We start from the raw sequence: 57671 nt of genomic DNA on the forward strand, positions 1-57671 counted from the left end.
AGCCCGATATGCCCGAGGCCGATATGGGTGATGCTGGTGATAGAGATGTGGATATGGCTCATCTCGATCCGCTGTTCGACGATGCAGCCCGATTGATTGTTATGAATCAGAGCGGTTCTACATCACTCATACAGCGTAAGTTCGCTATCGGTTACAACCGTGCAGGCCGACTGATGGACCAGCTCGAGAAAGCCGGTGTGGTTGGTGCCGCTATGGGTTCGAAACCTCGCGAGGTACTGATTCAGGATGAGAATAGTTTGAATAATCTTTTAAATAGTTTACGATAAAAATGAAACGATTAAGTATGATGCTGGTTGCTGCGCTGCTGGCCGTAGGAGGCTATGCGCAGACAGCAAAGAGCGTATTGGATAAGGCTGCTGCCACCATCACTGCCCCACAGGGCGTAAAAGCAAACTTTAAGATGAGCGCCACCAGTGGTAGCACCAGTGGTACCATCGCCATCAAAGGTAAGAAGTTTTATGCTACCACACCTCAGGCCACCGTATGGTTCGATGGTAAAACACAGTGGACCTACATGAAGAATAACGATGAGGTGAATGTGAGCAATCCTACCGAGGCGCAGTTGCAGGCCATCAATCCCTACAACTTTATCAATCTGTACAAGCGTGGTTATAACTACACTATCAACACGGCTGGTAAGGATTATGTGGTGCATCTGCTGGCCAACAGCGGTGAGCGCAAAATCAAGGAACTGTTTGTTTCCGTTGATAAGAAGAACTATCAGCCCAAGCAGGTTAAGATGTTGCAGGGTAAGAAGTGGACCACCTTCGATATCAGTAACATTAAGAAGGAGAAGCTGGCCGACGGTCAGTTCCGCTTCAACTCAAAAGACTTCCCCAAAGCCGAAATCATCGATCTTAGATAAAATCAAAACTTAAACAATGAACAAATTTCAACTGTACCGACTGCTTCGTAAGAACACTAACCTGAGTTATAAACGTAGTCCTGCCTTCGAGCAGAATAAATGGGCCAAGTTACTTATTTATTTAGGTGCTGGCATGTTTGCCCTTTACCTTATTATGTATGGTTGCATAGTTGGTATGGCAGCCAAAGGCGAGGCTGGCATGATGCTGGCTTTTGCGCCTTTTTATATGGCCATCGATTTCCTGCTGCGTTTCATCGTGCAAACCACACCTGGCATGATGGTTAAACCCTACATTCTGCAGCCCATTTCGCGCTATACCGCCATCGAGTGTTTCTTGATTGGCGAGCACGTGAGTGGCTACAATCTGCTGTGGCTTTGCATGTTTGTGCCCTACTCTATCATCCAGCTGTTTGCTGGCGAGAGCTTCCCACTGGTAATGCTCGAGTTGGTAACCTGCGAGCTGCTCATGATCTTGAACAGTCAGATTTATCTGTTCTTCCGTACACTGATTAATCGCAGCGTGCTGTGGCTTATTCCTGGTTTGGTGTTCTACGCTCTGCCATTTACACCGCTGATGCTGTCGCCAAAGGCCGACACCTTCGATAAAATGGTAGATATGATTATTGCTCAAGGTTTGTCGTGGTACGCCCTGCCTATCGTGCTGCTGGTTATCTGCGGTTTGTTCTTTGTAAACCGCCACATGCAGTTTATCTTTGTGTACGAGGAAATCTCGAAGAAAACCGAGCGTGCACTCAAGCATGTGTCAGAGTTCGCATTCTTTAATCGCTTCGGATTGATTGGCGAATATCTTAAAATCGAACTTAAGTCGAACATTCGCAATAAAACCATGCGTACGCGCTGTATCTATAGTCTGTGTGCCGTGATTGCTTTCTCGCTGCTGGTGGCTTATACCACTATTTACGACAGCGAGCTGATGCAGAACTTCTGGTGCCTGTACTGTTTTGCCCTTTATGGCGTAACTGCCCTGATTAAGATTATGGGGCAGGAAGGCAACTATATCGAACTGCTGATGATGCACCGCGAAAACATCATCGCCCTGCTGCGTGCCAAGTTCATTTTTTATAGCGCTGTGCTCATTATTCCATTTGTTATCATGTTGCCTGCCGTTTTCACTGGCAAGTACACCATACTGATGCTGTTTGCTTACATGTTACTAACGGCCGGATTCCTGCATTTCGTCATCTTCCAGCTGGCGGTTTACAATAAGCAGACTCTGCCTTTGCAACTCAAGGTAACAGCTAAGGGTAACTTCGAAAATGGAATGCAGTTGGTCATTGAGTTGTTTGCACTTTTTGGTCCTGTGCTCATTACTGGTCTCGGATATTTGTTAGTGGGTCTTACATATACCTATATTTTTATGTGTATTGTGGGTTTGGCATTCATCATTTCACACCCCATTTGGATTCGCAACATTTACACTAGAATGATGAAAAGAAGGTATGAAAACCTCGAAGGATTCATGAATACACGCGATTTCTAGGCTTTTTTTGAGTTTTTTGAAAGAAAATCGCGAAAAAGTTTGGTGGTTTCAAAAAATAGTCGTACCTTTGCACCCGCAATTCAGCAAGAGAGCTGATACAAAGCAAAAAATGATGCACCCGTAGCTCAGTTGGTAGAGCACCTGACTCTTAATCAGGGTGTCCAGAGTTCGAGCCTCTGCGGGTGTACTTTTTGCAAGAAAACAGGCCCTAAAAAGCCACCAAAATGATGCACCCGTAGCTCAGTTGGTAGAGCACCTGACTCTTAATCAGGGTGTCCAGAGTTCGAGCCTCTGCGGGTGTACTAAGAATAAGGAGATAAGTTATATAACTTATCTCCTTATTTTATTTTTGTATCAAACCAGATAAAATATTCATAAATCCTTGGAGGTCTCAAATAATTGTCTTATCTTTGCAGCCAGATGTATTACAATTGAATTACAAAGTATGGCAACAACGACGATTAGAAAGCCCGCTTCGTTCAGACTTAGGGCTGACCTCTTGGAGGGATTAAAGCGAAATGCTGCACGAGAGAACAGAACACTCAATAACTATGTTGAGAGTGTGCTGCTTGGTATTGTATTTGATGAACCTAACGAGGTGACTAAAGCCGCTATCAAGGAGGCTAAGTCAGGTAAGAACCCCAATAAGGTTTATGATGATATTGATGAACTCTTTAAGGATTTAGATTCGGATAAATGAAAAAACTACAACCTACAACCCAGTACAAGAAGGACTACAAGAAATACAGAAATAATCCAAAGAAGGTTGAAGCACTAAAAGAAGTGCTGAAAATGCTGATGAATGAGCAGCCTATTCCCGCAGAGTACAAACCACACATGCTACTCGGCGAATATAAAGGCTGCATGGAATGTCATATAGGAGGCGACTTCCTTCTGATATGGATTGACGAAGAGATCGACACCATTGAACTTGTAAGACTTGGCTCCCACTCTGAGCTATTCAAATAAGAGTATTTATATCAATTACAATCAATAATAAATCCATCAATAAATGAAGAAACTTTTATCAACTATTGTGCTGGTCATTGTTGCAACTGCCGGGTGGGCACAAACTCGAATATGGAATAACATTGTTACAGGCTATTCCAATGTACCATTTGTTAAAATAACCAAGGTTGTACTGAGTGCCGACAGCACTGAGGTGTTCATGCATTTCGACATGCCAGAACGTGCTGCAGGCCAGGAAGGTGTATTGGCTGCGAAATCGCTACTCCAGGCCGACGGTAAGACCTACGAAGCAAAGAACGCCGTAGGTATGAAACTGGGGCAGCCCGTCAAGATACCTAAGGACTGTAAGGTAGACTTCTCGCTGGTGTTCGATGCCCTGCCAGCATCTACATGGCTGTTTTCTATAAGTGATCCCGGCATGTGGATAATTAATGCTGTACGCGATGCTGATGCGAATGCTGATGCTGATGTAACCCCCGTTGGCATCACCGACACCTATTGGCGCAACACGCTTACGGGCGACTGGTTGATAGGATTCGCCCAGCACCACGTTATATATAATAATAAGGTGTGGGATATCCTGAATCAGACCGAGCAGAAGGACACCTACGTGCTTACTCTTAACGACGGACTAACCATCAAGGTGGGCAAACTCAAGAAAGGCATCCGTCCCATCACCATCGGTACCGGAAAGGCCATTGCCTGCAATCCGATAACCCAAGAAGCCCTACCCGACTATCCTACCAAAGACACTCGCAAGGGATTTGTTGACAATGGCTATCGTGAGGGCGACAGCGTAACCATCGTAGGCTGGCTGAAGGATATGCCCGAGCAAGCTTGGAAACAGAGCGGCGAATTTGAAGTCTGGACAAGTAATTTTATCACCGATAAAACAGAAAGCTTTACAGCAAAGCTCGACTCGCTAGGTCGATTCACCCTCCGTATGCCCCTGCTCAATTCTGCAACCGTTACGCTCGCCCCGCGCCAATCATGGGTACATCCTGTATTAGAGCCAGGAAAGACCTACTTCTTCCTCAACGACTTCAATACTGGTCAGAAACTGTTTATGGGCGATGACGTACGCCTGCAAAACGAGCTTGTGGCTTGTCCTGCAACATGGCCGGAGACACGCATCAATCCAAGCGAGAGCGCCATGCAATTCATGGAACGCGCGAATAAAGTCTTTGATGCAATCATAACCAAGATGCAGGCGGATATCACTCATCGCCCCAACCTATCGCAGCGCTATATTGATTATATTAAAGGTCTGTTTATGGCTGGGCAGGGCTATTCGATGATGCAGGCCCGCTTTGATGTACCAGGCCGAAGTCTGCCCAAGGAGTATATGGATTATGTCAACACCAAGTTGTGGCAGCCCGCACCTAAACCCTATACGCTCTATTCTGAATTCCCGCGATTTATGCGCGACTATCTTGACCAGCTGAGAGATGAGCGCCACTCTGTGAGCATTGATCCTTACAGAATAACGTTGAACGACGGTGCCTATCCCATCATTTTACGCCAGGCTAGGGCTGATGGCAAGGTATCGATTACCGACGAGGAGCTTGCCCTAATGGAGCGTTATGCAGTGGAATTTCACAAGGAGTATGCCAAACAAGCCAAGAACCAGAAGATAGATAGTCTAAACATTGATTTGGCTGGTACCGATTTAGATAAGCTTGGCATTGCGGAGCAGTATCTTGCCATTATGGAGCGTCCTGATGTGAAGAAGGAGATAGAGCAAGAATTCTCGTTGATAGATTTGTATTACCAAAAGCAGGCTATCGAATCGGCAACTACCGATAGGGCATTGATTGATCTGGCCTTGGCTCGCAAATTCTATTGGAAGCTTAACTCGTTCCGCAAGTCGCTTGACCCTTCTGATTTGAATTTCGCCAATAAAGAAATCAAGTTGGCATCGGCACTAAACTTTGTTTTGACCGAAAACGATAAGTATGTAGCTTTGGAGCATCAGGACTTGGCTAATGCAGCCAGTCTGCGACCGTCAACCGATGTGGCGAACATGACCGATGGCGAGAAGATGCTGCGTAAGATCATCGAACCCTATAAAGGTCGCGTCATCTATCTCGACGTGTGGGGCACATGGTGCGGCCCTTGCAAGCAGAAACTCAAGGATTCGTGGAAAGTGAAAGAGGCACTCAAGGATTACGATATCGTATATCTCTACCTCTGCAATGGCAGCAGCGACGCATCGTGGAAGAATGTCATCAAGGAGTACAACCTGACAGGGCCAAACTGCGTTCACTACAATCTGCCCAAAGAACAGCAGAGTGCCATCGAGCATTACCTGAGTGTAAACAGCTTCCCCACATATAAGATTATCGATAAGCAGGGAAACATTCACGACCTAGGTTGGCTCGACGATCAAAATCTGGAGGCATTCAAACAGACTATGGGAAAATTCTGCAAGTAATGAGAATCATTTTCATTCATAAAGATGTACATTTCAAAAATTGAGAACGGGATCATCGTTCCCAGTGTTGGAGTATTCTATCGTATTATCAACGCTCTCGGACTGAGAGTAGAAGTGGTAAAACCACTTTATTAAGTTATAAAAGACTTTGGTTATGAATAATAAATAGGATGTGCCCCAAAGGCACATCCTATTTATTTTAGTTTTCAGCCTTATAAAACATATTCCCTTTGATTACGACCCTAAGATGGCTGAGGAGATTGCACAGGAGAAGAATGTTTATTCTCGCGAATTTAATATGAATGCGGTGAACGAGTTGCACGACAAACTTAACATCAGCCCTACTGACTCAATTTTACAGCCATCCCCTTCGCTGCTATCTTCGATAAAGACGGCAACCGTCGTGAGGACAAAGATGTGCAACAATTGTTGGAGGAGATAAAATAGAACCAACCGCATAAAAAATGAGTTAGATTTTTTTTCTAACTCATTTTTTATAACCATACTCATAGCAAACTATTCTACTTTATACCCTTTTACGATGATTGGTGGGCAGGCTGGAAGTTTTTTCATCTTACCCTTTACGGCGTTGCGGGCGTAGCTGCTTTTAAAGTTGGCTGGGAAGAATAATCCACCATTACCTTTATGGTCAACCACACTCACACTGATACAATATTTCTTTTTACCCTTAAGCACGATGTGTTCATCGGGACTTACGCTGAATTTCTTGCCATCGTCTGCGGGTGATATATGTTTGTATATGGGTTTGTTCATGATGTTGATAAACTTCTTGCCCTGTAGCTCATAGACATTGAAACTAAGCACACACTCATCATATTTACATTTAGCTATGGTCAGAAGCATCTCACTTAGTACATAGTCCTTGTTGTTCTTGAATATCGGCCCCCACTCCGTGTCGCCGTTTATGTTTCCTATGAATCCTACTGTCCCTATTCTTACAAGCGAACGCCCCGATAACGTGTTCGTTTTGTTTTTCTTGCCGATTACCACCTCAGCCAGTTCTATCACTTTATCCTTTAGTACTACCTTCAGATCATTTCCTTTGCTGTAGGTGGCATAAGGCACGATAGCATCCTGATACGACACATGCGTGAACGATAAGTCCTTATTTCGTCCCGCAGGTATGGTGAGCGTAAAGTGCCCCTTCGCGTCGGAAATCACGCCCACACTATCCTCATCAAAACCAATGCTGACATATTCTACAGCCTCGCCGTGTTCGTTTACTACGTTGCCTCGTACAATGGTCTGAGCACTCGCTGTAATCATCAACTGCATAAATACAGTTAAGAGTATGGTCTTCTTCATTTTTTTGTAATTATAAGTGTTGCAAATTCGCATGCAAATGTAGTTATTATCCCTGAATTACTCGTCGTTTTTCAAATTCTTTGTGATATGTTTTGATAGTTTCAGGTTTATGATGATGTTTTACCACGTTTTATTTGTACCTTTGCAACCCGAGATGTCTATTACAATATGATATGAGTAATATAATGATTAGGAATATTGCATTTGATTTGGGCGGTGTGGTTGTAGCCCTGAGCTATGAACAGGCTGTTAAGCGATTCGAGGAGCTTGGTCTCCGCGATGCCAGGAAGCATCTGGATGCGTTTTGTCAGAAAGGCATTTTTGGCGATCTGGAGAAAGGCATGATATCGCCTGAAGAGTTCCGTGCAGAGCTGAGTCAGCTTGTGGGTCGTGAGTTGTCTCACGATGAGTGTAAGTATGCCTGGCATGGTTATGTTGAGGCTGTACCACAAAAGAATCTGCAGATGCTGTTGAGATTGCGTGAACTCGGCTACAAGGTATGTCTGCTCTCCAACACCAATCCGTATATGATGCAGTGGGCCAAGAGTAACGAGTTTGATGGCAATGGCCATTCTATCGAATATTACTTCGACCATCTCTATCTGAGTTACGAGTGTAAACAGATGAAACCATCGGCAGAGATTTTCAGGATGATGCTCGATGGCCAGCAATCTTCAGCCGAAGAAACGCTCTTTATTGATGATGGACAAAAGAATATCGAAGCAGCGAAAGCACTTGGTATTCATACGCTCTTTCCTGAGAATAATGAAGACTGGACAGAGCCACTCGAAAGATTATTAGGCATAGATAAATAATACTATATTACGAATATTAAAAATGGAATATTTACCCAAAGATCCCGCTATATTGGTTTCGAGCGTGAACATGCTCCTGAGAGATGAGGAGTTTGACACGCTGGAATCACTTTGCTATAATTTTGGAACTGAACCCGCAGATATCAAAGATTACCTGTTCGGTCATGGATATGTGTATAGCGAAGAGCAACGTCAGTTCCGCCCTATTGGATATAACTCAGAGCAAAATGATAACAAAAGATAGTATCGAGACCGCCTATAGTTTCCTGCATCAAAAGCAGCGCATCTATGTTCACTCCACGCTCGACTGGCAGAAGGATGACATTGAGATGGCTATTGCTGCCTATGCCGACGATATGAGTCAGGAACTGTTTGAGGCCGTCAGTGGTGGCAGGGCTGATTTCTTACACGATCATAAGCAGTTTCAAGATGATATCACCAAGGCGGTAGAGATACTCGAAAACATGCTATAATTTTAATAAAATCAAGAATATGAGTTTTTTAGATTTAGTAAAGCAGAGATATAGCTGCAGAAGCTATCAGGAGAAGAGTGTGGAACAGGAGAAGCTCGACTACGTGATGGAGTGCGTACGCTTTGCTCCTTCGGCTGTGAACAAGCAGCCTTGGATGTTCCGTGTGGTTAAGAACGATGCTGAAAAAGAAAATCTGCGTGAGTGCTATAGTCGCGATTGGTTTAATACAGCACCTATGTATATTATCTGCAGTATCCTGCACGATGAGGAATGGGTTCGCAAGGATGGCAAGCATCATGGCGATATCGACATAGCTATTGCTGTTGAGCATCTGTGTCTGGCTGCAACAGAGCAAGGTCTGGCTACCTGCTGGGTATGCAACTTTGATGCCGAGAAATGCAAGCAGCTTTTTACTTTTGCTGAGAATGAGGAGCCTGCCGTGCTGATTCCTATCGGTTATGCAGCCGACGAGGCGAAGGAAAAGAAACGCAAGGATATGGATCAGATTTGCAAATAATGAATAGCCGCCATCGTTGGTGGCTATTTTTATTATAACGAGAAAAGGCTCGCTTCACAGCGAACCTTTTCCGTACAATTACTTAAAAAACTAAATTAATCAACCATAAACCTTAACCATATTATCTATGCTGCAAAAGTACACATAAAACGGGAAATCAATGTTTGTTTATCGTCTATTTATGTTCAATCTACATTATTTGGCGCAGATTAAACAAAATTACACCGATTTTAAACATCGCCAGTCTATGCTACTACATGCTTGATGTGACGCGCTGTAGTTTTGTTGGCATCGTAGAGAACGGTTATCTCACGAGTGCGTGGATTGTACTTGGTATCCTTCACACCGTTGATACGCTCTGCCCGCGCCATCATCTTGGTAGGAGAATCGTGACGACTCAGCTTGAATGTGCAGATTCTCATCTCAGGATGATATGCATGTCTCTTGTCGAAGTGAGCAGTATGCTTATCAACCCTGTCGAAGTGCGTCTTTTTCTTGTCAACTACTGCAACCACTTTCTTATCGCGGTTGTTGTGATGCTTATTACCTGCCATTGCTGGCATTGCTGCTGTCATTGCCATCATCATCATGGCTGCTATCAGCCGACTAGTGCTAACTATCGTCATTTTCATAATCGTAATCTTTAAATGGTTCAACATTAAGTTATTATTCACATTGCAAAGATATGACGATTATGTGGAATATGAAAATGAAAACTCCTATACTTAATGGGGAAATACCCTATACTTGCGTAGGATATTCCCTCATGAGTGTTTTTATGAGTGGTACATACCATGTTTTTGTTTCCTGTTCGGTTGGCGTGTGGGCGCCGGGGAAATGGAATGCGTGCTGGTAGTGCTCTAAGAAGAGCGGTTCGAAGTGGGCCAAGGTATCTTGCTCGCCAAATAGGCCCCATATACGTTCGGGATTACGGCATGAATCGTTAGAGAACTGCTGGGCTTCCAGTTCAGCGAATTCATTGATAAGTGCTTCGTCGATAACAAAATCCTGATTACCATTGGCACGTGGCGATTTGTATTGCTGGGCGCCGATTCGGGGTTTCAGAAACTCGGTCATCTTGAAATGTGGATTACCAAGCAAAGCGGGAATGCCGATAGCAGGCGCAATCATCTGGGCGTAGAACGATCCGCAGCTGTTACCTACCAATACATCGGGCTTTTCGCGGTCGCACATATCGCGGATAAACGCCAAAGCCTCTTTGGGATGCAGGGGCAGATCGGGAGTCAGTACGATAGCCTCGCCATCGAATGCCTCCCTTAGTGCCTTTGCCGGCACGCATTGGCCACTGGCGTAGAATCCGTGTAGGAATAGAATCTTTGGGGTATCCATTGGATGCTTGGTAGTGTTATGAGATACCTAAGAGTTCGATTTCGAAAATGAGTGTTGAACCACCGGGGATGCCAGGCTGCGAGAACTTACCGTAGCCCATTTCGGCTGGGATGTAGAGTTCCCACTTGTCGCCCACATGCATCTGCTGGATAGCGATGATCCAGCCCTCGATCAGGTCGCACAACCTGCAAGCCAGAGGCACACCACCACGACTGCTATCAAACTTCTTGCCGTTAATCGTTCGGCCTGTATAATGTGCTGTGATGATACTGCGAACCGTTGGTTGGGCACTTGTCTGATCGCCCTCGCTTAATACCTTATAATATATACCCTTGGGCAATGCCTTTACGCCCTCCTCTTTTGCTTTAGCCTCCAGCCAATCCTTGTTGGCCTGGATATATTCACGTTTTCCCATATTTTATATCTTAATTTTTCTTGCAAAGATAGTAGATTTTGCTGAATATTCGAGTTTTATGTGTAATTTTGTGCCCAAAATTAACAAATTATGGGATACATGGATAAATTCACGAAGTCGGAAGACTTTCGTCGCGAAGAGTTGATACGAATAATCGAGCACTCTGTAGAGCACTTGACTCTACAGGAGCTCGAGGCATTATATTATGATATGACCACCAAGAATTTTATTAATGATTGAGGCGTTACCCCCAATCGCTGGTAGCTATTCTCTTCTTAAATTATAAGGATACGACAGTTTCCAGGGGGAATCTTCGAGTTTGAACTTCTTGGCGCCCTCTTGTGTGGCAGGAGTGCGTACAAGGGGAATGTCGGAGAGGTCCATCAGGTAATAATAATAGGCGAACAGCTGGGTTAAGCCGCCTTTTACCGAATAGCGTGCCGAGATGTATTCGGGTGTGATGGCATCGTTGCCACGTATGGCTTCTACCTCTTTATTGTAGGCTATCAGTTTGGCTATGGCATTTTTATAGGATGTTAAGGTTGCTGTTGGCGATTTCTGAATCCAGCGCTGTAAAAGCTTGCGGTTGTACTGGGCTACAATCTCGCCCTCGCGCTTACGTCCTTCAACAAACCAATCGGGTGTCTTCTTAGGATTCTCCGCTGCTACTCGGGCACGCAGTTCGTCCTCGATGGCCTGCACCTGCTTGCACTCAGCCGACCCGAACCACTCTTTAATTATCTGCTTTACCAGTGGTGAATAAATATTGTAATAGAATCGTGGTGCACCGCCCTGTTTCTCGAGCAGCCACGATCCTCTGTCGAAATCTGCAGCCTCGGTATGAAGCACAATGTCGGTATTCATTTTGTAAAGCGATGTAATAACAGCTTTCATCTTGTCGAGCACCTTATTATATTGGGGCCATTTCTTGTCTACGTGAATGGTATCGAATGGCTGACCTTTGCGCGCTTTCTTGGCAATCTCCATTCGTAGCTTATTAAATCTGTCGCTTTCGGCTTTCAGTTCAGGTTCGGGCTCGTAATTCTCCACGCCCTCGTTCAGTGGTCCAACTACACATACTGTATAGCGGGTCATTTTCTCACGTGTGTCAACTTCTGATGGATTAGGCAGTACGGGCAGATTCTTGTAAGCTTCCTCGTATGTGCTATACGAGTATTTCTCTACCAATGCCTTATGCTCCTCTTTACTGATTTTAAAGTCGGTTTGCAAGCCATTTCCTTCTCTGGCGGTATAGTCCCAGAACATGTGTCCACCCAGGTTCTGTGCGTAGTTACGCTCCTCGGGTTCTACATAAAGAATGTTAGTTTTTGTTGTTGTACCTTTGCCTTTGCTTTTGGCTTGGGTTTTCTTCTGTGCCTGCATGGGAGCAGCTCCCGCTAACAGTAAAGCAGCAACACAGATGTAGAGATGATGTTTCATAAAACTGATTAATTGATTCTTGTTTCTAAATATTTTTTATATCGACTGCAAAGATACTAATAAAAAGTGTAATTAAAATATCCTATGCCACCTGACGAACATAAAATATGAAACAAAGAACATTGATTTCTCATTTTTTATGTCTACTTTTGCACCCGACAACGTGAAATATCGAATATTATATGGATATCAAGGACTTAAAACCAAGAACTGGAGCAGGCAGCTTACGAATAGCCGACAGCGACGAACTGGTGGTTATGGAGCACTTTGGTGGCGTTCCAGCTGGCAGGGTACGTCCCTTAGATCATGGTCTTGTTATTATCTGTACTGCCGGTGTGGCTCAATTTGAGTACGACGGTCATACTGTACAGTTAAGTAAGAACGACTTGTTTTTATTAATGGCCCACTCGGTGGTTGAGAAGTTTATGTCGTCGGTCGACTTTGATTGTCGCGAGCTATGGTTCTCGCGCGGTGAAATGTGGAATATGAATATGTATGTAAAAAATAGTTTGGCCGATCTGTTGCCGCTCAAGCATAATCCTAAGGTAACACTGAGCGACGTCGATGCAGCCCTGTTCGAGACTTACTTCAAGCAACTTAGTTACCACATACGTAACAGTTCGCAGCTACTTTATCCCGAGATTACGCATTCTATTGTTGGTGCCTTCCTACTCGAAGTTCTATCGGTACTGCGTCGCGGCAATAATATGCTGAAGGATAACCATCTAATTAATAATAGCGGACTGCACGGCAGGAAACTGGCCGACCGCTTTGTACAGTTGGTTGAACAGAGCGATGGACGCATACGTCGCGTGGATGAGTTTGCCCAGATGCTGAATGTTACACCCAAGTATCTGTCGAAACTGCTGATGGACACCATGCACCGTAAGCCCAGCGTGATAGTGGCCTTTTTTACGCTTCAGGCCATAGAGAACAGATTGCGATATACCGATATGACCATGCAGCAGATAGCCGATGATCTACACTTCGCCAATGCCTCGTTCTTTGGCAAGTACTTCAAGGAACACTCGGGCATGACGCCGATGGAGTATCGCATCAAATATCATCAGGACGAAAAGAAATAATCCTACACCTATTATATAATAATACACGAAAATTAATTTATGGCTCTTATTAAACAGGATATCGAAACACTTTTGAATTTAAAATTAGTTGAGGCTGATGCCATTCGCGAGCGCAAGTTCCATGTATGTGTTGATGCAGTTAACTCTGACGATTGCATTGTTTTGGCAGAGTTGTTCCGCGCTCTTAACGTTGATTTTCTGATGCTGCAGAACGATAAGTATGGCATTTTGAATCGTACTAGAAAGGATGGGTTCGACCTTGGTTTGGTGGTTGATACTCAAACCTGCAGTTTGTCGATTATTTGCGAAGATGGCACTATGTTTGGTCAGGACTATACGCTGGTTGCTGTGGCCGACTACGTGCTTGGCCGTACTCCAGGTCATACTGTTAGCAGTCTTAATTGCACGCGGGCATTGCACGATATAACACTGAAACATGGTGGCATCCACTACACATCAGCCGTAGGTCAGACCAGCGTTGTGGAAAAGATAAAAGAGGTGGGCGCTGTAATTGGCGGCGAGGATAATGGTGGCATCATCTATCCCGAGTACAGTTACGAAAGCAGTGTACTGGTGGGCATTGTGCTTTTTCTCAGCAGCCTGGCTCAAAAGCAATGCACGGTTAGTCAGCTGCGCTGTACCCTACCCAACTACCACATCGTAAAAAATCATATCGACCTTGCACCCAGTATTGATGTAGAATCAGTACTTAAGAGAGTTGAGAATCGGTTTGTACACGACGATAGCGCACAGATAAGCGATGTTGACGGACTAAAGATTGACTTCCCTGATCGTTGGGTATATCTTCACAAGTCGGCTGCCACGCCTGCTATTAGCGTATATAGTGAAGCCAAGAGCTTTGAGAATGCTGATAATCTGGCCAACCAACTGCTGCTGTTTATCTACAATCTGCAGAAGGATATTCTGTTAATCCGTAAAATACATATATGACATAAAAAATTTAAGGGGTATTCTCACGAATACCCCAAAAATAGACTAACCAATTACTAACTAAAAACAAATATGAATTCTTACTTTATTATTCCACGGTTTTTGATCGTGGCATTGAGAATGGCCATGTACTTACTCATCTGTTCGTCGTTAAGTACGTAGCTCATATGCTTCACATCAGTATCGATAGCGCGCTTAACCATAATCTCGCGCTCGCTACTGCTGTACTGTGTAGCATAACTCATCTCAGTATTAAACATGTTGTAGATGTTCTCTACAGCCTCTTTCTGATCGTTTGTCAGATTCAGAGCGTCTGAGAGTCTGTTGATATTGATGTTCAAATCATAAGCAGCAACGTTTGTTGCCTCGGGGGCAGCTGCTTCGTTCTTTGCAAAAGCTGTAGTCATACACAGCAAAGCAATCATTGTCAAAAATATCTTTTTCATCTTTTTACCCTTTCTTTTCTTTACTCGGAACGGTCTTTTTTGCCGCCCTACTTTTACCTATTGTAGTTATCCTTTATGTCTTTCGACGATGCAAAGGTACGACGTTTTTTGATTTATTGAGCATACTTTGTGTGTTTTGTGTGCGAACACAGTTCTTTTATTGACCAAAATCAAAACATTGATTTATCTCAACAGTGTGCTGATTACACAAAAAATCAGGCTTAAACGAAAAAAAAAGGCGTAAAATTTGCAGGTACCAAATAAAAATGTTACTTTTGCACCCGCTAAAGGAGACCTGCCGATATGGCTCAGTTGGTAGAGCAACGCATTCGTAATGCGTGGGTCGCCGGTTCGAGTCCGGCTATCGGCTCTCCTCAGCAAAAATCTGTGATCTTATTCAGTGTTGCGGAATTAGCACATCGGTAGTGCACGGGCTTCCCAAGCCTGGGAGGCGGGTTCGATTCCCGTATTCCGCTCATAGATGTAGAGGGCACTGAGCCCCCTACTATTTTTTTATCTTAAGCGCAGACCATCACCCACACGAATCTGGTAGTCGGGCGTCAGATGGTTCATCTTATACAGATTCTTCAAACGGATACCGTACTTCTGGGCGATAGTGTACATCGACTCGCCATCGCGCACGTAGTGCAGTCGACCCTTATAATCCTTTGGTGCCTTGCGCTGTTTCTTCTTCAGCCAGATAATCTCGCCCTCTTCCAACTTGTCCTTGCGATAACGCTCGTTGTATTTGGCTATCTTGCGGTAGCTGATGCCAACCTCCTCGCCTATCGACTTGAAGGTGTCGCCGCGACGGGCAATCATATAATAGTTCTTATTAAATATCTTGATGGAGTGCAGCGAAGCACCGCCCACCTCCTGATCCTTGGTGCGCTGAGCCATAAAGTGATCGTAGCCCCTGGCGCTGTCATACTGGTAGAGCTTATACATCTGTATAATCTCAATCAGCTTCTCGGCATAAATGGGATTGGTGGCATAACCGGCAGCCTTCAGTCCGCGAGCCCAACCCTTGTAATCGGTGGTTTTCAGATTAAACAGCGAACGGTAACGTTGGTTGGCAGCCAGGAATTTCGAGTGGTCTTCGTACGACTCGTAGGCATTGCTGTACACACGGAAACAGTCGTTACGCGCATCATCATCGTGATACGTACGTGGACCCGTCCAACCGTTATTGCACTTAATACCAAAGTGGTTATTGCTGGTGCGGGTGAGCTCGCTTCTACCAGCGCCGCTCTCCAACAAACCCTGCGCCAAAGTAATAGATGCAGGTATGCGATAACGCTGCATCTGCTCGATGGCAATGTCCTTATATTGATCTACATATTGTTGATAGGCTTGATTCCATCTGATCTGCGAAAACGCCGAAACCGACAGGAAAAAAGCTATGAATACTATAAATTTTCTCATATTATGCATTTTATTTGTGCAAAAGTAATGATTTCTCTCGAATTATTTGTATTTTTGCAGAAAAATATAGGATTTTTATGAGAGAACTGGAGCTAAAGTCGGTTATTAAAGTGTACGCCATGGAAGAACTGAGTGCTGAAGAACGCCACTTGGTAGAGCTTGCTATCGAGGCTACAAGCCGCAGCTATGCCCCCTACTCTAAGTTTTGTGTAGGTGCAGCAGTACGTTTGGACAATGGTGTTGAAATTATAGGTTGCAATCAGGAGAATGCAGCTTATCCATCAGGCTTATGTGCCGAGCGTACCGCCTTGTTTGCAGCCGGCGCTCAGTATCCCGATCAGCCCGTACGTATGCTGGCCATTGCCGCTCGTGGTACTCATGGCGATCTGGAAGAAGAACCCGTTGGTCCTTGTGGCTCATGCCGTCAGGTCATCATCGAATCTGAGACCCGTGCCAAAGCCCCCATACGCATTCTGCTGTACGGAAAGAAGTACGTATATGTGATTGATGGCGTAAGAGAACTGATGCCGCTCACTTTCTCAGAGTTTTAACGATAACATCCCAATCCCGCCGCTGTAGATAAAGCATCGAGGTGGAAATCGTAGTCAAGGTTGTCTTCATCAATCTTGATGAAATGGGCTTTTCCTTGAATCTCATCATTGGGCGATTCCCAGATGATATCGTTGAAATGGGCTGTATCGTCAATCTTTGGTGTTCGTAGCAAACTATGGGCAAACGTATAGTTAAACGCTGCACTATCTTTGGCCTGTTCGCCTATCAGCACATCATCGTCGTAACCTGTGATGATGGTTCCCTCGCACATTATATTATATAAAGGTGATGTTTGGTTGGTAAAACGCAAGGCAGCCCCGCGCCCACCTGTAAAGGGATAGAATTGCGCCAAGGTGCAATACACTATTTCTACCATTCCACCGTTAATATTCAGGCAGTCGCCCATCGCATTCGTCAGTTGACAGTTCTCCAAGCGCACGTGCGCATTGGTTAACTTTACGCCGTCGCCCTGACAATTATGTACCACGCATTGCTGCATTTTAAGGCGATAACTTACGCTGTCGATGGCTGCAGAATCGCAAATTAAACCTTGATTTGGATTGCGTATCTGTGTGGTGTTCAATACGTTATTGTTTGATGTGTTATAGAATCTGATACCCCTCCACTGACCAGGTACCCGATCGTATGGTAGATACGAGAACATACGATCCAGACGGTCGCCACGCATGGTGCAGTTGTCGGTATGCAGTGTTCCATATACCTCCATCCCAGCGTCGGCATGGAAGTAAAGTGTGGTGTTACGGATGGTGAGATGTGCTCCTTCCTTTACGATGAAATCGCCGTAAATCACCAAGGGCTTATCTGATTCTATCACCGAGTCGCGCTCAATCACAGGCTGCTCGCACTTGATGGCATCCCAAGCCCATGCCTTCAAACAAACGCTTTGTTCGGTACCGCTCTCCATTAAAAACACCAATTCATCGGTAATCTCTTTGGGCGTAGTCTGATAGGTTTCATACGGCGTTATCTCTACAACCACCAGAACGCTGTCGTTCTTACGAATCTCTATATCGTTGGTTTGCGAACCATTGTTGTTGTCCAGATACATGCCATCCACATTTACGCGAAAGCCGGTCTGGTTGCCGCGTTTCAAGCGTACGCTTTGCAGTTTTACGCCATTGTCATTGCGGTTGTTTACCCAGAAGGTATAGGTAGAAGATGCCGTACGACTGAATACGGTATCGAGTTTGATAGTGTCTGAAGGAAAATCGAGGCGCAAGCCTGTACTGGTCGAGAACGAGTCGTCATCGGCGCAGGCCACCAGGCCTAATATCAGTGATATAAAAAAGAAAATCCGTTTCATCTTAATGATAAAACGGATTATTCTTTAATTTATTGTGTAGATTACTTGCCAAAATAGCGTTTCAGCAGTCCTGCAAAGCCTGCACCATGACGGGCCTCGTCCTTAGCCATTTCGTGAACGGTGTCGTGGATAGCATCGAATCCGGCAGCCTTAGCGTTCTTGGCAATACGGAACTTATCCTCGCAAGCACCAGCCTCGGCAGCAGCGCGCTTCTCCAGATTGGTCTTGGTGTCCCATACGCACTCGCCCAGCAACTCAGCAAAGCGTGAAGCGTGATCGGCCTCCTCGAAAGCATAACGCTTAAATGCCTCTGCAATCTCAGGATAACCCTCGCGGTCGGCCTGACGAGCCATAGCCAGATACATACCAACTTCGCCGCACTCACCATTGAAGTGTGCACGCAGGTCGTTAATCATCTCTTCTGATACCCCCTCGGGCTTACCATCGCCAATACGATGAACGGTAGCATAAGTTACGTCGCCATCGTCCTTCAGCTCAGAGAACTTAGAGGCAGGAGCCTTACAGATTGGACACTTCTCGGGAGGATTCTCGCCTTCGTAGATGTAACCACAAACAGCACAGATAAATTTCTTTTTCATAATTGTAATTTGTTTAGTTATTAATACATGATATTGTGTTAGCACAATATTCTTCTGCTGCAAATATAAGCATAAAAAATAAATCCCGCAAGTATTTTGCAGAATTTATTTTAAAATGTTGCGCAATTATGTTATTTCTTACGATATTTACTCAGTATGGGAACCTCTTGACAGAGTGCATCGGCCAGCAGATTGGCTACCACTCTGGCGCCATATATATTATAATGTGTATTGTCCTGCTTGCCCTTTGGCTCCGATGGCTCTTCGCCGGGTCGATACCACATGTGCAGCTTCTTCGACGCCTCGGTTCCCAAACCCTGCTCCAGGTTGTGGGTAATGGTGTTGGCATCTACAAAGTGGCAGTTCATGCGGGTGGCCACATCCTTTGGTGCCACACGATACAGGCCGTGGGTATCGTAAAGCGTGTCGCCCTCAATCATTTTTACGCCATCCTTAAAGGTTGATGTGCGCAGCTTCTCGTCGTCGTCGTTCTGAGGTGCTACCACAAAAAAGTTGCGGCGCACCACCGGGTTCATCAGTACGGGGATGCCGCCACGCTCGCGGGTTTCGCGCACGTATTTGGCCAGATTGTAGTCGAACGTAGAACCTGGATCGGTATGGCGGTCGGCTTTGGGCTTCTCGTCGTTATGCCCGAACTGGATAATCACATAGTCGCCTGGTTTGATACGCTCCAGCACCTTGTCCCATCGGCCTTCGTCGATGAAACTCTTCGAGCTGCGACCGTTCACAGCGTGGTTGTCTACCACAATGTAATCGGCATCAAAGCACTCCTGTAGCATCATGGCCCACCCGCGCTCCTGCTTACCACCGGTTGTATCCTTGTTGGCAGCTGTCGAGTCGCCAATCACAAAAATGGTGGTATGCTTGTCGGGAGTCATCGCTGTAAAGAGCAACAATCCGCCCAAAAAGAATAAAAAGGTAAGTTTCTTCATTGTTTTAATTGTTTTAGTAGTAATCCCCCTCCAACGTGCGGAGGGGGATTGGATAGTTATATCAACGATTAAGCAAGAATCGTTTTGATAATCTCGTCGATAGTGATCAGGCTCTGCTCACCAGTCTCCATGTTCTTCAGTGTCAGCTTGCCGGCAGCCATCTCGTTTTCACCAGCCAGTGCTACGAATGGAATCTGCTTAGCGTTAGCATACGACATCTGCTTCTTCATCTTGGTCGAATCAGGGAATATCTCTGTGCGGATGCCAGCCTCGCGGGCCTTAGCAACCGATGGCAGACAGTAAGCTGTCTCCTTTTCGCCAAAGTTGATAAACAGCAGCTGGGTGCCGTTGGTAGCATCCTTTGGATAGCAGTCGAGTGCGTTCAGCACGTCGAAGATACGGTCTACACCAAAGCTGATACCTACACCCGAGATACCAGGCATACCGAAGATACCAGTCAGGTTGTCGTAACGACCACCACCTGTGATCGAACCAATCTGTACGTCGAGTGCCTTCACCTCGAAGATGGCACCTGTGTAGTAGTTCAAACCACGAGCCAGTGTCAGGTCGAGCTGAATCTCGTTCTTCAGTCCGAGTGTCTTCAGTGTGTCGAGGATAAAGCGTGTTTCCTCAACGCCCTTCAGTCCAGTCTCGCTGGTAGCCAGCACCTCGGCAATGGTGTTCAGCTTCTCGTCGTTGGTGCCCTCGAGCGAGATGATAGGCTGCAGCTTCTCAATCTGCTCGTCACTCAGGCCGTCCTCGCGCAGCTCCTGGTTCACGTTGTCGAGTCCGATCTTATCCAGTTTGTCGATAGCAACGGTGATATCTACAATCTTCTCGGCAGCACCGATTACCTCGGCGATACCAGTCAGAATCTTGCGGTTGTTGATCTTGATCTGAACACGTACGCCGAAACGGCTGAATACGGTATCTACAATCTGCATCAGCTCCACTTCGTTCAGCAACGAGTCGGAACCTACGATGTCGCCATCAAACTGCCAAAACTCACGGTAGCGACCCTTCTGTGGGCGGTCGGCGCGCCAAACGGGCTGCATCTGGTAGCGCTTAAAAGGCAACTGCAGTTCTTCGCGATGCATCACCACGTAGCGGGCAAAAGGTACGGTAAGGTCGTAACGCAAACCCTTTTCGCAGAGTTTGGCTGCCAGTCGCAGCGAGTTACGCTCAGCCAGTTCCTCGGGGGTAACCTTCGAGAGGTAGTCGCCCGAGTTCAGCACCTTAAACAGCAGTTTGTCGCCCTCTTCGCCGTATTTACCCATCAGTGTGCCGAGGGTTTCCATAGCGGGGGTCTCTATCTGCTGAAAGCCGTAGAGCTGATACACCTGTTTGATGGTATCAAAAATATAATTGCGCTTCGCCATCTCCATTGGCGAGAAATCGCGCGTGCCTTTTGGAATAGAAGGTTTCTGTGCCATTTATTACTTTCTTACAATTGTTTGATCGCGGTCGGGGCCGATAGAGATAATCTTGATAGGAGTCTCTAACTGGGCCTCGAGGAATTTGATGTAATCGTTGAACTCTTTGGGGAACTGATCCTCGCTGGTAAACTTGGTCATGTCGGTCTTCCAGCCTGGCAGCTCCTGATATACGGGCTCGATACCATCCTCGATGTTGTATGGGAAGTAATCGATCTCCTGTCCATTCTGCTTGTAAGCCACGCAAGCCTTGATGGTGTCGAAACCATCCAGCACGTCGCTCTTCATCATAATCAGCTGGGTAACACCGTTCACCATGATAGAGTACTTCAGGGCTACCAGGTCGATCCAACCGCAACGACGCTCACGACCGGTAACAGCACCGTACTCGTGACCCAGGTCGCGAATCTTCTTGCCTGTCTCGTCGAACAGCTCTGTGGGGAATGGACCAGCACCTACACGTGTGCAGTAAGCCTTCATGATACCGTAAACGTCGCCAATCTTGTTGGGACCGATACCCAGACCAGTGCAAGCACCAGCGCAAATGGTGTTAGATGATGTAACGAAAGGATACGAACCAAAGTCGACGTCGAGCATAGTACCCTGAGCACCCTCACACAGCACGCTCTTACCGCTCTTCAGCAGGTTGTTCAGCTCGTGCTCTGAATCTACGATGGGGAACTGGCGCAGGTACTCGATACCCTCCAGCCACTTCTTCTCTACCTCAGTGATGTCGTACTCAAAGTTGAGCGACTTCAGGATAGCCTCGTGGCGGGCCTTTGCCTTAGCGTACTTCTCCTCGAAGTTCTCAAGGATATCACCAACGCGCAAACCTGTGCGGCTTACCTTGTCGGTATAAGTAGGACCGATACCCTTACCGGTAGTACCTACCTTATCCTTACCCTTCTGAGCCTCGTATGCAGCATCCAGCACACGGTGGGTAGGCATGATAAGATGGGCTTTCTTTGAGATGTGCAGACGGCTACGCAGCTCGTGTCCGCTTGCCTCGAGTGCCTTGGCCTCTTCCATAAACAAGTCTGGAGCCAGCACTACACCATTACCGATAATGTTTACCTTGTCGCCCTGGAAAATACCTGAAGGGATTGAGCGAAGCACATACTTCTGACCCTCAAACTCCAGTGTATGACCAGCGTTAGGACCACCCTGAAAACGGGCAACCACATCGTACTTAGGGGTCAGCACGTCGACCACCTTACCTTTTCCTTCGTCGCCCCACTGCAAGCCCAGCAGGACATCAACTTTACCTTTGTTCATTTTTCAGTTTTATTCTTGTTGTTACTCTTTTTTGTCGTGGTTGTTGTCTTCTTGCGCTTTGTCATCTTAGTCTGACAGGTACTGCACACGCCGTAAACATACAGCGTAAAGCCGTCTTTTCTGAATCGTTTCAGATGCATATTTTCCACAGCAGCTTTGATCTCAGGCGATTTAACCTCAGTAACCTTACCGCACATGGTGCAAATCTGATGACAATGACTTTGGTTATCGTAGCAGGCCTCGTATTTGGTCGTACCTTGAAAACGGTGCCTAACTACCAGTCGGAGCGACATAAACAGATTCAGCGTATTATATAAGGTAGCCCTGCTAACGGGGAAATCCATCTCCTGTGCCAGTCGGGCTTTCAGGTCGTCGAGTGTAAAGTGCCCGTTGATGCTGTAGATGGCTCTGAGGATGGTGTATCGCTCAGGTGTCTTGCGATGATTGTTCATCTCAAGATAGTTGTCCAAAAGCCTTTCTACGGCCACAATTACACTTTCTTTCATCTGAATCTATCAAGAAAACCGCACAAAGGTACGCATTTTCGGGCAGATAAAAGAAACTTTATTTAAAAAAATTCTAAATTAGCCCTTTTTAATGCACTTTTTGCAAGACGTTCGTATACTAATCCAAGTTCTGCAAATCTAATCATGGCATTCATGGCTGCTTTCTTCACCATCAAGCTGTCGCCTTCGAGGGCAGCCAATGCCTGATCGATAAACTCGTTGATGCCACGCTCGTTAGGCTCCTGTTTATTCATAAACAGACGCGATAGAATATGGAATCCGCACAGCTGATACAGCTCCTTATCCGATGCCATCCAGGTGTAAGCCTTGTCGGCAGCATAAGGCAGATACTGATATAAATTAAATGAAGCTTGCTCTGCAATCTCCTGACTATCAGTTTGTTCCATCCAAATATCTACTACTTCAGGCAGCATCTTGTCGGCTGGCATCAGCATGGTGGCCAATATCTTGCATTCGCGCACGTTCTCCTTCCACAACGCTATTGCTAAGTCATATTGATTAAACATTAAACATGAAACATTAAACATTTGTTTCAGTTCTTCTGCTTTATCTCTTAGCCTGGGAAGGGTGGCACCCCAGTTCAGTTTGTAGTTGGCGCCTTTATTGCGCATAGAAGCAGCAACCATTCCGTCCATCATCAGGCGGAATGATTGCTTAATCTCTTTTATCTGTTGGTTTAAATCCATTAATCTTAAAGTATAATGTTTAATCTTTAATCTTTAATGTTTAATGTTTAATGTTTCATCAAATCAGCGTTCCGTACTCCGCGCTGTAGCGCAGCATCTGGTGGGCATAACTTTCGCTGTAGCTTACCGTAATGTCGCTTATTTCGCCGTTTTCATCGTAAACGGGCATCAGCTGCGGATTGATAAAGCCCTTGTAAGGTGCCAGGTTCAGCTTCTTGTATCTGTCTAATACTTCAGCGTGCAGCTCGGCATCTACCTTTACGGCATAACGCTCCACCAGATCGCGGGCAGCCTCGTAGTCACCCTCGCTCTTAATACGCTGAATCTCAGCCAGCAAGCGGGCAATCAGCGAGCGCAGTTCGGCATAATCGCTGATTTCAACGTAGGTTTTACCCTCGCGCTTCACCAGCTTGATTACGTCGCCGTTCTCGTAGCACCAGTGGGCTATCAGTGCGCGGTTACGCATGTGCGCCTCCTCCAGCTGGTTGCCTGGGGTAATACGTATCAGCTGTGTCATCAATCCGTTCATCATATACGTGTAATACTGCGATTTGTATGCCTCTTCATCGGGTACCAAGCCTAACTCTACCAGCTTCTTGTCGGCTATATAGTACAATCCGAACAGGTCGGCTCTCGCCTCCTCTATCGTGCTGCTGTAAGCCTTCAGCGCATCGGGATCAACGCCAGGCAACAACTGTCCGCTACCATGACCCAGGCACTCGTGCAGGTCGGTATGCAGGTCGTCGCACACGTCGCCGTATTTCTCAATCAGGCGCAGCGTCTCTTCGTCGCTTACAAACTCCTCCTTGAAACCGCTGCCCTTCGAAGCCTTGTTATACGCATCGGTAATATTGCTGATGGTAATGCTCTTACTGCCGTAAGCAGCACGAATCCAGTCGGCGTTAGGCAGGTTAATGCCGATGGCTGTAGCGGGATATTCGTCGCCACCCAGCATAGCGGCACAAATCACGTTGGCCGACACACCTTTTACTACAGGCTTGCGGAAACGCGCATCTACTGGCGAGTGATCCTCGAACCACTGGGCGTTCTGGCTGATGGTCTGTGTGCGATGAGTGGCCTCTTCGTCGATATACTCCACCAAGCCTTCCCACGAACCTTTCAGTCCTAATGGGTCGCCATACACCTCGATGAATCCGTTGATAAAGTCGATTTTCGACTCCTTATCCTGCAGCCATTCTATACAATAGTGATTAAAGAACTGCAAGTCGCCTGTCAGATAATACATTATCAATAAAGTAATGCTTGATTTCTGCTTATCATTCTCGGCCACATCGTAGGCTTTTCTTAACCAATATATAATATGGCGGATGGTGTTGCCGTACTTGCCGTCGGCTTTCCACACCTGCTCCTTCACTTCGTCGTTCTCCTTTACCAAGGTAGAGTTCAAACCGTACGAAGGTGGTGTGTCGTGCATCTTGTTCTGCTGCTTCTGCTGCTCGTAAAAAGCTTCGGCTTCGGCCTGTGTCACACCATCGTAGAAGTTCATGGCCGATGTCAGCAGCAAATCCTCGCCGTCGGCCTGATTCACGCGTTTGGGCATCACCTCTTCGTTGAAGATCACAGGGAAGAGTTCGTCGCACATCTCGTCGATGGTTTCGCCCGATTTCAGTGGCAGCTTGCATGCTTCAACCTGATGCAGTGCCTCGCGCAGATACTCGGCCGAGAATCCTGGCTTGAACTTTTCGCAACCATAGTGGTGGTGAATACCACTTGAGAACCACACACGCTTCAGATACACCTCAAGCGCCTTGAAGTCATCGTTATCGTGCGGCATATTCATATCAACATATACAACCTCCAACATCTTGCGGATGCGGAGGTTGTATTTACCAAACTGATCAAATGTAATGTCTCGTCCGAACAGTGTTGCTTTCGACAGGTAGTAAACTAACTTTTTCTGCTGTAACGATAGCTTTTCAAACCCGTTCAAACGATAACGGAGCATTTGCAGATCTGCAAAACGCTCGTCTTGATAGTTAAATCCCACGCTTATTTTGCATTTTTGGGTTTGCGACCACGTTTTACGTTTGTTGCCTTCATGGTTGGGTGCTGCTCCAGGTGCTGCAGACGGTAGTCGCGTGGAGTCATACCCATCACGCGATAGAACGAAGCGTAGAACGACTGGCGGTTAGCAAAACCTACCATATCACTCACCTCCTCCATGCGCAAATCCTGATAGCGCTTGTCAACCAGAATACTCATAGCCTCGTCGATTCTATACTTATTTACAAACGAAGTATAGTTCATGTGGAAACGAACGTTTACCACAGCCGAGATGTAACGTGTGTTTGTGCCTAAATCCTCGGCAAGCTTCTTTGCCGAATAATCCTTGTCGCGATACTTCTTCTGCATGACGATGATGTTCATGATTTTTTCCTGCATCTCGTCCATCATTTTGGGGCTTACCAAACTTCTGTAAGCCGCTGCCTTCTCTTTCTTTTCAATAATGTTGTACTTTGCCATTTGCTTTTTTGACCTTTATTTTTAACGATGTGCAAAGATAAAAACTTTTTTTCATTTAACAAAGACAAATACCGAAAATTTGCAAAAAAAGTATTACCTTTGCCGAAAAATTGAAAAAATATGGATATTTTTGGCATTTTACGACAATATTTCGGCTATTCTTCCTTCCGTCAGAACCAAGAAGAAATCATCCGCCACGTGATTGCGGGCAATGATGCGTTGGTGCTCATGCCTACGGGTGGAGGTAAAAGTATTTGCTATCAGATTCCCGCTTTGGCGCTGCCTGGCATCACCATCGTTATCTCGCCGCTCATCAGCTTGATGAAGGATCAGGTCGAGACGCTGCGTTCGAATGGTATCGAGGCCGAAGCCCTGAACAGTGGAAACGACCCCACGCTGGATACCGTGATTCGTCGCAAATGCTTAGCCGGACAGATAAAACTGCTGTATATATCACCCGAGAAACTGCTTGCCGAGATGGATTATTTTATGCAGCATCTGCAGATATCGCTCTTTGCCATCGACGAGGCCCACTGCATCAGTCAGTGGGGTCATGATTTCCGTCCCGAATATACCCAGTTGGGTGTGCTGCGCGAAAAATTTCCCAATGTGCCCATGATGGCATTAACGGCCACCGCCGATAAGATTACCCGCCAAGATATTCTTACGCAACTTAAACTAAGGAACGCGCGCGAGTTTGTGTCAAGCTTCGATCGCCCCAACCTTAGTTTGTCGGTAAAAAGAGGCTACAAATCGGCCGAGAAAATGCACTTTATTCTCAACTTCATCAAGGCGCGCCCCAACGATGCAGGCATCATCTACTGTCTCAGTCGTAAAACCACCGAGAAGGTAGCTGCCGACCTGCGTAAAAAAGGTATCAACGCCGCTGCCTATCATGCCGGTTTGTCGTCGTTAGAGCGCAGTCAGACGCAAGAGCAGTTCAAGAACGATCAGCTGCTGGTGGTATGCGCCACCATCGCCTTTGGTATGGGTATCGATAAGAGCAACGTGCGCTGGGTAATCCATTACAACATGCCCAAAAGCATCGAGAGTTTTTATCAGGAGATTGGTCGTGCCGGTCGCGATGGTGCCCCCGCCGATACCGTGCTGTTCTACTCGCTGGCCGATATCATCCAGCTTACTGAGTTTGCCCGTCAGAGTGGTCAGCAGGATGTGAATATGGATAAGCTGAAACGCATGCAGGAGTATGCCGAGTCGAACGTGTGCCGCCGCCGCATACTGTTGAACTATTTTAGTGAGCAGACCGACCACGACTGCGGCAACTGCGATGTGTGCGACAACCCACCCCAGCGCTTTGACGGCACCCGTTATGTGCAGATGGCCCTGAGCGCCGCCAAACGTGCCAACGAGGATATCCGCATTTCAACCATCATCGAGATTCTGAAAGGTATGCGCTCGCCTGCTGTGATGCGCCAGGGGTTCGACCGCCTGAAAACCTTTGGTGTGGGACATGACCTGAGTCTGACCGACTGGCAGGACTATCTGTTGCAGATGCTGCAGATGGGCTTTATCGAGATAGCCTATAACGATGGCAACAAGGTAAAGGTAACCGCCATTGGCGACGATGTGCTTTACGGTCGAAAACCCGCCCAGCTGTGTGTGGTAGATCATAGCGCCAAGGAGGCACCCAAGAAGAAACCCAAGTTGCGTTTGGAGATACCCACCATCACCATCCCCGGATTGCCCCCAACCACCGGTATCGAGGATCCCAAACTGTTCGAAGCCCTCCGTCAGCTGCGCAAGCAGTGTGCCGAAGAAGAAGGTTTTCCTCCATACATCGTTTTCAGCGATAAGGTGCTCCATTCATTGGCCACCATCAAGCCCTCCTCGCTGGCTCAGTTTGGCAACATCCAGGGCATCGGCGAGCACAAAAAAGGCAAGTATGGCGAACGTTTTGTATCACTCATTCAAAAGTACGTTTAAGGGCGTTTTTTACACCTTATTTATAATAAAAGCAACAAAGAAACTAAAAAAAGGGGCATAAAGTGCCTAATTTTTGCTAAAAACGAGCACAAATTCGCATTTTTGTGCAAAAATATTAGTACCTTTGCATGGTAAAATCATCCAAAGATGGCTAAAAAGAAGATACTATTTATCAATCAGGAGATCACTCCTTACGTCCCCGACAATGCATTGTCACTCATGGGAAAGAACCTTCCAAAGGTTATGCAGGAACGCAGTCACGAGATTCGTACCTTCATGCCAAAGTGGGGTAATATTAATGAGCGTCGTGGTCAGTTACACGAAGTCATCCGACTTTCGGGTATGAACCTTATCATTAACGACACCGATCACCCTCTTATCATCAAGGTTGCCTCAATCCAGTCTGCTCGTGTGCAGGTGTATTTCATCGATAACGACGATTACTTTGGTAAGCGCCTGATAGAGCGCGACGAGCAAGGTGTAGAGTACGACGATAATGGCGAGCGTGCTATTTTCTTCGCACGTGGTGTACTCGAAACCGTTAAGAAGCTGCGCTGGGTGCCCGATATCATTCACTGTCAGGGTTGGATGGCTGGCGTAGTGCCTTTCTATGTAAAGACCGCCTATCGCGACGAGCCTTCGTTTGCCGAGACCAAGGTTGTAACCTCGCTTTACAATAAGAGCATCGAGAAGGATTTCGGTTCTGATTTCAAGCAGTTCATGGAGTTCCGCGATGCCAAGCCCGAGTTGCTTACCGATTATAAGGATACATTCGACTTCGACGAGTTAGGTAAGTTGGCAATCGACTATAGCGATGGTGTTATCCAGGCTGCGCCCGATGCAAGCAAGGTGCTTAGCGATTATGCAGCAGCCAAGAACAAGCCACTGCTCGGTTATCAGGAGGACTTTGGCGATGCCTACGAGGCATTCTATGAGTCGCTGTATGCCGACGAGGCCAAGTAAGAGAAATAAAGTCCAAAACAACGATACATGAAACTTAGATTGTTTACAGCGATTGCAATCACCGCAATGGCGATGGCATCTTGTAGCGAGGATACCGAAACTATCGGCTCGTCGATTACCAACGAGAGCGATAAGATGGTGTTCTCTACTGGTGTGTACCAGGCTACATCACGTTCCATCATGGCCGATTCGGTTTACTCAAAAACCTTTGATTGCTATTTCGGAAAGGTAAAGGATCCTGAGACTAACTCGTACGTAAAGAACGAGTTTATGGCTCAGTTTAATATGCTCGAAGGCTTTTCTCTGCCCGATAAGAGCACCATTCTTGGCGAGAGCGATGGTGATATCGCTGCCGACTCGTGCGAAATCTGGCTCATCTTCGACCGTAGCAAGTGCTATGGCGACTCGCTCACACCACTCAAGGTAAAGGTTAAGGAGCTAGCTGTGCCCGTCGAGGATGGTTCGTACTACAGCAATTTCGACCCCGTTGTCGAGGGCTATGTACGTAAGGATGGTATCAACAAGAGTTCGTCGTTCGCACTCTCAAACCTGCACTTCTCCGATAGTCTTCGCAGCACATCAGGTTACGCCGAGTTTGCAAGCATTTCGCTCAACGATCCTTATACCGATAAGGACGGCAATACCTATAATAACTTTGGCACCTATCTCATGCGCCAGTATTATTCTAACCCTGAGAAGTTCAAGAATGCCTACACCTTTATCCATACATTGGTTCCTGGCTTCAACTTCGAGGTGTCGGATGGTCTGGGCGTGATGGCCAATATCAGTCAGATCGACCTGGTTTCGCAGTTCCGCTATAAGGAGGAAGATTCTACTTACACAGCCTCTATCTATCTGTCGTCGACTCCCGAGGTATTGCAGACTTCACATATCGAGAACGATAAGGCTGCGCTTAACCGCCTGGTAGCCGACAACAGCTGCACTTACCTCAAGTCGCCTGCTGGCATCTTTACCGAGGTAACACTGCCAGTTGATGATATCTCGCTGGCTCATGCTAACGACTCACTGCTGTCGGTAAGCGTTACTTTCGAGCGCGAGAACAGCGGCGTACAGAACACCAAGTACCCCATCGGCACCCCACAGAATATTCTGATGGTGCAGAAGGATAGCCTGTATTCGTTCTTCGAGAATAAGACCATGTACGATTACACCACATCGTTTATGGCCACACTCAGCTCCAATGCTTACACCTTTAGTAATATTGGTAACCTGATTACACAGATGGCACGCCAGAAGGCCGAGGGCCTGAAGAGCGATGCTGCCTGGGAGGCCAAGCACCCCGATTGGAACAAGGTAGTACTGGTACCAGTTGCTACCACCAGCAAGACATCTTACGATAGCTACGGCTATAGCACCACAGTCATCTCGGATGTTCACAACCAGCTCGGACTCTCAAGTACCAAGCTTGTTGGTGGCGCTAACTCACCTATCGAGGTAAAGGTAATCTATGCCAAATTTAAGCAGTAAACAGATATGGCCGACGGATTTTTAGAGAAGCATCACGAGGATTACGAAGCCCGCAAGGCGGCTTGGATCCGTAAGAAGAAGCATCTGCCGAAAGCCGGTAAAAGACAAATAGAGCGACCCGATGACGAGTCGCTCTAATTTTTTATATGCCTGGCGTAGGCCTTAACCTATCACCTTGAACTTAGCAAATTTCAGCAGCAGCTGCTTGGTACCCGCATTGGTAAATTCTACCGTTGCCTTGGTGTTCTCACCCGTACCCTCTATACGTACCACCGTACCCACACCAAAGCGCATGTGCTCTATACGTGCCCCCTCGCGCAGGTCGCTTGCACTCGGGTCGCTCGCCATGGGTCGTGGTGCCACCGCGTTATACACACGCTTAAAGTTGGCTCCAAACGGGTTCACGGGCTTTTCTGGCTGTCGTGGAGCCACCGCTCTCGGCTTCGGGTCGGCCTTAAACTGCGTGGCCACCGGGCGCGGGTTCTGCATCCACTCTGGGCCCTCGCTCTCATACCTGCTGCTACGGCTGTAACCACCTGTGGTACCAGTGCCGTAAGCCCCGCCGTCGTAGCGGTTGTAAGCCTTATGCTGGGGCGCACCAAAGCTGCCTGCCCCACCCGCCTCGCTGTGTACCTGCAGCAGTTCTGGGTCGATATCACGTATAAAGCGCGATGGTGTGTCGTACTCCATACGTCCGTAGCGGAATCGGTTCTGTGCACAGGTCAATATACAGTGCTTCTCGGCTCGTGTAATCGCCACGTACAGCAGGCGTCGCTCCTCCTCCAGTTCGCGCATCGAATTGGTACACATCGGACTTGGGAAGATGTTTTCTTCCAGTCCCACCACAAACACCGTTGGGAACTCCAGTCCCTTGGCAGCGTGTACCGTCATCAGCACCACCTTATCGTTGCTGTCGCCATCGTCGCTGTCCAGATCCGTCAGCAGCGCCACCTCCTGCAGGAAATCAGGCAGATACACCTCGTCGCCCATATCCTCCTCGCGTCGACTCTCCACAAAGTCCTGCATACCACCTAAGAACTCCTCCAGGTTCTCCTGTCGCGATATGTCCTCAGGGTTGCGTCCGCTGTAGATGTCCTTGCTGATGCCCGAGTTCATAATGATATCGTGGCCCAGCGTGTAGGCATCCTCCGTTTGCAGGCGCTCTATCCAGCCCTCTATCAGCTGGCGGAAGTTCTGTATCTTCGTCATCGTGCCCTTGCTCACGTCCATCGGGAACAGCACTGGGTCCTTTATTACCCGCCACAAACTTACCCCGTAAGCCTGCGCCGTTTGTATGATTTTGCCCACCGTGGTGTCGCCAATGCCGCGCGCCGGGTAGTTGATAATGCGCTTAAAGGCCTCCTCGTCATCCGGGTTCGCTATCAGGCGGAAGTAGGCTATCACGTCCTTTATCTCCTTACGCTGGTAAAAGCTCAGTCCGCCGTAAATGCGGTATGGTATGCCGTCCTTGCGCATCTGCTCCTCAAAGCTTCGGCTTTGCGAGTTTGTGCGGTACAGTATCGCAAAGTCGCTCCAGTTGCAGTGGTCCTGTCGTTTCAGCTTCTTAATGTCCTGTGTCACTATCAGTGCCTCCTCACGGTCGCTGTAGGCAGGCTTCAGCTGCAGTTTTTCTCCATGCTCGTTTTTCGAGAACACGTTCTTCGGTATCTGTCGCTCGTTGCGTCGTATCAGCGAGTTCGCCGCCTGTACTATCAGCTGTGTCGATCGGTAGTTCTGCTCCAGCTTAAACAGCTTGGCATTGTTATACTGGCTTTGGAAATTCAGGATGTTATCAATGTTGGCACCACGAAAGCTGTAGATACTCTGCGCATCATCGCCCACCACGCACACCTTCTGTCGCTCCTTGGTAAGCTGATACACAATCGATTGCTGCGCGTAGTTCGTGTCCTGATACTCATCCACCAGCACAAACCCGAATTTCTCTACGTATTTCTGTCTTACCTCCTCGTTCTTCTCAAACAGCACCCATGTCTGTACCAGCAGGTCGTCAAAGTCCATCGCATTCGCCTGTCGGCAACGCTCCGCATACCTTATATATATATTGGCTACCTGCGGGCGCTTCTGTGTGGCATCATCCGCAGCCCAGGCACTCTGTTGGTACGCTTGCGGTAACAGCAAGTGGTTTTTGGCCAGCGATATACGGTCCGCCACCGACGATGGCTTGTACACCTTGTCATCCAGTCCCATCTCTTTAATGATGGTCTTCACCAGCGATCGTGCATCCGTTTGGTCGTAAATCGTAAAGTTCGCGTTGTAACCTATCTTATCCGCTTCGGCCCTCAGTATGCGTGCAAACACACTGTGGAAGGTGCCCATCTGCAGGTAGCGAGCCTGCTCCTCGCCTACCAGCCGTCCTATACGGTCCTTCATCTCGCGTGCCGCCTTGTTGGTAAATGTCAGCGCCAGTATCTGCCAGGGCTTCATACCCTGTTCCAGCAGCCAGGCAATCTTATACGTCAGCACACGTGTTTTACCCGATCCTGCACCAGCAATCACCAGACTCGCACCGTCGCAGTACTCCACTGCAACGCGCTGACTGTCATTTAGTTCACGTAGTATATCGATGTTCATTCTTATCCTTTCTTGTATTGCAGATGCAAAGATACGAAAAAGTCGAGAGCAGAACAAAAGATTTTCAATCTTTTTTATGCCGAGCGTGAGTATCTTCGCGATTTCTATCGCAAAGATACGAAAAAAGCCACGCTGTTACAGTGTTACGCGGTTACGCAGTTGCACAGTTGCATTAGGAATTTGCGATGCGCGGTTGTAAGAGACTAAAATCTCAATATAATATTTATATATATTATATATTATAATATATAATATATATAAGATAATAGTCAACTTTTTCAGGCTACTTCGTTGAAAGCAAATGCAACTGCGCAACTGCGCAACTGTGCAACACCGATGAAGAAGTCTAAAAAATATTTTTGATTTTATGAAAAATAATCGAGGGGAACTATTGTTTTATATTTGAATTTTTAGTACCTTTGCATTGTCAAATTGAGAGAGTAAGAGCAGCGGCATTAAGGCTAAAAATTCTTGGACAAGCCAAGCGAGCATAGCTCGAGCGGCGAGAATTAAATCTAGAAATTGCGCGCATTAATAGTAACAATTGAAAGTACTAATAGCGGCTAAAACCTGCACTCCAAGGCGACAAAACGAGATTATTGAAAATATTAAACATTATACATTAAAGATTATGAGTAAGAAGGAAACATTGAAATTCATCGTGCAGATGATAGCATCGATCGCTACGGCGATTGTAACGGCACTGGGCACCACGAGCTGCGTTGCAACAATGTAAAAATGCAAAAATGCAGAAATGTAATAAACCTCAGGTTTCTATGCGAAGCCTGAGGGTTTTTGTATTCCTGATAAGGTAAATGCATTATTCGATAGCAAAATGCATCTCTACGGGACTGTTATTGCATGGCAGCTGTTTGTTGAACTTGATCCAGCGGCTCCAGCCGGTTGCCTTGTCGAATGCTAACTGCTCGTAGGTGGCCTCGAGGGTGGATGGCCAGGTGGTTACTTCTGGCTCTGCTACGCCACTCTTGTAAGTTTCAAGTTTGCCGTCGGCATGGTAAATTTTGTATCCTTTCAGAATCTCAGGTTTTTCCCTATCATAGTCGTAAAAATAGTAGCTACCCTCTACGCCTAACATGATGCTGCAATCTACCGACAGACCTTTGTTCATCAGGAAATCGCTGCAATACTGACTTACCAGACAGTTGTTGAAAGCTGTTCCTATCTCGAGAGCGAAATGATCATCGTAAACGTCGGGCAGTGCATCTACTATGCTCTTGGCGTAATCTACCAGATCGTAGCCCGGACGCTCGTTGTTAACCTTGAAGGCGTATTTGGTGATGGTATCAATCTTTGCCTTATGGCTTTCGTCGGCATAAGCGGCCACGAGTTTATCGGTAAACTCCTTGAACTTTGCACCAAAGGCATCGAGGGCGCTGGTGCGGGTAACGGTCATGTCGTGATAGTCCCACTTGGAATCTGTACTTCCCTGTGCAGCTTGTTTGGCAGCATCGTTGTCCCACTTATCGACGCTGGCTTTGTTGAAGTTCTTCAGGGCTGTTTCTATGTCGCCAGTGTTCTTTGCCAGCTCGTCGATCAGTACCGAATAGCTGCCGCCAGCTCCAGGCACTGTGAATGATGACAGGATAAAGTAGTTGGCAAGTTCCTTGAGTTCGAACTGATACTCGATGGTATTCATGAGGCAGGCATCGAGATAAATCACGTCCATGTGAGCATTAGCACGACCGATGGCATACTTTAATGACGATGCGGTGAAGTTTTCGTTAGGCTTGTGGCTTTGGTCGTAAAGCACGCCTCTGGTTTGTGACGGCGCATTAAATGGCAGGTCGTCGTGTGGCTGATAGCCGCCACCATGGTCGCTCACAATCAGAATGTAGTGCTTGGCAGGACAGGCTTTGGTGGCCCAGTTGATGAAGTTGGTGAGCGAATCGACATTGGCCACGTAGTTGTCCTTGGGGCCATAAATATACTCCTTGTTCAACAGAACATTTTCATCGGGGGCATTTACGGTATTGTCGACGACGAAACGTACGGTCTGCAGTTCCATATCCTTAATAGCCTTTACGGTCTCGTCAGGCAGTTTTTCGTTAAGCATGTCGAACCAATACTTCTGCATATCTTCGGCCGACGAGTACTTGTACTGGCAGGCTATCTTTACCTTACCGTAGCTTTCGGACTTGGCTTTGTAGAAATCCATCATGTTGCCCAAGATACCAATGTCGAGATTGCGACCTCCATAACCATATAACAGGATGGCATACTCGGTTTGCCCTGATGGACGGTCGGAACCAGCAGAATTATCATCATTTACACAAGCGGTCATCACCGTCATAGTCATTACGCAGCAAAGAACGGCTGCAAGGGTTAATAGGTACTTTTTAGTCATAATCATAAAAGGTTAGTTAAACTTATTTTTCTTCGTTTGAAATCAAGTGTACATCGCACTGAGGGAAGGCAATGGTGATGCCCGCGGCGTTGAGGGCCTCGTAGATCACCTCCTTGGCACGATCACGATAACCAATCTGCTCGGCCACCAACACATACTGCTTCACATTGATGTCAACAGCACTGTCGCTCATATTTCCCACAACCACATAAACACCGTACTTGGGATCCACAATATCCCGTCCGTATTTATCCTTGGTACACATCTTCTGCATCGCCTCAACCAACACCTCACGCACATGCTGCACCGAGGTTCCGTAAGCCACACCCACGGTGATAATCGTCAACTCATACGAGTTGTTACGCGTCAGGTTGTTGAAGTTCTTACCAAACAGCGACGAGTTGAGGAACGACATCTCCGTGCCCTCGATAGTCTCGGCCTGCACACACTGGTAATTGATGGCCGTTACCTTACCACGGATACCATCGCACTCTATCCAGTCGCCTACACGCAGTCGTCCACCCATCAGCTGTATGCCGTAAATAAAGTTGTTGATCACATCCTTGAGCGCCAGACCGACACCAGCCGACAGACCTCCCGCTATCAGTCCTAACGACCCCGTAGGAATCTGCCATTCCGTGATAACCACCAAAGCAAACACCATCCAGATAAACACACTGATGATACTGTTGCCCAACGACAGGTTGATTTCGTTCGGACGGATGGAATCGCGGTTATGCTTACGCATAAAAGTAACGTAACGGGCATACTGCCAGATGGCGTGTACGGCCCTGCTGGTGTAACGCAAGACGTAGAAGAGTATCAGCAGATAGATGATACTCTGGGCCGATATGCTCAACGTCTCCACATCGTTCATGTCGGTGAGATGGATAAACGGTCGTTCGTAGAAGCGTACAAAAAGATCGTCGAAGTCGAAGATGCCCAACGACAGGCGCACACACAACGGCAACGAGAGCAGCACAATGCAGGGGATGGCCACCTGACGGATCAGGTCGTAGAACCACGTAGCACCAAACAACAGCTGTTCGCGGTCGTCGCCCGATACGTAGGTGATACGATTGCGCAGACTGTCAACCCGCTTGTCGATCCAGCGTTCCTTGTAGCGGCTCATCAGGTCGCGTATGCACACCACGGTGAGCCAGGCTGCCAACAGGAAATACCACCACACCAGGATGAGCAATGCCACAAAGGTATAGCCCATAAACGCGAACCCAAAGGCCACCAGATAAACGGCCAATGCCCACCAGCCCAAGGTGCGGTCGATTGATGTGGCCTTACTGCCCAACCAGATACAGCAGCACAACTGCCAGATAACAATTAGCAGCAGGATGGGTGGAAACAGCAGCACCATCAGCTTGTCGGGCATAAAGGTGATACGGCAAGAGATAATCATCAGCACCACCAGGAAGGTGGCCGAATAGAGCATGATGCCCTGTCGGAACTGCTCGGGCCTTACGCGCAGCAACAACGAGCCCGTGATGGCAATCAGCAGCCACAGGAAGGTGTTGATATGCGCCACACCCAGATTGATATATTCGTCGCCATACAGCGAGAATCCGAACACCACGAAGTAAATAAAGGTGCCTAGCAGTATCGAGATGATAGACAGCTTGCGCTTCGGCACATAGCGCTTCAGCCTTGTATAACGGTAGAGCAGCCATAGTATCAGCAGCGCCAGCAACCAGAATAATACCAGTCCCACCAGCTGTACGATACATACGACGACCAGCATGGTATTCTCGGCCTTACTCGAAAAGTGTTGTAAGAACGCGATATCATCCTCGTCGTCGTCATCCAAATCGCTTTCATCCATCCCGTCGCTCAGTTCCTTCAGGCTGTACTGTCCCCGCAAGTCAACTTTGGTTTTATTCCAATAATAACCAGGGTTGGCCATAATGTCCAAAAACGGCGTCTGTCCGTCCACAAAGATATAGCGTTCCAGTGCCTGATAGCGCTGCTCGGCATAGTCGTAGGTCTCCTTCAGTCGCAGGTATGCCTCCTGATAGTGCGTACTGTCGGCCACTATGGTAGCACGGTTACTGGCGTTCATCTTCAGTATCTCTGACACGAAGAAGATACACGAGTCGCGATATGCCTCGCCTATCGAATCCAGCACAAAGGGGGCAGATAGCGAATCCTTGAAGGCAATCCTGATAACCTCTTTTTCCAGCAATGAGAGCGAGTCGGAAAGATGCACATCGAGCGAGTCGTTACGGTACAACAAGCTGTCGGGCAGTATCTCCATCTCTATCTCCTTCATCATCGGCGGCAGTCGTCGCAGGGCCTCAATCAGTCGGGCATTGCGGTCAATCTCGTAGTTCAAACCGTTCACAATCCGGTCGTACGGGCGTCGGTCTTTACTGAAGTCCTTGTAGTTGGCCGTCACCTTCTTCAGCGCGTAGGCCAGATCGAACGTCATTTCCTGTTCCTGGGTGTAGAGCAGGATCGAGAGCTCGTTCGACTCGGTAATCACGTTGATCATCCGCTTATGCTGACGATCAAAATCCTCGTTAAAGCGCTTCTGCGCATCCGAGCGCTGCATAAAGGTTGCCTGCAACTCCGTACAAAGGTCTTTCAGCGTGTTGGTCAACGACCTTCCGCTCACCACAGCCATCAGCGGCAGCGAGCACACGCACAGAGCTAGAATGATTGTGAACAGTTGTTTTTTCATTGTCAGAAATATTATTCTAATTTACCGCCTTCTGTTATTAGTATCACGCCGCAAATATAAAGAATTAATTCTAAAGTTCCAAGTTTTTGTGGATAAAAATATTGCTGCCAGGAGCTGATGCCTGACATCAAATAAAACATCACCGCTTCAGGGCGGTGATGATATTCTGGATGAGTTGGGGTGAGTTATAGGGAGTGGCTGGGTTGATGCCTCGGACGACTGCATACGAGAAGTTATCGGCCATGCACTCCTCGGGAGAGATGACATATTCGGTGTTGTGGCCTACAACGGTCCAGAAGTCGCTGGCTTCGGTGACATCGTAAACCTTGCTCATATCGTCGAGTGGCACAAGGCCTGGCTTTACAAATTGGAAGAATACAATCTGGTTACCCTTTTCGGCGCTGGCTTCGGCCTATGATTTATCGTAAAGCAGTATGAGCTCGCAGCGGCGCTTGGTGCCGTTGATAGTAAAATAGGCATAGTTGTCGAGGTGCTCAACATCGGGGTTGATACCCATGCGCTGTGTGATGGCATCGGGGAACGTGATGTCGTGATCCATCACCGTAAAGCCTATCAGGGCATACATCTTCTGACGGAATGCTGGTGAGTTGCGTGTTACGCAGTGGAACAGCTCGTGGGCCACCAACTCGGTAAAACGCATCAGCGCAATCTTATTTATTTCGGCTGTTCTTTCGGCGTTAGGCAGGCACATGCCCATATACGTCTCGTTCAGGAATATGATGTTCTTGATGGTATATCCTGCCGAACCGCCTTCTTCGGCCTGGGTGGTTTTGGCGAATACAATCTCGGAGGGTACGGGCAGTTGGCATCCGATGCTGTTCAGGCTGTCGGTAATCATACCTACGATGGTAGCCATAAATTCACGTTCGGCATCGGTCCAGTCGCGTGTCTGCTGCCAGGCCATCGTCTGCAGTTCGGCGAGTGTACTACCCTCTTTTCTTACTCGCCAGTCGATATCCATCTGATTCATCTTGGCGTAGTACTCGGTGTTGCTCTGCATCAGTTTACGTGTTTCGTCGGCCGAGGCTAAGCGGTAGTTAATGGTGGTACCCTCAGCAAACACATGGGTGCTGTAGATACTAAGGATGGCGACTAACGCCGTTTGAAAAATCTTATTCATATTTATTATGGTTATAAAATTAATTTGCGTGCAAAAATAGTAAAAAAAGTTGGAATGGTGTCATGTTATTACGATTTTTTGTATCTTTGCAGGCAAAAATTAGATTAGTAGTATTAACAAGACATAAGTTATGAAAAAGGTATTATTTGCAGCGGCTATCATGATGGCTGCAGGGGCTAAGGCCCAACAGGTTAACTACACCATCAGTGGTGTGAGTAAGGATAATGGCGCCAAGGTGGTAGTGATTGACGCTCAGGCGCGTAAGATGGAGAACGCTACGGTTGAGAACGGCAAGTTCAGCATTAGCGGTACAGCCGAGAAGAATGCGTTGCTGATAATCAGAAACAGCAGCGTTAGCTGGATGATGCCCATTATCAACGATGGTACACCTATCACTGTGAACCTGAACGACACTACCGTAACTGGATCGGCCCAGAACGAGCGACTGGTGCGCTACGATATCGACATGAATGCGGCCTACGGCAAACTGGGTGTAAAGGCTGGCCTGGAGAAGATTTATACCGACGAGGTGAACACCATGATTCCTGTGGCTTTTGTGGAGCAGTATCTGGAGGAATTCGGACTGGAGAAGCTGCAGAAGACGATGGCTACCAAGCCTGTTTGGGCTAATCACCCCGCCGTGCAGAGTGCTATCAAGGAGTATGAGTTTGAGCAGGCCGACAGAGCCAAGAAGGCTGCCTACATTGGTAAGCAGTTTACCGACCTGGAGGAGCCCGATACCGACGGCAACATGCACAAGCTGAGCGAGTATGTGGGTAAAGGCAAATGGGTGCTGGTAGATTTCTGGGCTTCGTGGTGCGCACCTTGTCGCGCTGAGATGCCTAACGTGGTAAAGGCTTACGAGAAGTATCACGATAAGGGATTTGACATCGTAGGACTCTCGTTCGACAACAGAAAGGAGCCTTGGGTAAAGGCTATCACCGACCTGAAGATGCCTTGGACACATCTGTCGGACCTGAAGGGTTGGAAGACTGTGGCTTCGGGACTGTACGAGGTGAACAGCATTCCTGATAACCTGCTGATTGACCCACAGGGTAAGATTGTGGCTCGCGGCTTGCGTGCACAGGGACTGCAGGACAAACTGAAGGAGATTTTCGGCGAATAAAAACCAACGGCATGCTACATCTGCAGAAAGAACACGACATCATTGCCTTCTCGACTGAGCGAGGCTTTGTGGATATGGACGAACCTTACCAGGGGTTTAACATTACCTGGTATACCGACGACGATGCGCAGCACGTAGCCGATTGTCGACGCGACATGTGCCAGATGCTGGAGATAGACGACCAGCATCTGGTGCTGCCACGCCAGGTACACGACACCAAGGTGGCTGAGGTAACAGCCGGGAACCTGGGCGACCGCTTTGAGGGTATCGACGCCCTGATAACTACCCTGCCCCGTACCTGCATAGGCGTATCAACAGCCGACTGTGTGCCTATACTTATGTATGATGCACGCACGCGCGCGATAGCAGCTGCCCACGCGGGATGGCGAGGCACTGTGGCACGTATCGGCCGCAAAACCATCGAGGCCATGCAGCAGCGATACGGCACCAAACCTGAAGACCTGAAGATAGTGATAGGCCCCAGCATCGGTCCTGATGCCTTTGAGGTGGGCGACGAGGTGTATGACGCCTTTGCGCAGGCGGATTTCGACATGAACCGCATAGCCTTTAAGCGTAACGGCAAGTGGCACATCGACCTTTGGCAGGCCAACGCGCTGGATATGCAGCTGACGGGCGTAGATGAAAAACACATTGAAACAGCCGCCGTTTGTACCTACGAGCACTACGACCAATTTTTCTCGGCCAGGCGCCTGGGTATAAAAAGTGGAAGAATTTATACGGGAATTATGATAAAATGAAAGTAAATGGCTAAAAATTCTTTCAGAAATTTGGCCATTTGCTTAAAAACACTTACCTTTGCAGCGCCAGTGGATGAAGCCCTGCTTGTTTAAGGGTACCGCTAAAGGCAAGATAAATTGCATAGGAATATGAAAGTATTGAAATTCGGCGGAACGTCCGTAGGTTCCGTAAAAAGCATTCTTAGCTTGAAAAAAATCGTTGAGACAGAGGCTCGGACGCAACCTGTCGTAGTAGTAGTTAGTGCGCTGGGCGGTATCACCGATAAGTTGATTGCCACATCGCAGATGGCCCTGAAGGGTGACGACAAGTGGCGCGAGGAATTCGACGCTATGGTGACACGACATCACCAAATGATCGACACCATCATTACCGATGACAAAAAGCGCGTAGATTTATTCAATAAAGTGGATCAGCTGTTCGACCAGTTGAAGAGCATTTATTATGGCGTATATCTGATTCACGATCTCTCGAAAAAGACCGAAGATGCGATTGTAAGTTACGGCGAGCGTTTATCGTCGAACATCGTGGCCACACTCATTAAGGGTGGCAAGCGCATGAACAGTCGCGACTTTATCCGTACAGAAAAAAAGAACGGCAAGCACCGTCTGGTGGCCGATTTGACCAACCAGCTGGTTCGCGAGGCGTTTAAAGATATGCCCGAGGTGGCTGTGGTGCCTGGCTTTATCAGTAGAGATAAGGACACCAGCGAGACCACTAACCTGGGACGTGGCGGTAGCGATTACACAGCCGCCATCATTGCTGCAGCACTGGATGCCGAGGTGCTGGAGATCTGGACCGACGTGGATGGCTTTATGACGGCCGACCCACGTGTGATTAAAACGGCTTACACCATCAACGAATTGAGTTATATCGAGGCGATGGAGCTGTGTAACTTTGGCGCCAAGGTAATCTATCCCCCAACCATCTACCCCGTTTGCGTAAAAAACATTCCCATTAAGGTTAAGAATACATTCAACCCCGAACACCCGGGCACGCTGATTAAGGATCATATTGAGAACGATCAGAAGCCTATTAAGGGTATCAGCAGCATTAAGGGTACCACGCTGATTACGGTTACCGGACTGTCGATGGTGGGTGTGATTGGTGTGAACCGACGCATTTTTACCACGTTGGCCAACAAGGGTATCAGTGTGTTCATGGTATCGCAGGCATCATCAGAGAACTCAACCTCAATCGGTGTGCGCGACGAGGATGCAAACGATGCTGTAGAGGTGCTGAACGACGAGTTTGCCAAGGAGATTGAGACGGGCGCCATGTTCCCCATGCATGCCGAGAGCGGACTGGCCACCATCGCTATCGTGGGCGAGAACATGAAGCACTCGCCTGGTATCGCCGGTAAACTGTTTGGCACATTGGGTCGCAGCGGTATCAGCGTGATTGCCTGTGCACAGGGTGCTTCGGAGACCAACATATCGTTTGTAGTGGATGGCAAGTTCCTGCGTAAGTCGCTGAACGTGCTGCACGACTCGTTCTTCCTCTCTGAGTACAAGGTGCTTAACCTGTTTATCTGCGGTGTGGGTACCGTGGGTGGCAAGCTGATTGAGCAGATTCGCAGTCAGTACGAAACGCTGATGCAGCGTAACGGACTGAAGTTGAACGTGGTGGGTATCGCCTCGTCGAAGGCTGGTATCTACGACCGCGATGGCATCGACCTGGAGAACTACCGCGAACTGCTGAAGGCACCCGAGGCGCAGGGCAAGAACCTACGCGACGAGGTGATTGGCATGAACATATTTAATAGCGTGTTTGTGGATTGTACCGCCAGCAAGGATATTGCAGCGCTGTACCAATCGTTCTTAGAGCATAACATCAGCGTGATTGCAGCCAACAAACTGGCGGCTTCGAGCGATTACGCTAACTATATGAAGCTGAAGAAGACGGCTCGCGACCGTGGTGTGTGGTTCCGTTACGAGACCAACGTGGGCGCTGGTCTGCCTATCATCGGCACCATCAACGACCTGCGTAACTCGGGCGATAAGATCCTGAAAATCGAGGCCGTGCTGAGTGGTACGCTGAACTTTATATTTAACGAGATAGCTGCCGACGTGCCTTTCTCGGAGACCGTACGACGCGCCAAGGAGCAGGGCTACAGCGAGCCCGACCCACGTATCGACCTGAGTGGTACCGACGTGGTGCGCAAGCTGGTGATCCTGACCCGTGAGGCTGGCTACAAGGTGGAACAGGCCGACGTAGAGAAGCACCTGTTTGTGCCTAACGAGTACTTTGAGGGCAGCGTGGATGACTTCTGGAAGAAGTTGCCTGCACTGGATGCCGACTTTGAGGCTCGTAGAAAGAAGTTGGAGGCCGAGGGTAAGCGTTGGCGTTTTGTGGCTACGATGGAGAATGGCGTAACGAATGTGGCGCTGCGTGAGGTGGATATCAACCATCCGTTCTATCGTCTGGAGGGTAGTAATAACATCGTACTGCTAACCACCGAGCGCTACAAGGAGTACCCGATGCTGATACAAGGATACGGCGCCGGCGCCAGCGTAACAGCAGCCGGAGTGTTCGCCAACATCATGAGTATCGCAAATATTTAATTTAGGCACGGATTACACGGATTTATATATGAAACACATAGTTATTTTGGGAGATGGAATGGCTGACCTGCCGGTTGAAAGATTGGGCGGGAAGACGCTACTACAATATGCGGCGAAGCCGATGATGGACCAACTGGCAAAGGAGGGACGCTGCGGGCGACTGATTACGGTGCCCGAGGGATTTCCTCCAGGTAGCGAGGTGGCTAATACAGCGATTCTGGGTTACGACCTGAATAAGGTGTACGAGGGTCGCGGACCACTGGAGGCAGCCTCGATAGGCTACGAGATGGCCGACGACGATCTGGCACTTCGCTGTAACATTATCAACCTGCAGGACGGTAAGATTATTACGCATAACGGTGGTAATCTGGAAACAGAAGATGCACGTCTGCTGATTGACTATCTGAACGAAACCCTGGCCAAGCCCATAAACGAGCGTCAGGGCTGCGAGCGCGTAAAGTTTATTACGGGCATACAGTATCGTCACCTACTGGTAATCAAGGGCGGCAACAAGCATATTACTTGCGCCCCACCCCATGATCATCCTAACGAGGAGTGGCGCCCACTGCTGGTAAAGGCTGATATACCCGAGGCACAGGAGACAGCCGAACTGCTGAACGAGCTGATTCTGAAATCGCAGGAGCTGCTGCCTAAGCACCCTTATAATCAGGCTAAGGCCGCTAAGGGCGAGCGACAGGCTAACAGCATCTGGCCTTGGAGCGGTGGCTATCGTCCGTCGATGGAAACGCTGATGCAGCAGTACCCTGAGATTAAATCGGGTACAGTGATCTCGGCTGTGGATTTGATTCGCGGCATTGGTCACTATGCTGGCTTGAAGATTGTGGAAGTGGAAGGTGCTACCGGTTTGGCCGATACCAATTACGAGGGAAAGGCGCAGGCAGCTATCGAGGCGCTGGAGCACGACGACTTTGTGTTTGTACACGTTGAAGCCAGCGACGAAGCCGGTCATGATGGCGACCTGGAACTGAAGTTGAAAACCATCGAGTATCTGGACCAGCGACTCATCAAGCCCATCTACGAGCACATCCTTAAGATGAACGAGCCCGTATGCCTGGCAGTACTACCCGACCATCTGACGCCCGTTGAGATGCGCATACACGTGGGCCAGCCCGTGCCATTCCTGATTTGGCACAAAGGTATCGCCCCCGACGAGGTGCAGCAATACGACGAAGTTAGCTGCGTCAGTGGTTCATTCGGTTTGCTAAAACTCCAAGAGTTTATGCAAACCTTCATGAACATTGATAAAATGTAAAAATGATAAAATGCAAGAATTAATTTTTACATTATTAAATTTTTAAATTGTTACATTAACGAAATATCGAAAATATGAAGTACTATAGCACCAACGGCAAGGCTCCTATTGCCGACCTGCACAAAGCAGTAGTTAAGGGACTGGCTGAGGATCGCGGACTGTATATGCCCGAGCGTATCAACAAGCTGCCCCAGGAGTTTTTCGACAACATCGAGAAAATGAGTTTTCAGGAGATTGCCTACACCGTAGCCAGCGCTTTCTTTGGCGAGGATGTAGATCCTGATGCCCTGCATGATATTGTGTACGACACCTTGGCATTCGATTGTCCAGTGGTGAACGTAAAAGACAATATTTACACCTTGGAGCTGTTCCACGGTCCTACCCTCGCCTTTAAGGATGTGGGTGCCCGTTTTATGGCGCGCTTGCTGCAGTACTTCATCAAGCAAGAGTCAGGTCATAAGCAGGTGAACGTGCTGGTTGCTACCAGCGGCGATACCGGTTCGGCTGTGGCCAACGGATTCTTGGGTGTTGAGGGTATCCACGTGTACGTGCTGTATCCCAAGGGCAAGGTAAGTCCTATCCAGGAGTGCCAGTTTACCACACTGGGTAAGAACATCACCGCTATCGAGGTGGATGGTGTGTTCGACGATTGTCAGGCGCTGGTAAAGAATGCCTTTATGGATGCCGAACTGAACGAGCACATGAAGCTGACATCGGCCAACTCAATCAACGTGGCCCGTTTCCTGCCCCAGGCGTTCTACTACTTTAATGCCTACGCCCGCATGAAGGAACAGGGTAAGGCTGACAATCTGGTGATGTGCGTTCCTAGTGGAAACTTCGGAAATATCTGTGCAGCGCTGTTTGGCCATGAGATGGGACTGCCCATCAAGCGATTCATCGCAGCCAACAATGCCAACGATATCTTCTACAAGTATCTGCAGACAGGCAAATACGAGCCCAAACCATCGAAGCAGACTCTGGCTAATGCGATGGACGTAGGCGATCCTTCGAACTTTGCCCGTATCTACGACCTGTACGATAAGAGTCACGAGAAGATTAGCGCGCTGATTAGCGGTGCTACCTATAGCGACGAGCAGATTCGCGAAACCATGCGCGAGTGTTACAAAGCTTCGGGTTATATCCTGGATCCTCACGGTGCTTGCGGCTATCAGGCTTTGGCCGACGGACTACAGGCAGGCGAGTTTGGTGTGTTCTGCGAAACAGCCCACCCAGCTAAGTTTAAGGAGAAGGTGGATGAGATTCTGGGTATCGACGTAGAAATACCTGAGCGCTTGGCTGCCTTTATGCGTGGCGAAAAGCAAAGCGTGGCCATGAGTAAGGACTTTGCAGATTTCAAAGATTATCTCATGCATCAATAATTTAGCAACGGACAACAGGACTAACAGGTTGGATTTATCCTAAGAAAAAAAATCCTAAAGTCGTGTAGTCCGTTGCAAAAAAATCAAAGTGAAATCAATAATTTAGCAACGGACAACAGGACTAACAGGTTGGATTTGTCCTAAGAAAAAAAGCCTAAAGTCGTGTAGTCCGTTGCCAAAAATCAAAGTGAATCGAGGCGGTCGGAGTATAATGCTCTGGCCGCTTCGTTTGTTTCGTCATCGGTCATATCAACCAGCGGATGCATGTTGATCTCATCGAGGTTGATACCAATACGATCCAGATTCTGGTTGGTAAACGTGAGCTGTGCACCAAACAAACAGATGGTCCACGATATCTGTAGCCACAGCATAAACAATGGCAGGGCGGCAAACGATCCGTAGATGGCGTTGTAACCTGTTACCCAAATCTGCGAGTGGATGTAGAACAACTGCAGCAGCTGCATGGCCACACCCGACAGGATGCCTGGCACAATGGCGCTCTTAATCTTTACGTCGGTATTGGGCATATATACGTAAAGACCTACAAACAGCAGCGAGAGCAGCAGATAAGGTGAGAAATCGAGCAGATAGCGTACAGCGCGACCCAAGATAACCACACCATCGGTATGCTGCGCAATGGTGGCCATGAAGATAGAAAGACCCATCGACACCACAATGATGATGGGGAATACAAAGAACATGGCCATATAATTGGTAAGCGATCGCATAATGGGGCGCGCATTGCTTACCTGCCATATCTCGTTAAACGTTTCCTCAACATTGTTTACCAGCATCAGTACCGTGTAGAGCATAAACAGCAAGCCCACACCCAGGAAGATGCCACTCTGCGTGTGGATGAGGTAACTGTTGACAAAGTCGGTCAGGATATCGGCCACCTGCGGCTGCGACGATAAGGCATCGCGAAACCATATCTCGATATACTTATTATAACCAAAGCCGCGGGCAATGGCAAAGATAACCGCCAGGATGGGTACGATGGCCAGCAAGGTGCTGTAAGTAAGAGCCGACGCCTGCGTCATCACTCGTTTCGTAGTAAAGAAACGAATGGTGAGAACAAGTGTACGGTATATCTTTTTGAGTGTCATAATTATCAAAAAAAAGCACTGCCCCTATAAGCCGGGTTCTGTACCATGCAGGCATGGCGTTTGTCATTTATCTAGTCCATGAGTCACCCCATGGCTCAAGCGTTCTACCCTCCATCGTGACTTGCGTCGTTGGGCAGGCAACCCTCAGACGATGGTATACATGAACTTGCAGCCTCCAGTCGACACAGCCCAACGATCACCCGCTGGCTGGTGGTCTCTTACACCACCTTCTCACCCTTACCTCAAAAAACTGAGGCGGTCGTTCTCTTCTGCCGGCACCTACTGTCACCAATAGCTTCTACTTTCAGAAGTGGAGCGCCTTATGCTGCCCGGACTTTCCTCTCGCGCGACCTTTCAGAAGCGCCAGCGACAAACCGTTGCAGTGCGTTTTCTGCGTGCAAAGTTAGCAATAAAATTCATAAATCACGAATAATATGCACAAAATTATACTCATAATTAAAAATAAGCAACTAAAAACATAATAAATACTTAAATTTGTCAGTAATTTAAGATTTTAAGTGTTAATCGCAAATGCTCGTTAAGCTTTTATGCCTAATTGTTAAATTGGGACAAATCTTTGCGTCAAATTGTCAGTATTTAAAATAATGCACTTATTTTTGCACCATCAAAACGTGAAAGGAAACCTGAATGTAGAATTTAAAACATTAAAAAAATGAATGAGAATATGAAAAAGATCGTAAATGCAGCAACTCCCGCAGTATGCGCTGTTGCTTTGACTCTTTCAGTAGTAGCATTCGCTAACTCTAACGCAGCTACTGCTCCAGCTCCTATCGTTACATCGGCTCCAGCAGCACCAGCTGGTCAGCCAGTAGACCTTACCTATGCAGCCGAGAAAGCGCTGCCAGCGGTGGTTTACATCAAGAACACCCAGAACTCAAAGATTGAGACCGTTGAGTATAGCGATCCGTTTGAGGATTTCTTCTCTGATCCATTCGGCGGTTTCTTTGGTCGTGGTCAGGGCAACGGTGGCCGTCGCCAGCGCCAGGTTCAGACCCCAAAGCGTGTAGCAGCAGGTTCTGGTGTGATCATCTCGGCTGATGGTTATATCGTGACCAACAACCATGTGGTGGATGGTGCCGACGAACTGATGGTTACCCTCAACGACAATAAAGAATATTCAGCCCGCATCATCGGCGCTGATGCCACAACCGACTTGGCACTCATTAAGATTGATGCCAAGAACCTGCCTGCCATTGTCATCGCTAATAGCGACAACGTGAAGGTTGGAGAATGGGTACTGGCCGTAGGTAACCCACTCGGACTGAACAATACTGTCACTGCAGGAATCGTCTCTGCAAAGGCACGTTCAATGAACGACCCACGCGACAAGCGTACTGCCAATCTCGTGTCGTCGATGATTCAGACCGATGCTGCCATCAACCAGGGTAACTCTGGTGGTGCACTGGTAAATACCCGTGGCGAACTGATTGGTATCAACGCCATGCTCGCTTCACCTACAGGTTCTAACATCGGTTATGGCTTCGCTATTCCTACCTCGATCATGAACAAGGTTGTTGACGACCTGAAGAAATATGGAAACGTACAGCGTGGTATGATTGGTATCCAGGGTGGCGACGTGAAAGATTATGTTGACGCTCAGAAAGAGGAAGGCAAGGATGTCGATCTGGGCACCATGGAAGGAATCTATATCGGAAAGGTAGTAGAAGATGGCGCTGCCGAGGATGCCGGCCTGAAGGAAGGCGACGTGATCACCCACATCGACGGACAGAAGGTGACCAAGTTTGGTGAGCTGACAGGCATCATCGCCCAGAAGCGTCCTGGCGACAAGATTACCGTCACCTATCTGCGCAACAAGTCTAAGAAGACTGCCACACTGACCCTGAAGAACGAGAAGGGCAACACGAAGGTGGTGAAGGATGCTGATATCGACGTGCTTGGCGGACAGTTCCGTGCCGTCACCGACTCACAGAAAGAGCAGCTCAACATCGGCTACGGTCTCCAGGTGCTCAAGGTCAGCGGCGGCCGACTGAAGGAGGCTGGTGTGCCTCAGGGCTTCATCATCCAGCGTGTCAACGACCACAGCGTGAAGAGCATCGCCGACCTGCAGGAAGTAGTGAAGGCAGCCTCGAAGTCGAAGGAGCCCGTGCTCTACATCCAGGGTATCTATCCTACAGGCAAAAAAGGCTATTTCGCAGTACCTTTGGAAGACGAATAAGCACAAATAGATAAAAAAGAGCCACGAATGATTAAAATTCGTGGCTTTTTTTTGGTTGTTTCAGGAAAAAGTCTTACTTTTGCGGCCAACTTAAACATATTATTACCACGATGAGACAACTAAAGATCACTAAATCTATAACCAACCGTGAGAGTGCGGCTCTGGAAAAGTATCTACAAGAGATTAGTAAGGAGACCATGATCTCGGCTGAGGAAGAGGTTGAATTGGCACAGCGCATAAAAAAAGGAGACACTAAAGCGTTGGAGCGATTAACGAAGGCTAACCTTCGTTTCGTGGTATCTGTGGCTAAGCAATATCAGAATCAGGGATTGTCGCTGCCCGATCTGATTAACGAAGGCAATTTAGGATTGCTGAAAGCGGCCGAACGTTTCGACGAGACACGCGGCTTCAAGTTCATCTCGTATGCCGTATGGTGGATACGTCAGAGCATTCTGCAGGCCATCTCAGAGCAGAGTCGTATCGTACGACTGCCCCTGAACCAGGTGGGATCGGTAAACAAGATCAATCGTGAGATAAACCGATTTGAGCAGCTTAACGAGCGCCGCCCATCGGTAGATGAGATAGCCGAGAAAGTGGATTTGCCACAAGAAAAGATTGACGAGGCGATGGCCATTAACGGGCACCAGATTAGTGTGGATGCACCGTTTGTTGAGGGCGAAGACAACAGCCTGCTCGACGTGATGGCCAACAGCGATGCCCCACTGGCCGATAACCAGTTGGTTGAGGAGTCGCTGAAATCGGAGATACAAAACGCCCTGAGTGCCCTGAACGAGCGCGAGCGCAACGTGGTAGAGGCATCGTACGGCATTAACCAGCCCGAGCTGACACTCGAGGAGATTGGTACCAAGTTTGGATTAACCCGTGAACGCGTACGTCAGATAAAAGAAAAGGCTATCCGCAAGCTAAGAAACAGCAAAGCGAATAAATTTTTAAAGACATATTTAGGATAATGAGATTATTTAAACAGCTTACACTTGCCATCGTGCTGATGGCTGCCGGCACCGCTAACGTGCAGGCACAAAATGTGAAGGTTCCACATGCGTATATGTTCGGATTCGTTGCTTCGTTCAACGATTCTACCGTATATTTTACTAATATCCAGAAGGTTGACAGCGTTTGGGTTACCAAGAAAAAGCAGATGCTGGCTGGCAGACATAACTACAGCTATCAGCTGCGCGAGTTTTTTGCCAATCAGCGTAACCTGCCCAACCGTACTTGTGTGGTAGTGGCCAACGTTGACCGCAAGAAGGTTGAGAAGAAGTACACCAAGATGAAGAACAAATATCTGGTTAAGAGCAAGAAACCCTACGATGTGCGCAACGTAGCCGAAACGGACTTTAAGTTCACCGCCGTAGATATGAGTAACGATTAAATAAAAAAGCCCTCGCAAATTTGCGGGGGCCTTTTTGTTATCGGGGATTATTGATTTCGAACACCTTCATGCGTTCCTCGAGTTGCGCGTATTGGTGATCCTCGATAAACGAGGTACAAACACGCAAGCCTTCCTGTTCGGAACCGCAGGTTATCAAGCAGATAGCCGATACACCATAGTACATCAACTCCTTAGCCAACTGGCCAGATGTCATGCCGGGATAACCAATGGTAAAGTAGAATCCGTCGGCAATAGGTTCGTCCAAATCCTTATCGTAGACCACATAGAAATTGTGGCGACAGAAAATCTCCTTCAGTTTCTTGGCACGCTCGCCATATACGCTAATCTCCTTGCGGAAATCGTACTTACCCTCGTAAGCGGCCTTGAGCATAGCGGCCATTGCATACTGGGCACTATGACTGGTACCCGAACTCAACGCATACAGCATACGGGTTGAGAATACAGGACCGAAGGGCAAACCCTGATAACGGGCAGCCAGATCGGGAAAATGGCGATGGAACAGCTTATCGCTGATGCAAACCACACCAATACGCTCGCCAGCATAGCTGAATGCCTTTGAACCTGAGATGAGCAGCATATAATTATCGGTATAACGGGCTACTGTGGCCTGATAAGGGGCCTCGAAGGGTTTCGAGAGATCCTTACGGAAGTCCATAGCAAAGTAAGCCAGATCCTCCATCACGATGGCATCGTACTTGGTGGCCAGCTCGCCGATAATCTGCAACTCCTCTTCGCGCAAACAAATCCACGAGGGGTTGTTGGGGTTTGAATATACGATAGCGCAGATGTTACCATTGCTCATATAGCTCTCGAGCTTGCCACGCAGCTTGTCGCCACGATAGTTATACACGTCGAAAGTCTCGTACTTCACGCCCATCACCTGCAGCTGCATCTTCTGTACTGGGAATCCTGGGTCGATAAACAGCACTGTATCCTTCTGTTTGTCGCACTGTGAGCAGGTGAGGAACGAGGCGAAAGTGCCCTGCATCGAACCTGTTACAGGTACGCAGCCTTCGGGTTTGATATCTACGCCGATAAAGGCTTTTACAAACTGCGAAGCAGCCTCCTTGAGCACGGGCGCACCCTGGATGTCGGGATACGAATGGGCAATGCCACCTTCGAGGGCTTTTATCTGGGCATCAACGCCTACCTGAGCGGCGGGCAAACCAGGAATACCCATCTCCATCTTGATGAACTCTACCCCACTCGCTTTCTCGGCCTTAGCAGCTACCTGCTTCACCTCGCGGATGGTAGCCTTGGCAAAATCCTCAATGCCAAGCTCCGCTACCAGCGAGTCAACTATTTCTCTTTTAATCGGAGTTTCCATAAAAATTATTTTTTGGCACGGATTAACACGGCTCTTTTTCAAAGAGACACTGCTGTTTTTATCGCAGTAAATCCGTGTCTTTTAATTTATTAAAAGCCGCGTTAATCCGTGCCTAATTAATCATTTTTGCGCTACTTTACCGATGGCGAGGGCTTTGATGTTAGCCTCTACGATGGCATCGCCTTTGCGGGCGAAGACACGACGGATGGCATCCTCTAACTTATCGTACTCGATACCCAAGGCCTTCTGGGCTGCACCCAGCAGAATCACGTTGGCCGAACGGGGCACACCATTATCCTTAGCAGCCTGCTCGATATCCAATACAATCACATTCTTTACACTCTCCAAATCCTGCTTAATCTTCTCGATATCAGGATAGTTGGGGATATTTACGAAAGGAGCACTCGAAGTGATAATCCAACCATCCTTAGCCAAGAATGGCAGATAACGCAGAGCCTCCATGGGCTCCATCGAGATGATCACATCGGCACCACCCAGCGGAATCAGATCGCTGCTGATGGGGTTGCTCGAGATGCGCAGATTCGACTGTACGTCGCCACCACGCTGACTCATACCGTGTACCTCGGCCTGCTTGATATAGAGGTTCTCCTTCATGGCAGCCTCGCCTATGATGGTAGCAATCGAGAGGATACCCTGACCGCCTACTCCACAAAGAATTATATCGGTTTTCATCGTTTTATTTTTTATTTTCTGCTATTATTATTTATTGGCTTTCTTTTGCTTGAGGTGGCGCTGCAGCGTTTGCATGCACTCACGACGAGGAATAATCACACTCACACCGTGATAGTTGATCTCCTCGCGGATGGCTGCTGTAATCTCGGGCATGTTCTTGGGGATGGGGTTAACCACCTTGAGGTGATCCTCTGAAAGGCCCAGACCCTTACAGATAGCCTCGAACTTATTGGTACCAGCCGAATCCTGTCCGCCTGTCATAGCGGTGGTCAGGTTGTCGCTGATAATCACAGTGATGTCGGCATTCTCGTTGATAGCATCCAGCAAACCAGTCATACCGCTGTGGGTAAAGGTTGAGTCGCCGATGATGGCTACTGCAGGCCACTGACCAGCGTCGCTGGCACCCTTGGCCATTGTGATAGATGCACCCATATCTACGCAGCTGTGGATGGCTTTGTAAGGAGGCAGGAATCCGAGTGTGTAGCAACCGATATCACCAAACACGCGGGCGTTGGGATACTCCTTCAGTACCTCGTTCAGGGCGGTGTAAACATCGCGGTGACCGCAACCCTGACACAGTGCAGGTGGACGTGGAGTTACATCCTCGCAAGGTGCATAGCTCTCGCTGCTCTCAAGACCCAGTGCCTTCTTCAGGAAGTCGGGATTCAACTCGCCTGTACGAGGCAGCTCGCCTGTTAAGCGACCCTTGATGACAGCGTTGCCGGGCATCACACCACGAACCTGATCCTCGATGAATGGCTGACCCTCTTCGGCTATCAGTACCTGCTCGCAATCGTCGGTCATACGTCGGATAAGCTTCTTGGGGATAGGATACTGCGAAATCTTCAGCACGGGGAAAGGACAACCTTCGGGATAGCACTCCATCAGGTAGTTGTAGGCAATACCGCTGGCGATGACACCCAACTTGTGGTCGGCGCCATCGATATACTTGTTATATTTGCTCTCAACAGCCATCTGCTCCAGCAAAGGCTGCTGGCTGGTTACTACTACATTACGCTTGCGGGCAAAGGCGGGCAAAAGTACCCAGTTACTGGCCTGGGCATTGTAGTTAAGCTCGTTCTGTGGGCGGGCCTCGTCCTTCACCTCAACTACGGCACGACTGTGAGCCATACGGGTGGTAACACGCATCAGGATGGGCAGGTGCAGATTCTCCGACATATCGAAAGCCTCCTGCATCATATCGTAGGCCTCCTGCTGCGAGCTGGGCTCCAAGGTGGGAATCATGGCAAACTTAGCATAGAAACGTGAGTCCTGCTCGTCCTGCGATGAGTGCATCGATGGGTCGTCGGCTACCAGAACCACAACACCACCGTTGGTACCCGTCATAGCCGAGTTAACAAACGGATCGGCACAAACGTTCAAACCTACATGTTTCATACACACCAGCGCCCTCTTGCCCATATACGACATACCGAGTGCAGCCTCCATAGCCGTCTTCTCGTTGGTGCTCCAACGGCGGTGGATGTTACGCTCTTTGGCAATGGCCGACTCCTGGATATACTCAGTAATCTCCGTTGATGGAGTGCCGGGATAGGCATATACACCGCTCAGACCAGCATCGATAGCGCCCTGAGCAATAGCCTCGTCTCCCAATAAAAGCTTTTTCATCTGACTAATTTATATTTTACAATTTTACGATTTTCAATTATGTGATATTATCTATCAGGGGCAAAGGTAGGCATTTTTGAGCAAACAGCCAAAAAAATACGGCTTAATTTGCATAAGCCGTATTTTTATTCATATAAACTTTCAGTTTTTTAATTTCTACAATCTAAAATCTTACAATTTTTACATTTTCTAATTGTTACATTTTTACATTATCAGAAAGTGTATCCGATGGTAAGCAAACCTTGGCTGCGCTTGTTGCTAACCTTAGTAACACCTGTGCTAACGCTTGTTGAAGAAGCGAGACTCTGATAGTCCTGGAATGGGTGGAACTCACCATCAGTATTGCTCAGCTGGTAAGCCAGGTCGATGTTCATCTTGCCTACCTTGAAACCTACACCGCAGGTAAAGCGATTAGTATCCTTCCAGTTTACATAGTCGGTTGTAGAAGCGTACATAGTGCCTGGGCTGTCGACAGTCATATCGCGAACACCATCCATCTTGTAACCGCTGGTGATGTAGTTGTAGCCTACACGGAATGCTACTTCAGGAACGGGCTTGTACTCTGCACCCAACTTCAGGGTTGATACACCCTTGAGCGAACGCTCGGTATTGGCCTTCATGGCTACATCCTTCGAGGTCTCGGCATTGTCGTAATAGTCGTAACCATCGATGATGCGGTTCTGGCTGGCGCTGTAGTCGGTGTACTCGTAACCTGCACCCAGAGCAAACTGGGTACCGATGGTGGTTCCAAGGCTCAAACCAAACTTCCAAGGTGTGTGGTAAGCAAAGTCGTAGCTCTCCTGACTCTGACCCTTATCCCAAGAACCGTAAGGGGTGTTGTTAACCATAGCGCTTGAGTTGCTCGAGGTAAGCTCGTACCAGGTTGGTGTGTGGATGTAAGCACCGATGCGGAATGGCGACTCCTCGACAGGACGGAAGATAGCACCAAACTTCAGGTTGATACCAGTACCGGTAATCTTACGCTCGTCGCCATAAGCCAGCGAACCAGTTTTAATACCCTGCGAATCAAGGATGGTCTCGGCATACTCCGAATAACCCTTATAGTGTACATCCTGTACGCCAACAGTCAGTCCCCAGAAGAAACGGTCGTTGTAGTTACCGCTCAGGTTGAAGTCGTAATCGGCAATCCATCCGCGATGTGCACGATCAAAGCTGTAGGCACCAGCCTCGCTCCAATAAAAGTACTGATCATCAGGATCGAGCAGGAACACGTTGGCGTTCATATAGTCGGCCTGATTATAGCGGTATGAGCGATAGTCGCCCTCCCATCCCATCACTTCGCCTTGCTTGTTCTCGTCGAACTCATAAAGTCCGCGAGCGGCCTTTTCGTAGGTGAGTCCGTTCTGTGAGCAACCGCGCAATGAGTTGGCAGCCGACAGAATCTGGTCGAAGTTCTTACTCTTGTGGTAGTTGAAGCCCACATTAATAAAAGAGGTGGGACTAACGCGAGCCGAGTAAACAAATCCAGCCTGATCAAAGCTCATATTGGTTTTATTCAGTCCGTCGAACTCCTTAGCGTCGGCCTGCGAAACCACGCCGAAACTCAAACTGGCTGTTGAGTGGCGGAAGAGTCCGATACCAGCAGGGTTAGTACCCATGGTTGAGATATCGGCACCCAAAGCCTCCATTGCTCCACCCATACCCACATAGCGGGCGGTTCCGTTCAGATCGCTACCCAGCAAGCGGGCGCTCTCGTATGTATCCTGTGCAGCTGCTGGCAAAACTAAGCCCATAGCAATCGCTGCCAATAAAATCTTCTTCATAATGGCAATATAATGTTTAATGTATTAATGTTCAATGTCAACGGCGTCCTCCCATACGGCTACCACCGCCGCCACCGCCACCAGAGCTACGAGAGCCTCCGAAGCTACCACTGCTACTGCTGCTGCCAAAGCTACCGCTGCTTGAGCGTGATGGACTGCTGTAAGTAGAGTTAGAGCGAGTTGGTGACGAGTAATTATAATTAGAATTAGAGTTGTTACCACCACGGCGACCGCTGAAGTTACCAGAGCTGCTGCGCTGTGTGTTACCGCTGCTATATACACGGTCGCCACCCATTCTGCTGGCGCGATCTCTCAGGCTGCCCATACGCGAACTGCTGTTGGCAACAGAGTTGCGGTATGAAGGTCGACGACCTGTGCTGCCCTTGATGTCGATAGAACCGGCATTGCCAGTGTGACCGTAGTAGTGTGTTCGGCCACCGCCGCCGCCACCATAGTAATAGGGATAGCCCCAGTAGCGATAAGGCGAATACCAGCTGTAGTAGCTGTAGTAGCCATAATATGGCCAACCCCATGTGCTCCAATATGGATCGTACCAGCCGTAGTAGTAAGGATCCCACCAGCTCAGGTAGTATGGATTGTTCCACATTACGCTGCTATACCATGAACCATAGTACCAGGGATCGTACCAGCCGTAACGACTGTAGTACCAAGGTGAGTGCCAACCCCAAGTGCTTGAACCGGCACGATAACCAGTCCAGAAAGCAGCATTGCTGCTCACGTCGTAGTCATCAAAGCGAACCATGTTCTTGGTCAGGGCAAAATCCTCAGCCTCCAGCGTGTCGGCAGGATAAACACCCTTTCCTTCAGTAAAGTCGATTACATCTAACTTGGTAGTATCACCGTCAATCACCTCGTAGCTGCTCTTGGCTTTTGACTGCGGAGCCACCACGGGGGCGATATCCTTCACATGCTCTACCTGTGCCTTCTTCTTCTTTGGTACGAAGTAGAGGTCGTCGTCCTGAGCCATCATCGAGAGAGGCATGGCTCCGATCAGCATTGAAATTAGTAACAGTTTCTTCATTTTCTTCTAAGTTTAATGATTCACGTTGCAAAAATACAACGAATTTTGGTGCAAAAATAGGGAAAAACCCTAACTTATGATAGGATTTTCCCTAATTTTTGTAATTTTGCCTCAAAAATTAACGATTATATGAAGTATTTTGAGGTAGAATTCACCATTTCACCCTATTCGGCCGATGCTGCCGACCTGTTTGCGTCGCTTGCTGGCGAGGCTGGTTTCGAAACTTTCGAGGAAACCGAAACAGGCTTGAAGGGTTATGTGCAGCAGTCGCTCTTCGATGAAGATGCACTGCGCGAGTGTATCGAGGATTTCCCTTTCGAGGGTACCTCT

55 protein-coding genes, 4 tRNA genes, 1 other RNA gene and 1 pseudogene (2 of these 61 running past the window's edge) are annotated in these 57671 nt (G+C 48.1%); 33 read left to right on the plus strand and 28 right to left on the minus strand.

Translation table 11 applies throughout. The annotated features are described in order from the left end of the window. The 9 genes and pseudogenes from T499_RS0110135 to T499_RS14490 form a co-directional block, all read left to right on the plus strand. Positions 1-287: the 3' end of an FtsK/SpoIIIE family DNA translocase gene (locus T499_RS0110135; protein WP_033150879.1), read on the plus strand. The gene continues 2155 nt to the left of window position 1, outside the view; the window shows 287 of its 2442 coding nt (coding positions 2156-2442); the start codon falls outside the window, past its left edge; it ends in the stop codon at positions 285-287. A gap of 2 nt (positions 288-289) precedes the next feature. After that, a complete protein-coding gene (locus tag T499_RS0110140; RefSeq protein ID WP_033150880.1) occupies positions 290-886 on the plus strand; it encodes an outer membrane lipoprotein periplasmic chaperone LolA1 in 597 nt (198 codons plus the stop codon). Positions 887-902: 16 nt separating this feature from the next. Continuing rightward, positions 903-2387: a DUF5687 family protein gene (locus T499_RS0110145; protein WP_033150881.1), complete on the plus strand. Its 1485-nt coding sequence runs from the start codon at positions 903-905 to the stop codon at positions 2385-2387. A gap of 114 nt (positions 2388-2501) precedes the next feature. Further along, a tRNA-Lys gene (locus T499_RS0110150) sits at positions 2502-2574 on the plus strand. Positions 2575-2616: 42 nt separating this feature from the next. Beyond that, positions 2617-2689: transfer RNA gene (locus T499_RS0110155), tRNA-Lys, on the plus strand. 143 nt (positions 2690-2832) lie between these two features. Then, positions 2833-3087, plus strand: coding sequence for a hypothetical protein (locus tag T499_RS0110160; RefSeq protein WP_033150882.1), 255 nt, complete (start codon positions 2833-2835; stop codon positions 3085-3087). Next, complete coding sequence (locus T499_RS0110165) at positions 3084-3356, plus strand: type II toxin-antitoxin system YafQ family toxin (RefSeq protein WP_033150883.1); 273 nt, start codon at positions 3084-3086, stop codon at positions 3354-3356. Before T499_RS0110160 ends, T499_RS0110165 begins: the two co-directional genes overlap by 4 nt. Before the next feature lie 43 nt (positions 3357-3399). Continuing rightward, positions 3400-5790 (plus strand): TlpA family protein disulfide reductase, encoded by a 2391-nt coding sequence (locus tag T499_RS0110170; protein WP_033150884.1) that lies wholly within the window; start codon positions 3400-3402, stop codon positions 5788-5790. A gap of 21 nt (positions 5791-5811) precedes the next feature. Continuing rightward, a pseudogene (locus T499_RS14490) lies at positions 5812-5925 on the plus strand (helix-turn-helix domain-containing protein); the annotation flags it as partial. A gap of 381 nt (positions 5926-6306) precedes the next feature. On the opposite strand, the gene T499_RS0110180 reads toward T499_RS14490, so the two are convergent. Further along, on the minus strand, positions 6307-7116 hold the full coding sequence (locus tag T499_RS0110180; RefSeq protein ID WP_033150886.1) for a carboxypeptidase-like regulatory domain-containing protein: 810 nt from the start codon (positions 7114-7116) through the stop codon (positions 6307-6309). A gap of 185 nt (positions 7117-7301) precedes the next feature. Here T499_RS0110180 and T499_RS0110185 point away from each other — a divergent pair, with 185 nt between their 5' ends. Genes T499_RS0110185 through T499_RS0110195 form a run of 4 tightly spaced genes read left to right on the plus strand, consistent with a single transcriptional unit; the run spans position 7302 to position 8921 of the window. Then, on the plus strand, positions 7302-7931 hold the full coding sequence (locus T499_RS0110185) for an HAD family hydrolase (RefSeq protein WP_013064044.1): 630 nt from the start codon (positions 7302-7304) through the stop codon (positions 7929-7931). A 22-nt stretch (positions 7932-7953) separates the two neighbouring features. Then, the gene (locus T499_RS14495) at positions 7954-8175 is read left to right on the plus strand and encodes a DUF4250 domain-containing protein (protein WP_074832646.1); all 222 of its coding nucleotides are present in this window, start codon (positions 7954-7956) and stop codon (positions 8173-8175) included. Further along, entirely contained in the window at positions 8159-8404 is a 246-nt protein-coding gene (locus T499_RS0110190; RefSeq protein WP_033150942.1) for a hypothetical protein, read from the plus strand. The genes T499_RS14495 and T499_RS0110190 overlap by 17 nt, the downstream gene beginning before the upstream one ends. A gap of 19 nt (positions 8405-8423) precedes the next feature. Beyond that, positions 8424-8921 carry a nitroreductase family protein gene (locus T499_RS0110195; protein WP_013064691.1) on the plus strand — a complete coding sequence of 166 codons (498 nt, stop codon included), beginning with the start codon at positions 8424-8426 and terminating at the stop codon, positions 8919-8921. A gap of 245 nt (positions 8922-9166) precedes the next feature. On the opposite strand, the gene T499_RS0110200 is transcribed toward T499_RS0110195, so the two are convergent. The 3 genes from T499_RS0110200 to T499_RS0110210 all read right to left on the minus strand — a co-directional run bounded on the left by T499_RS0110200 (position 9167) and on the right by T499_RS0110210 (position 10686). Continuing rightward, entirely contained in the window at positions 9167-9553 is a 387-nt protein-coding gene (locus T499_RS0110200) for a hypothetical protein (protein WP_157054589.1), read from the minus strand. 109 nt (positions 9554-9662) lie between these two features. Beyond that, complete coding sequence (locus tag T499_RS0110205; RefSeq protein ID WP_033150888.1) at positions 9663-10271, minus strand: YqiA/YcfP family alpha/beta fold hydrolase; 609 nt, start codon at positions 10269-10271, stop codon at positions 9663-9665. A gap of 16 nt (positions 10272-10287) precedes the next feature. Next, positions 10288-10686 (minus strand): FKBP-type peptidyl-prolyl cis-trans isomerase, encoded by a 399-nt coding sequence (locus tag T499_RS0110210; protein WP_013064915.1) that lies wholly within the window; start codon positions 10684-10686, stop codon positions 10288-10290. Positions 10687-10785: 99 nt separating this feature from the next. On the opposite strand from T499_RS0110210, the gene T499_RS14870 reads away from it, so the two are divergent. Beyond that, the gene (locus T499_RS14870; protein WP_170857791.1) at positions 10786-10926 is read left to right on the plus strand and encodes a hypothetical protein; all 141 of its coding nucleotides are present in this window, start codon (positions 10786-10788) and stop codon (positions 10924-10926) included. A 24-nt stretch (positions 10927-10950) separates the two neighbouring features. Here the strand turns inward: T499_RS14870 and T499_RS0110215 are convergent, their stop codons facing one another. After that, the gene (locus T499_RS0110215; protein ID WP_157054590.1) at positions 10951-12126 is read right to left on the minus strand and encodes a hypothetical protein; all 1176 of its coding nucleotides are present in this window, start codon (positions 12124-12126) and stop codon (positions 10951-10953) included. 182 nt (positions 12127-12308) lie between these two features. Between T499_RS0110215 and T499_RS0110220 the strand changes: the two genes are divergently transcribed. After that, a complete protein-coding gene (locus T499_RS0110220) occupies positions 12309-13211 on the plus strand; it encodes an AraC family transcriptional regulator (RefSeq protein ID WP_013064644.1) in 903 nt (300 codons plus the stop codon). 72 nt (positions 13212-13283) lie between these two features. Then, positions 13284-14162, plus strand: coding sequence for a phosphohexomutase domain-containing protein (locus T499_RS0110225; protein ID WP_198021287.1), 879 nt, complete (start codon positions 13284-13286; stop codon positions 14160-14162). A gap of 80 nt (positions 14163-14242) precedes the next feature. On the opposite strand, the gene T499_RS0110230 is transcribed toward T499_RS0110225, so the two are convergent. Beyond that, positions 14243-14608 (minus strand): hypothetical protein, encoded by a 366-nt coding sequence (locus tag T499_RS0110230; protein ID WP_013063550.1) that lies wholly within the window; start codon positions 14606-14608, stop codon positions 14243-14245. A gap of 297 nt (positions 14609-14905) precedes the next feature. On the opposite strand from T499_RS0110230, the gene T499_RS0110235 reads away from it, so the two are divergent. Together T499_RS0110235 and T499_RS0110240 are read left to right on the plus strand one after the other, a co-directional pair. Further along, positions 14906-14978, plus strand: a tRNA-Thr gene (locus tag T499_RS0110235). A gap of 35 nt (positions 14979-15013) precedes the next feature. Continuing rightward, positions 15014-15084, plus strand: a tRNA-Gly gene (locus T499_RS0110240). A gap of 37 nt (positions 15085-15121) precedes the next feature. On the opposite strand, the gene T499_RS0110245 is transcribed toward T499_RS0110240, so the two are convergent. Further along, positions 15122-16033 carry a glucosaminidase domain-containing protein gene (locus T499_RS0110245; RefSeq protein ID WP_013065085.1) on the minus strand — a complete coding sequence of 304 codons (912 nt, stop codon included), beginning with the start codon at positions 16031-16033 and terminating at the stop codon, positions 15122-15124. A 77-nt stretch (positions 16034-16110) separates the two neighbouring features. On the opposite strand from T499_RS0110245, the gene T499_RS0110250 reads away from it, so the two are divergent. Continuing rightward, positions 16111-16584: a cytidine deaminase gene (locus T499_RS0110250; protein ID WP_033150890.1), complete on the plus strand. Its 474-nt coding sequence runs from the start codon at positions 16111-16113 to the stop codon at positions 16582-16584. Here the strand turns inward: T499_RS0110250 and T499_RS0110255 are convergent. The 9 genes from T499_RS0110255 to T499_RS0110295 form a co-directional block, all read right to left on the minus strand. Beyond that, positions 16581-17909, minus strand: a complete 1329-nt coding sequence (locus T499_RS0110255; protein WP_084163100.1) for a right-handed parallel beta-helix repeat-containing protein — start codon at positions 17907-17909, stop codon at positions 16581-16583. The two genes, T499_RS0110250 and T499_RS0110255, sit on opposite strands and share 4 nt — an antisense overlap. Before the next feature lie 41 nt (positions 17910-17950). After that, complete coding sequence (locus T499_RS0110260) at positions 17951-18508, minus strand: NADH peroxidase (RefSeq protein ID WP_033150891.1); 558 nt, start codon at positions 18506-18508, stop codon at positions 17951-17953. A 131-nt stretch (positions 18509-18639) separates the two neighbouring features. Continuing rightward, positions 18640-19461, minus strand: coding sequence for a rhamnogalacturonan acetylesterase (locus tag T499_RS0110265; RefSeq protein WP_232221089.1), 822 nt, complete (start codon positions 19459-19461; stop codon positions 18640-18642). Positions 19462-19529: 68 nt separating this feature from the next. Then, positions 19530-20894, minus strand: coding sequence for a histidine--tRNA ligase (gene hisS, locus T499_RS0110270; protein WP_033150892.1), 1365 nt, complete (start codon positions 20892-20894; stop codon positions 19530-19532). Between the two features lie 3 nt (positions 20895-20897). Then, entirely contained in the window at positions 20898-22169 is a 1272-nt protein-coding gene (locus T499_RS0110275; RefSeq protein ID WP_028908548.1) for an adenylosuccinate synthase, read from the minus strand. After that, the gene (locus T499_RS0110280; protein WP_013064934.1) at positions 22166-22675 is read right to left on the minus strand and encodes a Fur family transcriptional regulator; all 510 of its coding nucleotides are present in this window, start codon (positions 22673-22675) and stop codon (positions 22166-22168) included. Before T499_RS0110280 ends, T499_RS0110275 begins: the two co-directional genes overlap by 4 nt. 62 nt (positions 22676-22737) lie before the next feature. After that, on the minus strand, positions 22738-23382 hold the full coding sequence (locus tag T499_RS0110285; RefSeq protein ID WP_033150893.1) for a DNA alkylation repair protein: 645 nt from the start codon (positions 23380-23382) through the stop codon (positions 22738-22740). A 58-nt stretch (positions 23383-23440) separates the two neighbouring features. Next, a complete protein-coding gene (locus T499_RS0110290) occupies positions 23441-25348 on the minus strand; it encodes a dipeptidyl peptidase 3 (protein WP_232221091.1) in 1908 nt (635 codons plus the stop codon). 44 nt (positions 25349-25392) lie between these two features. Further along, on the minus strand, positions 25393-25866 hold the full coding sequence (locus tag T499_RS0110295; protein ID WP_013065379.1) for a helix-turn-helix domain-containing protein: 474 nt from the start codon (positions 25864-25866) through the stop codon (positions 25393-25395). Positions 25867-25986: 120 nt separating this feature from the next. On the opposite strand from T499_RS0110295, the gene recQ reads away from it, so the two are divergent. The 4 genes from recQ (at position 25987) to T499_RS0110315 (ending at position 30399) form a co-directional block, all read left to right on the plus strand. Next, positions 25987-27810 (plus strand): DNA helicase RecQ, encoded by a 1824-nt coding sequence (recQ, locus tag T499_RS0110300; RefSeq protein ID WP_033150895.1) that lies wholly within the window; start codon positions 25987-25989, stop codon positions 27808-27810. Between the two features lie 147 nt (positions 27811-27957). After that, on the plus strand, positions 27958-28773 hold the full coding sequence (locus T499_RS0110305) for a glycogen/starch synthase (protein ID WP_033150896.1): 816 nt from the start codon (positions 27958-27960) through the stop codon (positions 28771-28773). Positions 28774-28800: 27 nt separating this feature from the next. After that, positions 28801-30261 carry a DUF4270 domain-containing protein gene (locus T499_RS0110310; protein ID WP_033150897.1) on the plus strand — a complete coding sequence of 487 codons (1461 nt, stop codon included), beginning with the start codon at positions 28801-28803 and terminating at the stop codon, positions 30259-30261. A 6-nt stretch (positions 30262-30267) separates the two neighbouring features. Next, complete coding sequence (locus T499_RS0110315; protein ID WP_013065414.1) at positions 30268-30399, plus strand: hypothetical protein; 132 nt, start codon at positions 30268-30270, stop codon at positions 30397-30399. A gap of 24 nt (positions 30400-30423) precedes the next feature. Here the strand turns inward: T499_RS0110315 and T499_RS0110320 are convergent, their stop codons facing one another. Beyond that, positions 30424-32853 carry an ATP-dependent helicase gene (locus tag T499_RS0110320; protein WP_033150898.1) on the minus strand — a complete coding sequence of 810 codons (2430 nt, stop codon included), beginning with the start codon at positions 32851-32853 and terminating at the stop codon, positions 30424-30426. A gap of 631 nt (positions 32854-33484) precedes the next feature. Between T499_RS0110320 and T499_RS14695 the strand changes: the two genes are divergently transcribed. Continuing rightward, positions 33485-33589 (plus strand): smalltalk protein, encoded by a 105-nt coding sequence (locus tag T499_RS14695; protein ID WP_157054591.1) that lies wholly within the window; start codon positions 33485-33487, stop codon positions 33587-33589. A gap of 84 nt (positions 33590-33673) precedes the next feature. Here the strand turns inward: T499_RS14695 and T499_RS0110330 are convergent, their stop codons facing one another. From T499_RS0110330 to T499_RS0110345, 4 genes are all read right to left on the minus strand, one after another. Further along, the gene (locus T499_RS0110330; RefSeq protein ID WP_198021288.1) at positions 33674-35218 is read right to left on the minus strand and encodes a clostripain-related cysteine peptidase; all 1545 of its coding nucleotides are present in this window, start codon (positions 35216-35218) and stop codon (positions 33674-33676) included. A 22-nt stretch (positions 35219-35240) separates the two neighbouring features. Beyond that, a complete protein-coding gene (locus tag T499_RS0110335; RefSeq protein ID WP_033150901.1) occupies positions 35241-37910 on the minus strand; it encodes a mechanosensitive ion channel family protein in 2670 nt (889 codons plus the stop codon). A gap of 139 nt (positions 37911-38049) precedes the next feature. Next, positions 38050-38244 (minus strand): hypothetical protein, encoded by a 195-nt coding sequence (locus tag T499_RS0110340; RefSeq protein ID WP_033150902.1) that lies wholly within the window; start codon positions 38242-38244, stop codon positions 38050-38052. A gap of 78 nt (positions 38245-38322) precedes the next feature. Beyond that, on the minus strand, positions 38323-39051 hold the full coding sequence (locus T499_RS0110345; RefSeq protein ID WP_033150903.1) for a hypothetical protein: 729 nt from the start codon (positions 39049-39051) through the stop codon (positions 38323-38325). A 130-nt stretch (positions 39052-39181) separates the two neighbouring features. Here T499_RS0110345 and T499_RS0110350 point away from each other — a divergent pair, with 130 nt between their 5' ends. The 5 genes from T499_RS0110350 to thrC all read left to right on the plus strand — a co-directional run bounded on the left by T499_RS0110350 (position 39182) and on the right by thrC (position 46149). Beyond that, positions 39182-40177, plus strand: a complete 996-nt coding sequence (locus T499_RS0110350) for a TlpA disulfide reductase family protein (RefSeq protein ID WP_033150904.1) — start codon at positions 39182-39184, stop codon at positions 40175-40177. An 11-nt stretch (positions 40178-40188) separates the two neighbouring features. Then, positions 40189-40935, plus strand: coding sequence for a peptidoglycan editing factor PgeF (pgeF, locus tag T499_RS0110355; protein WP_033150905.1), 747 nt, complete (start codon positions 40189-40191; stop codon positions 40933-40935). Between the two features lie 129 nt (positions 40936-41064). Continuing rightward, the gene (gene thrA / locus T499_RS0110360; protein ID WP_033150906.1) at positions 41065-43497 is read left to right on the plus strand and encodes a bifunctional aspartate kinase/homoserine dehydrogenase I; all 2433 of its coding nucleotides are present in this window, start codon (positions 41065-41067) and stop codon (positions 43495-43497) included. Between the two features lie 28 nt (positions 43498-43525). Next, complete coding sequence (locus tag T499_RS0110365; RefSeq protein WP_033150907.1) at positions 43526-44770, plus strand: cofactor-independent phosphoglycerate mutase; 1245 nt, start codon at positions 43526-43528, stop codon at positions 44768-44770. 74 nt (positions 44771-44844) lie between these two features. Beyond that, positions 44845-46149 carry a threonine synthase gene (gene thrC / locus T499_RS0110370; protein ID WP_033150908.1) on the plus strand — a complete coding sequence of 435 codons (1305 nt, stop codon included), beginning with the start codon at positions 44845-44847 and terminating at the stop codon, positions 46147-46149. Between the two features lie 182 nt (positions 46150-46331). Here the strand turns inward: thrC and T499_RS0110375 are convergent, their stop codons facing one another. Further along, positions 46332-47255 carry a YihY/virulence factor BrkB family protein gene (locus T499_RS0110375; RefSeq protein ID WP_013064569.1) on the minus strand — a complete coding sequence of 308 codons (924 nt, stop codon included), beginning with the start codon at positions 47253-47255 and terminating at the stop codon, positions 46332-46334. 11 nt (positions 47256-47266) lie between these two features. Further along, positions 47267-47641: RNase P RNA component class A (gene rnpB, locus T499_RS14265), an RNA gene on the minus strand. A 299-nt stretch (positions 47642-47940) separates the two neighbouring features. Between rnpB and T499_RS0110380 the strand changes: the two genes are divergently transcribed. The 3 genes from T499_RS0110380 (at position 47941) to T499_RS0110390 (ending at position 50845) form a co-directional block, all read left to right on the plus strand. Next, the gene (locus tag T499_RS0110380; protein ID WP_033150947.1) at positions 47941-49452 is read left to right on the plus strand and encodes a trypsin-like peptidase domain-containing protein; all 1512 of its coding nucleotides are present in this window, start codon (positions 47941-47943) and stop codon (positions 49450-49452) included. 110 nt (positions 49453-49562) lie between these two features. After that, entirely contained in the window at positions 49563-50423 is an 861-nt protein-coding gene (locus T499_RS0110385) for a sigma-70 family RNA polymerase sigma factor (RefSeq protein WP_013064942.1), read from the plus strand. Then, positions 50423-50845 (plus strand): hypothetical protein, encoded by a 423-nt coding sequence (locus T499_RS0110390; RefSeq protein ID WP_033150909.1) that lies wholly within the window; start codon positions 50423-50425, stop codon positions 50843-50845. Before T499_RS0110385 ends, T499_RS0110390 begins: the two co-directional genes overlap by 1 nt. A gap of 37 nt (positions 50846-50882) precedes the next feature. Here the strand turns inward: T499_RS0110390 and T499_RS0110395 are convergent, their stop codons facing one another. The 5 genes from T499_RS0110395 to T499_RS14250 all read right to left on the minus strand — a co-directional run bounded on the left by T499_RS0110395 (position 50883) and on the right by T499_RS14250 (position 57341). Beyond that, positions 50883-52193 (minus strand): pyridoxal phosphate-dependent aminotransferase, encoded by a 1311-nt coding sequence (locus tag T499_RS0110395; protein WP_013065196.1) that lies wholly within the window; start codon positions 52191-52193, stop codon positions 50883-50885. Positions 52194-52313: 120 nt separating this feature from the next. Then, positions 52314-52886: an indolepyruvate oxidoreductase subunit beta gene (locus T499_RS0110400; protein ID WP_013063028.1), complete on the minus strand. Its 573-nt coding sequence runs from the start codon at positions 52884-52886 to the stop codon at positions 52314-52316. Between the two features lie 27 nt (positions 52887-52913). Further along, positions 52914-54515 carry a thiamine pyrophosphate-dependent enzyme gene (locus tag T499_RS0110405; protein WP_033150910.1) on the minus strand — a complete coding sequence of 534 codons (1602 nt, stop codon included), beginning with the start codon at positions 54513-54515 and terminating at the stop codon, positions 52914-52916. A 212-nt stretch (positions 54516-54727) separates the two neighbouring features. Then, entirely contained in the window at positions 54728-56299 is a 1572-nt protein-coding gene (locus T499_RS0110410; RefSeq protein WP_033150911.1) for an OmpP1/FadL family transporter, read from the minus strand. Between the two features lie 37 nt (positions 56300-56336). Continuing rightward, on the minus strand, positions 56337-57341 hold the full coding sequence (locus tag T499_RS14250) for a hypothetical protein (protein ID WP_052173632.1): 1005 nt from the start codon (positions 57339-57341) through the stop codon (positions 56337-56339). A gap of 129 nt (positions 57342-57470) precedes the next feature. Here T499_RS14250 and prmA point away from each other — a divergent pair, with 129 nt between their 5' ends. Then, positions 57471-57671: the 5' portion of a 50S ribosomal protein L11 methyltransferase gene (gene prmA, locus T499_RS0110420; protein ID WP_033150912.1), read on the plus strand. The gene runs 642 nt beyond the window's last position; the window shows 201 of its 843 coding nt (coding positions 1-201); the start codon lies at positions 57471-57473; its stop codon lies off the right edge, out of view.

This window comes from Prevotella sp. RM4 (assembly GCF_000701965.1).
In the GTDB taxonomy this organism is placed as follows: domain Bacteria; phylum Bacteroidota; class Bacteroidia; order Bacteroidales; family Bacteroidaceae; genus Prevotella; species Prevotella ruminicola.

Excerpts from the sequence above, each read along its gene's own strand:
- T499_RS0110290 (WP_232221091.1), bottom strand. The coding sequence starts at position 25,348 with ATGCTCCGTTATCGTTTGAACGGGTTTGAAAAGCTATCGTTACAGCAG.
- T499_RS0110250 (WP_033150890.1), top strand. The coding sequence starts at position 16,111 with ATGAGAGAACTGGAGCTAAAGTCGGTTATTAAAGTGTACGCCATGGAA.
- T499_RS0110380 (WP_033150947.1), top strand. The coding sequence starts at position 47,941 with ATGAAAAAGATCGTAAATGCAGCAACTCCCGCAGTATGCGCTGTTGCT.
- T499_RS0110165 (WP_033150883.1), top strand. The coding sequence starts at position 3,084 with ATGAAAAAACTACAACCTACAACCCAGTACAAGAAGGACTACAAGAAA.
- T499_RS0110395 (WP_013065196.1), bottom strand. The coding sequence starts at position 52,193 with ATGGAAACTCCGATTAAAAGAGAAATAGTTGACTCGCTGGTAGCGGAG.
- T499_RS0110215 (WP_157054590.1), bottom strand. The coding sequence starts at position 12,126 with ATGAAACATCATCTCTACATCTGTGTTGCTGCTTTACTGTTAGCGGGA.
- T499_RS0110140 (WP_033150880.1), top strand. The coding sequence starts at position 290 with ATGAAACGATTAAGTATGATGCTGGTTGCTGCGCTGCTGGCCGTAGGA.
- T499_RS0110245 (WP_013065085.1), bottom strand. The coding sequence starts at position 16,033 with ATGAGAAAATTTATAGTATTCATAGCTTTTTTCCTGTCGGTTTCGGCG.
- T499_RS0110345 (WP_033150903.1), bottom strand. The coding sequence starts at position 39,051 with ATGAATAAGATTTTTCAAACGGCGTTAGTCGCCATCCTTAGTATCTAC.
- T499_RS0110375 (WP_013064569.1), bottom strand. The coding sequence starts at position 47,255 with ATGACACTCAAAAAGATATACCGTACACTTGTTCTCACCATTCGTTTC.
- T499_RS0110280 (WP_013064934.1), bottom strand. The coding sequence starts at position 22,675 with ATGAAAGAAAGTGTAATTGTGGCCGTAGAAAGGCTTTTGGACAACTAT.
- T499_RS0110275 (WP_028908548.1), bottom strand. The coding sequence starts at position 22,169 with ATGAACAAAGGTAAAGTTGATGTCCTGCTGGGCTTGCAGTGGGGCGAC.
- T499_RS0110160 (WP_033150882.1), top strand. The coding sequence starts at position 2,833 with ATGGCAACAACGACGATTAGAAAGCCCGCTTCGTTCAGACTTAGGGCT.
- T499_RS0110405 (WP_033150910.1), bottom strand. The coding sequence starts at position 54,515 with ATGAAAAAGCTTTTATTGGGAGACGAGGCTATTGCTCAGGGCGCTATC.
- T499_RS0110265 (WP_232221089.1), bottom strand. The coding sequence starts at position 19,461 with ATGAAGAAACTTACCTTTTTATTCTTTTTGGGCGGATTGTTGCTCTTT.
- T499_RS0110170 (WP_033150884.1), top strand. The coding sequence starts at position 3,400 with ATGAAGAAACTTTTATCAACTATTGTGCTGGTCATTGTTGCAACTGCC.
- T499_RS0110295 (WP_013065379.1), bottom strand. The coding sequence starts at position 25,866 with ATGGCAAAGTACAACATTATTGAAAAGAAAGAGAAGGCAGCGGCTTAC.
- pgeF (WP_033150905.1), top strand. The coding sequence starts at position 40,189 with ATGCTACATCTGCAGAAAGAACACGACATCATTGCCTTCTCGACTGAG.
- T499_RS0110400 (WP_013063028.1), bottom strand. The coding sequence starts at position 52,886 with ATGAAAACCGATATAATTCTTTGTGGAGTAGGCGGTCAGGGTATCCTC.
- T499_RS0110320 (WP_033150898.1), bottom strand. The coding sequence starts at position 32,853 with ATGAACATCGATATACTACGTGAACTAAATGACAGTCAGCGCGTTGCA.
- hisS (WP_033150892.1), bottom strand. The coding sequence starts at position 20,894 with ATGGCACAGAAACCTTCTATTCCAAAAGGCACGCGCGATTTCTCGCCA.
- thrC (WP_033150908.1), top strand. The coding sequence starts at position 44,845 with ATGAAGTACTATAGCACCAACGGCAAGGCTCCTATTGCCGACCTGCAC.
- T499_RS0110310 (WP_033150897.1), top strand. The coding sequence starts at position 28,801 with ATGAAACTTAGATTGTTTACAGCGATTGCAATCACCGCAATGGCGATG.
- T499_RS0110180 (WP_033150886.1), bottom strand. The coding sequence starts at position 7,116 with ATGAAGAAGACCATACTCTTAACTGTATTTATGCAGTTGATGATTACA.
- T499_RS0110330 (WP_198021288.1), bottom strand. The coding sequence starts at position 35,218 with ATGACTAAAAAGTACCTATTAACCCTTGCAGCCGTTCTTTGCTGCGTA.
- T499_RS0110255 (WP_084163100.1), bottom strand. The coding sequence starts at position 17,909 with ATGAAACGGATTTTCTTTTTTATATCACTGATATTAGGCCTGGTGGCC.
- T499_RS14495 (WP_074832646.1), top strand. The coding sequence starts at position 7,954 with ATGGAATATTTACCCAAAGATCCCGCTATATTGGTTTCGAGCGTGAAC.
- T499_RS0110305 (WP_033150896.1), top strand. The coding sequence starts at position 27,958 with ATGGCTAAAAAGAAGATACTATTTATCAATCAGGAGATCACTCCTTAC.
- T499_RS0110315 (WP_013065414.1), top strand. The coding sequence starts at position 30,268 with ATGGCCGACGGATTTTTAGAGAAGCATCACGAGGATTACGAAGCCCGC.
- T499_RS0110210 (WP_013064915.1), bottom strand. The coding sequence starts at position 10,686 with ATGGGAAAACGTGAATATATCCAGGCCAACAAGGATTGGCTGGAGGCT.
- T499_RS0110230 (WP_013063550.1), bottom strand. The coding sequence starts at position 14,608 with ATGAAAAAGATATTTTTGACAATGATTGCTTTGCTGTGTATGACTACA.
- T499_RS0110335 (WP_033150901.1), bottom strand. The coding sequence starts at position 37,910 with ATGAAAAAACAACTGTTCACAATCATTCTAGCTCTGTGCGTGTGCTCG.
- T499_RS0110190 (WP_033150942.1), top strand. The coding sequence starts at position 8,159 with ATGATAACAAAAGATAGTATCGAGACCGCCTATAGTTTCCTGCATCAA.
- T499_RS0110385 (WP_013064942.1), top strand. The coding sequence starts at position 49,563 with ATGAGACAACTAAAGATCACTAAATCTATAACCAACCGTGAGAGTGCG.
- T499_RS0110220 (WP_013064644.1), top strand. The coding sequence starts at position 12,309 with ATGGATATCAAGGACTTAAAACCAAGAACTGGAGCAGGCAGCTTACGA.
- T499_RS0110205 (WP_033150888.1), bottom strand. The coding sequence starts at position 10,271 with ATGGATACCCCAAAGATTCTATTCCTACACGGATTCTACGCCAGTGGC.
- T499_RS0110410 (WP_033150911.1), bottom strand. The coding sequence starts at position 56,299 with ATGAAGAAGATTTTATTGGCAGCGATTGCTATGGGCTTAGTTTTGCCA.
- recQ (WP_033150895.1), top strand. The coding sequence starts at position 25,987 with ATGGATATTTTTGGCATTTTACGACAATATTTCGGCTATTCTTCCTTC.
- T499_RS0110340 (WP_033150902.1), bottom strand. The coding sequence starts at position 38,244 with ATGAGCAAGGTTTACGATGTCACCGAAGCCAGCGACTTCTGGACCGTT.
- T499_RS0110260 (WP_033150891.1), bottom strand. The coding sequence starts at position 18,508 with ATGAAAAAGAAATTTATCTGTGCTGTTTGTGGTTACATCTACGAAGGC.
- thrA (WP_033150906.1), top strand. The coding sequence starts at position 41,065 with ATGAAAGTATTGAAATTCGGCGGAACGTCCGTAGGTTCCGTAAAAAGC.
- T499_RS14250 (WP_052173632.1), bottom strand. The coding sequence starts at position 57,341 with ATGAAGAAACTGTTACTAATTTCAATGCTGATCGGAGCCATGCCTCTC.
- T499_RS0110145 (WP_033150881.1), top strand. The coding sequence starts at position 903 with ATGAACAAATTTCAACTGTACCGACTGCTTCGTAAGAACACTAACCTG.
- T499_RS14695 (WP_157054591.1), top strand. The coding sequence starts at position 33,485 with ATGAGTAAGAAGGAAACATTGAAATTCATCGTGCAGATGATAGCATCG.
- T499_RS0110350 (WP_033150904.1), top strand. The coding sequence starts at position 39,182 with ATGAAAAAGGTATTATTTGCAGCGGCTATCATGATGGCTGCAGGGGCT.
- T499_RS0110195 (WP_013064691.1), top strand. The coding sequence starts at position 8,424 with ATGAGTTTTTTAGATTTAGTAAAGCAGAGATATAGCTGCAGAAGCTAT.
- T499_RS0110285 (WP_033150893.1), bottom strand. The coding sequence starts at position 23,382 with ATGGATTTAAACCAACAGATAAAAGAGATTAAGCAATCATTCCGCCTG.
- T499_RS0110365 (WP_033150907.1), top strand. The coding sequence starts at position 43,526 with ATGAAACACATAGTTATTTTGGGAGATGGAATGGCTGACCTGCCGGTT.
- T499_RS14870 (WP_170857791.1), top strand. The coding sequence starts at position 10,786 with ATGGATAAATTCACGAAGTCGGAAGACTTTCGTCGCGAAGAGTTGATA.
- T499_RS0110200 (WP_157054589.1), bottom strand. The coding sequence starts at position 9,553 with ATGAAAATGACGATAGTTAGCACTAGTCGGCTGATAGCAGCCATGATG.
- T499_RS0110390 (WP_033150909.1), top strand. The coding sequence starts at position 50,423 with ATGAGATTATTTAAACAGCTTACACTTGCCATCGTGCTGATGGCTGCC.
- T499_RS0110185 (WP_013064044.1), top strand. The coding sequence starts at position 7,302 with ATGATTAGGAATATTGCATTTGATTTGGGCGGTGTGGTTGTAGCCCTG.